The 56,675-nt window shown below is 66.1% G+C and carries 55 protein-coding genes and 1 pseudogene (2 of these 56 running past the window's edge); 39 read left to right on the forward strand and 17 right to left on the reverse strand.

The features are described from left to right. Together tilS and hpt are read left to right on the forward strand one after the other, a co-directional pair. On the forward strand, positions 1 to 917 hold the 3' portion of the coding sequence (gene tilS, locus CH292_RS17335; protein WP_037183068.1) for a tRNA lysidine(34) synthetase TilS. It extends 97 nt beyond the left edge of the window; 917 of the gene's 1,014 nt are visible here — the last part of the coding sequence; the start codon falls outside the window, past its left edge; the stop codon is at positions 915 to 917. 34 nt (positions 918 to 951) lie between these two features. Then, positions 952 to 1,503: a hypoxanthine phosphoribosyltransferase gene (gene hpt, locus CH292_RS17340; RefSeq protein ID WP_019663052.1), complete on the forward strand. Its 552-nt coding sequence runs from the start codon at positions 952 to 954 to the stop codon at positions 1,501 to 1,503. On the opposite strand, the pseudogene CH292_RS17345 reads toward hpt, so the two are convergent. Next, positions 1,494 to 3,694 (reverse strand): annotated as a pseudogene (locus CH292_RS17345) (serine/threonine-protein kinase). The gene hpt and the pseudogene CH292_RS17345 sit on opposite strands and share 10 nt — an antisense overlap. Positions 3,695 to 4,182: 488 nt before the next feature. On the opposite strand from CH292_RS17345, the gene ftsH reads away from it, so the two are divergent. The 15 genes from ftsH to CH292_RS17420 all read left to right on the forward strand — a co-directional run bounded on the left by ftsH (position 4,183) and on the right by CH292_RS17420 (position 20,172). Then, positions 4,183 to 7,050 (forward strand): ATP-dependent zinc metalloprotease FtsH, encoded by a 2,868-nt coding sequence (ftsH, locus tag CH292_RS17350; RefSeq protein ID WP_094655313.1) that lies wholly within the window; start codon positions 4,183 to 4,185, stop codon positions 7,048 to 7,050. A 103-nt stretch (positions 7,051 to 7,153) separates the two neighbouring features. Further along, positions 7,154 to 7,780 (forward strand): GTP cyclohydrolase I FolE, encoded by a 627-nt coding sequence (gene folE, locus CH292_RS17355; protein WP_019663055.1) that lies wholly within the window; start codon positions 7,154 to 7,156, stop codon positions 7,778 to 7,780. Next, positions 7,777 to 8,619 carry a dihydropteroate synthase gene (folP, locus tag CH292_RS17360; protein WP_026347420.1) on the forward strand — a complete coding sequence of 281 codons (843 nt, stop codon included), beginning with the start codon at positions 7,777 to 7,779 and terminating at the stop codon, positions 8,617 to 8,619. Before folE ends, folP begins: the two co-directional genes overlap by 4 nt. A 14-nt stretch (positions 8,620 to 8,633) precedes the next feature. Next, the gene (gene folB / locus CH292_RS17365) at positions 8,634 to 8,996 is read left to right on the forward strand and encodes a dihydroneopterin aldolase (RefSeq protein WP_026347421.1); all 363 of its coding nucleotides are present in this window, start codon (positions 8,634 to 8,636) and stop codon (positions 8,994 to 8,996) included. Beyond that, positions 8,993 to 9,529, forward strand: coding sequence for a 2-amino-4-hydroxy-6-hydroxymethyldihydropteridine diphosphokinase (gene folK, locus CH292_RS17370; RefSeq protein ID WP_094627820.1), 537 nt, complete (start codon positions 8,993 to 8,995; stop codon positions 9,527 to 9,529). The genes folB and folK overlap by 4 nt, the downstream gene beginning before the upstream one ends. A 19-nt stretch (positions 9,530 to 9,548) precedes the next feature. Next, positions 9,549 to 10,013, forward strand: coding sequence for a DUF3180 domain-containing protein (locus CH292_RS17375; RefSeq protein WP_179275297.1), 465 nt, complete (start codon positions 9,549 to 9,551; stop codon positions 10,011 to 10,013). A 104-nt stretch (positions 10,014 to 10,117) separates the two neighbouring features. After that, the gene (locus tag CH292_RS17380; protein WP_094655314.1) at positions 10,118 to 11,371 is read left to right on the forward strand and encodes a DUF6779 domain-containing protein; all 1,254 of its coding nucleotides are present in this window, start codon (positions 10,118 to 10,120) and stop codon (positions 11,369 to 11,371) included. Positions 11,372 to 11,494: 123 nt separating this feature from the next. Next, positions 11,495 to 12,409: a Rossmann-like and DUF2520 domain-containing protein gene (locus CH292_RS17385; protein ID WP_094655315.1), complete on the forward strand. Its 915-nt coding sequence runs from the start codon at positions 11,495 to 11,497 to the stop codon at positions 12,407 to 12,409. Next, positions 12,406 to 13,368 (forward strand): pantoate--beta-alanine ligase, encoded by a 963-nt coding sequence (panC, locus tag CH292_RS17390; protein ID WP_094655316.1) that lies wholly within the window; start codon positions 12,406 to 12,408, stop codon positions 13,366 to 13,368. The genes CH292_RS17385 and panC overlap by 4 nt, the downstream gene beginning before the upstream one ends. Positions 13,369 to 13,372: 4 nt before the next feature. Further along, entirely contained in the window at positions 13,373 to 13,804 is a 432-nt protein-coding gene (gene panD / locus CH292_RS17395; RefSeq protein WP_019663063.1) for an aspartate 1-decarboxylase, read from the forward strand. A 2-nt stretch (positions 13,805 to 13,806) separates the two neighbouring features. Beyond that, positions 13,807 to 14,607, forward strand: a complete 801-nt coding sequence (locus CH292_RS17400) for a type III pantothenate kinase (protein ID WP_019663064.1) — start codon at positions 13,807 to 13,809, stop codon at positions 14,605 to 14,607. A gap of 114 nt (positions 14,608 to 14,721) precedes the next feature. Continuing rightward, positions 14,722 to 15,321 carry a cysteine dioxygenase family protein gene (locus CH292_RS17405; RefSeq protein ID WP_094655317.1) on the forward strand — a complete coding sequence of 200 codons (600 nt, stop codon included), beginning with the start codon at positions 14,722 to 14,724 and terminating at the stop codon, positions 15,319 to 15,321. Beyond that, entirely contained in the window at positions 15,318 to 15,746 is a 429-nt protein-coding gene (locus CH292_RS17410; RefSeq protein WP_019663066.1) for a rhodanese-like domain-containing protein, read from the forward strand. Before CH292_RS17405 ends, CH292_RS17410 begins: the two co-directional genes overlap by 4 nt. A gap of 39 nt (positions 15,747 to 15,785) precedes the next feature. After that, the gene (gene lysS / locus CH292_RS17415; RefSeq protein ID WP_094655318.1) at positions 15,786 to 17,336 is read left to right on the forward strand and encodes a lysine--tRNA ligase; all 1,551 of its coding nucleotides are present in this window, start codon (positions 15,786 to 15,788) and stop codon (positions 17,334 to 17,336) included. 295 nt (positions 17,337 to 17,631) lie between these two features. Next, on the forward strand, positions 17,632 to 20,172 hold the full coding sequence (locus CH292_RS17420; RefSeq protein WP_019663068.1) for an ATP-dependent Clp protease ATP-binding subunit: 2,541 nt from the start codon (positions 17,632 to 17,634) through the stop codon (positions 20,170 to 20,172). 159 nt (positions 20,173 to 20,331) lie between these two features. Here CH292_RS17420 and CH292_RS17425 read toward each other — a convergent pair whose 3' ends face one another. After that, on the reverse strand, positions 20,332 to 21,507 hold the full coding sequence (locus CH292_RS17425) for a lipase family protein (protein WP_256978209.1): 1,176 nt from the start codon (positions 21,505 to 21,507) through the stop codon (positions 20,332 to 20,334). Between the two features lie 135 nt (positions 21,508 to 21,642). Here CH292_RS17425 and CH292_RS17430 point away from each other — a divergent pair, with 135 nt between their 5' ends. The 4 genes from CH292_RS17430 to CH292_RS17445 all read left to right on the forward strand — a co-directional run bounded on the left by CH292_RS17430 (position 21,643) and on the right by CH292_RS17445 (position 27,728). Next, entirely contained in the window at positions 21,643 to 23,214 is a 1,572-nt protein-coding gene (locus CH292_RS17430) for an MFS transporter (RefSeq protein WP_019663070.1), read from the forward strand. Positions 23,215 to 23,280: 66 nt separating this feature from the next. Continuing rightward, a complete protein-coding gene (locus CH292_RS17435) occupies positions 23,281 to 23,718 on the forward strand; it encodes an OsmC family peroxiredoxin (RefSeq protein ID WP_019663071.1) in 438 nt (145 codons plus the stop codon). A 219-nt stretch (positions 23,719 to 23,937) separates the two neighbouring features. Next, the gene (locus CH292_RS17440; RefSeq protein WP_256978210.1) at positions 23,938 to 26,280 is read left to right on the forward strand and encodes a bifunctional diguanylate cyclase/phosphodiesterase; all 2,343 of its coding nucleotides are present in this window, start codon (positions 23,938 to 23,940) and stop codon (positions 26,278 to 26,280) included. A 29-nt stretch (positions 26,281 to 26,309) separates the two neighbouring features. Next, on the forward strand, positions 26,310 to 27,728 hold the full coding sequence (locus tag CH292_RS17445; protein WP_094655321.1) for a sensor domain-containing diguanylate cyclase: 1,419 nt from the start codon (positions 26,310 to 26,312) through the stop codon (positions 27,726 to 27,728). On the opposite strand, the gene mhuD is transcribed toward CH292_RS17445, so the two are convergent. Further along, positions 27,681 to 27,989: a mycobilin-forming heme oxygenase MhuD gene (gene mhuD / locus CH292_RS17450; RefSeq protein WP_019663074.1), complete on the reverse strand. Its 309-nt coding sequence runs from the start codon at positions 27,987 to 27,989 to the stop codon at positions 27,681 to 27,683. The genes CH292_RS17445 and mhuD overlap by 48 nt on opposite strands. Before the next feature lie 36 nt (positions 27,990 to 28,025). Between mhuD and CH292_RS17455 the strand changes: the two genes are divergently transcribed. Both CH292_RS17455 and CH292_RS17460 read left to right on the forward strand, forming a co-directional pair. Beyond that, complete coding sequence (locus CH292_RS17455) at positions 28,026 to 28,763, forward strand: alpha/beta fold hydrolase (RefSeq protein WP_094627812.1); 738 nt, start codon at positions 28,026 to 28,028, stop codon at positions 28,761 to 28,763. A 5-nt stretch (positions 28,764 to 28,768) separates the two neighbouring features. Beyond that, complete coding sequence (locus CH292_RS17460; RefSeq protein ID WP_019663076.1) at positions 28,769 to 29,575, forward strand: alpha/beta fold hydrolase; 807 nt, start codon at positions 28,769 to 28,771, stop codon at positions 29,573 to 29,575. Here CH292_RS17460 and CH292_RS17465 read toward each other — a convergent pair whose 3' ends face one another. Next, the gene (locus CH292_RS17465) at positions 29,576 to 30,451 is read right to left on the reverse strand and encodes an A/G-specific adenine glycosylase (RefSeq protein WP_020110911.1); all 876 of its coding nucleotides are present in this window, start codon (positions 30,449 to 30,451) and stop codon (positions 29,576 to 29,578) included. Between the two features lie 104 nt (positions 30,452 to 30,555). On the opposite strand from CH292_RS17465, the gene CH292_RS17470 reads away from it, so the two are divergent. Both CH292_RS17470 and CH292_RS17475 read left to right on the forward strand, forming a co-directional pair. Beyond that, positions 30,556 to 31,179 carry a carbonic anhydrase gene (locus tag CH292_RS17470; RefSeq protein ID WP_019663078.1) on the forward strand — a complete coding sequence of 208 codons (624 nt, stop codon included), beginning with the start codon at positions 30,556 to 30,558 and terminating at the stop codon, positions 31,177 to 31,179. Positions 31,180 to 31,256: 77 nt separating this feature from the next. Next, positions 31,257 to 31,997 (forward strand): hypothetical protein, encoded by a 741-nt coding sequence (locus CH292_RS17475; RefSeq protein ID WP_020110910.1) that lies wholly within the window; start codon positions 31,257 to 31,259, stop codon positions 31,995 to 31,997. Between the two features lie 3 nt (positions 31,998 to 32,000). Here the strand turns inward: CH292_RS17475 and disA are convergent, their stop codons facing one another. From disA to CH292_RS17490, 3 genes are all read right to left on the reverse strand, one after another. Continuing rightward, the gene (disA, locus tag CH292_RS17480; protein WP_019663080.1) at positions 32,001 to 33,098 is read right to left on the reverse strand and encodes a DNA integrity scanning diadenylate cyclase DisA; all 1,098 of its coding nucleotides are present in this window, start codon (positions 33,096 to 33,098) and stop codon (positions 32,001 to 32,003) included. A gap of 215 nt (positions 33,099 to 33,313) precedes the next feature. Next, positions 33,314 to 34,723, reverse strand: a complete 1,410-nt coding sequence (gene radA, locus CH292_RS17485) for a DNA repair protein RadA (RefSeq protein ID WP_094655322.1) — start codon at positions 34,721 to 34,723, stop codon at positions 33,314 to 33,316. A 44-nt stretch (positions 34,724 to 34,767) separates the two neighbouring features. Beyond that, positions 34,768 to 35,430 carry a hypothetical protein gene (locus tag CH292_RS17490; protein ID WP_371828088.1) on the reverse strand — a complete coding sequence of 221 codons (663 nt, stop codon included), beginning with the start codon at positions 35,428 to 35,430 and terminating at the stop codon, positions 34,768 to 34,770. 447 nt (positions 35,431 to 35,877) lie between these two features. Between CH292_RS17490 and carD the strand changes: the two genes are divergently transcribed. From carD to CH292_RS17520, 6 genes are read left to right on the forward strand one after another with little or no spacing between them, the layout of a single operon-like run. Next, positions 35,878 to 36,366 carry an RNA polymerase-binding transcription factor CarD gene (carD, locus tag CH292_RS17495; protein ID WP_019663083.1) on the forward strand — a complete coding sequence of 163 codons (489 nt, stop codon included), beginning with the start codon at positions 35,878 to 35,880 and terminating at the stop codon, positions 36,364 to 36,366. Positions 36,367 to 36,383: 17 nt separating this feature from the next. Beyond that, positions 36,384 to 37,064 (forward strand): 2-C-methyl-D-erythritol 4-phosphate cytidylyltransferase, encoded by a 681-nt coding sequence (gene ispD, locus CH292_RS17500; RefSeq protein ID WP_019663084.1) that lies wholly within the window; start codon positions 36,384 to 36,386, stop codon positions 37,062 to 37,064. After that, the gene (ispF, locus tag CH292_RS17505) at positions 37,061 to 37,525 is read left to right on the forward strand and encodes a 2-C-methyl-D-erythritol 2,4-cyclodiphosphate synthase (protein ID WP_094655323.1); all 465 of its coding nucleotides are present in this window, start codon (positions 37,061 to 37,063) and stop codon (positions 37,523 to 37,525) included. Before ispD ends, ispF begins: the two co-directional genes overlap by 4 nt. Positions 37,526 to 37,548: 23 nt before the next feature. Continuing rightward, on the forward strand, positions 37,549 to 38,964 hold the full coding sequence (gene cysS, locus CH292_RS17510) for a cysteine--tRNA ligase (protein ID WP_037164659.1): 1,416 nt from the start codon (positions 37,549 to 37,551) through the stop codon (positions 38,962 to 38,964). After that, positions 38,964 to 39,953, forward strand: a complete 990-nt coding sequence (gene rlmB, locus CH292_RS17515; protein ID WP_019663087.1) for a 23S rRNA (guanosine(2251)-2'-O)-methyltransferase RlmB — start codon at positions 38,964 to 38,966, stop codon at positions 39,951 to 39,953. The genes cysS and rlmB overlap by 1 nt, the downstream gene beginning before the upstream one ends. Before the next feature lie 56 nt (positions 39,954 to 40,009). After that, on the forward strand, positions 40,010 to 41,011 hold the full coding sequence (locus tag CH292_RS17520) for an iron-siderophore ABC transporter substrate-binding protein (protein WP_256978214.1): 1,002 nt from the start codon (positions 40,010 to 40,012) through the stop codon (positions 41,009 to 41,011). Positions 41,012 to 41,028: 17 nt separating this feature from the next. Here the strand turns inward: CH292_RS17520 and CH292_RS17525 are convergent, their stop codons facing one another. The 6 genes from CH292_RS17525 to CH292_RS17550 all read right to left on the reverse strand — a co-directional run bounded on the left by CH292_RS17525 (position 41,029) and on the right by CH292_RS17550 (position 46,119). Then, entirely contained in the window at positions 41,029 to 41,874 is an 846-nt protein-coding gene (locus CH292_RS17525) for a biotin-dependent carboxyltransferase family protein (protein ID WP_094655325.1), read from the reverse strand. Next, a complete protein-coding gene (locus tag CH292_RS17530; protein WP_094655326.1) occupies positions 41,871 to 42,473 on the reverse strand; it encodes an allophanate hydrolase subunit 1 in 603 nt (200 codons plus the stop codon). The genes CH292_RS17525 and CH292_RS17530 overlap by 4 nt, the downstream gene beginning before the upstream one ends. Further along, entirely contained in the window at positions 42,473 to 43,231 is a 759-nt protein-coding gene (locus CH292_RS17535) for a LamB/YcsF family protein (RefSeq protein ID WP_094655327.1), read from the reverse strand. Before CH292_RS17535 ends, CH292_RS17530 begins: the two co-directional genes overlap by 1 nt. Before the next feature lie 148 nt (positions 43,232 to 43,379). Then, positions 43,380 to 44,255: a metal ABC transporter permease gene (locus CH292_RS17540; protein ID WP_094655328.1), complete on the reverse strand. Its 876-nt coding sequence runs from the start codon at positions 44,253 to 44,255 to the stop codon at positions 43,380 to 43,382. Then, complete coding sequence (locus CH292_RS17545) at positions 44,252 to 45,073, reverse strand: metal ABC transporter ATP-binding protein (protein WP_037143401.1); 822 nt, start codon at positions 45,071 to 45,073, stop codon at positions 44,252 to 44,254. The genes CH292_RS17540 and CH292_RS17545 overlap by 4 nt, the downstream gene beginning before the upstream one ends. A gap of 38 nt (positions 45,074 to 45,111) precedes the next feature. Next, positions 45,112 to 46,119: a metal ABC transporter solute-binding protein, Zn/Mn family gene (locus CH292_RS17550; protein ID WP_019663094.1), complete on the reverse strand. Its 1,008-nt coding sequence runs from the start codon at positions 46,117 to 46,119 to the stop codon at positions 45,112 to 45,114. Between the two features lie 141 nt (positions 46,120 to 46,260). On the opposite strand from CH292_RS17550, the gene CH292_RS17555 reads away from it, so the two are divergent. Continuing rightward, positions 46,261 to 47,352 carry a LacI family DNA-binding transcriptional regulator gene (locus tag CH292_RS17555; RefSeq protein WP_026347426.1) on the forward strand — a complete coding sequence of 364 codons (1,092 nt, stop codon included), beginning with the start codon at positions 46,261 to 46,263 and terminating at the stop codon, positions 47,350 to 47,352. Positions 47,353 to 47,365: 13 nt separating this feature from the next. Here CH292_RS17555 and otsB read toward each other — a convergent pair whose 3' ends face one another. The 3 genes from otsB to CH292_RS17570 are packed head-to-tail and all read right to left on the reverse strand — an operon-like array spanning position 47,366 to position 51,323. Next, positions 47,366 to 49,912 (reverse strand): trehalose-phosphatase, encoded by a 2,547-nt coding sequence (otsB, locus tag CH292_RS17560; RefSeq protein WP_094655329.1) that lies wholly within the window; start codon positions 49,910 to 49,912, stop codon positions 47,366 to 47,368. Positions 49,913 to 49,963: 51 nt separating this feature from the next. Continuing rightward, a complete protein-coding gene (gene kstR / locus CH292_RS17565) occupies positions 49,964 to 50,611 on the reverse strand; it encodes a cholesterol catabolism transcriptional regulator KstR (protein ID WP_094655347.1) in 648 nt (215 codons plus the stop codon). A gap of 4 nt (positions 50,612 to 50,615) precedes the next feature. Beyond that, the gene (locus CH292_RS17570; protein ID WP_019663098.1) at positions 50,616 to 51,323 is read right to left on the reverse strand and encodes a FadR/GntR family transcriptional regulator; all 708 of its coding nucleotides are present in this window, start codon (positions 51,321 to 51,323) and stop codon (positions 50,616 to 50,618) included. A 67-nt stretch (positions 51,324 to 51,390) separates the two neighbouring features. On the opposite strand from CH292_RS17570, the gene CH292_RS17575 reads away from it, so the two are divergent. The 7 genes from CH292_RS17575 (at position 51,391) to CH292_RS17605 (ending at position 56,552) form a co-directional block, all read left to right on the forward strand. After that, on the forward strand, positions 51,391 to 52,263 hold the full coding sequence (locus CH292_RS17575) for an alpha/beta hydrolase (protein ID WP_094655330.1): 873 nt from the start codon (positions 51,391 to 51,393) through the stop codon (positions 52,261 to 52,263). Positions 52,264 to 52,377: 114 nt separating this feature from the next. Beyond that, entirely contained in the window at positions 52,378 to 53,754 is a 1,377-nt protein-coding gene (locus CH292_RS17580) for a GntP family permease (RefSeq protein ID WP_094655331.1), read from the forward strand. Between the two features lies 1 nt (position 53,755). After that, positions 53,756 to 54,280, forward strand: coding sequence for a gluconokinase (locus CH292_RS17585; protein ID WP_019663101.1), 525 nt, complete (start codon positions 53,756 to 53,758; stop codon positions 54,278 to 54,280). Between the two features lie 238 nt (positions 54,281 to 54,518). Next, a complete protein-coding gene (locus tag CH292_RS17590) occupies positions 54,519 to 54,821 on the forward strand; it encodes a WhiB family transcriptional regulator (protein WP_033190153.1) in 303 nt (100 codons plus the stop codon). 108 nt (positions 54,822 to 54,929) lie between these two features. Then, positions 54,930 to 55,253: a hypothetical protein gene (locus CH292_RS17595; RefSeq protein WP_094655332.1), complete on the forward strand. Its 324-nt coding sequence runs from the start codon at positions 54,930 to 54,932 to the stop codon at positions 55,251 to 55,253. A gap of 44 nt (positions 55,254 to 55,297) precedes the next feature. Then, positions 55,298 to 55,996 carry a DUF2637 domain-containing protein gene (locus CH292_RS17600; RefSeq protein WP_094655333.1) on the forward strand — a complete coding sequence of 233 codons (699 nt, stop codon included), beginning with the start codon at positions 55,298 to 55,300 and terminating at the stop codon, positions 55,994 to 55,996. A gap of 58 nt (positions 55,997 to 56,054) precedes the next feature. After that, positions 56,055 to 56,552 (forward strand): DUF427 domain-containing protein, encoded by a 498-nt coding sequence (locus CH292_RS17605; protein WP_256978224.1) that lies wholly within the window; start codon positions 56,055 to 56,057, stop codon positions 56,550 to 56,552. 1 nt (position 56,553) lies between these two features. Here the strand turns inward: CH292_RS17605 and bluB are convergent, their stop codons facing one another. Then, positions 56,554 to 56,675 carry the 3' portion of a 5,6-dimethylbenzimidazole synthase gene (bluB, locus tag CH292_RS17610; RefSeq protein ID WP_037164138.1) on the reverse strand. The gene runs 532 nt beyond the window's last position, so only the last 122 of its 654 coding nucleotides appear in the window; its start codon lies beyond the right edge, outside the window — the gene reads right to left on this strand; the stop codon is at positions 56,554 to 56,556.

The raw sequence follows: 56,675 nt of genomic DNA on the forward strand, positions 1-56,675 counted from the left end.
GCTCGTGGTCGGCCGATCATGGCGGGGGACCCGTCGCCGTTGCCCTGTCCGGTGGCGCGGATTCGCTGGCCCTGACCGCAGCCGCAGTCGCCGAGGTACCGGATGTTCTCGCCCTCGTCGTCGATCACGGTCTGCAGCAAGGATCCGCCGACGTCGCGGCTGCGGCGGCGGCGCAGGCCGTGGCCTTCGGATGCAGTGATGCGGTGGTCCTGACGGTCGACGTCGGAAATTGCGGTGGGATGGAGGCGGCCGCCCGGCGCGCCCGGTACGACGCGTTGGGCGACGCGCGTGCAGGCAGGCCGGTTCTGGTCGCGCACACGCTCGACGATCAGGCCGAGACCGTGCTGCTCGGCCTGGGTCGGGGATCCGGTCCGCGTTCGATCGCCGGAATGCAGGCGTGGGACGACCCGTGGGGACGTCCGCTGCTGGGCGTGCGTCGATCCGTGACCCGTCAGGCGTGCCGCGAACTCGGCGTCGTCCCGTTCGAGGACCCGCACAACACCGACGCTGCGTTCACCAGGGTCCGGCTCCGGCACGAAGTCCTGCCGCTGCTCGACGACGTCCTCGGCGGCGCTGTCGCGGAGGCCCTCGGCCGGACGGCCGCGCAGATACGGGAGGACGCGCAGGTTCTCGACGACCTGGCCGCCGAGCTGCTCGACCTCGCGCGCGACGGTGACGCGGTTCTGGTGACGATGCTCACCGAGCGCCCTGCTGCGCTTCGTCGACGAGCACTGCGGCTGTGGCTGTTGGAGCGCGGCGCGAAAGGACTGTCGGACAAACAGTTACGGCTCGTCGACGATCTCGTGGGTGCGTGGCGCGGGCAAGGGGGAGTCGCAGTGAGCGGTGCGCCGACGGGTGCGAGGTTGGTGGTGGGGCGCCGACATGGCAGGCTGAACGCAGAGCTCGAATGGAACTGAATCCGACCACGAGAAACACCTGAAGGGACCCGGCGTGTACGAGGGCGACATCGAATCGATTCTCATCTCGGAAGAGCAGATCAGAGACCGCACCGCCGAGCTGGCCGAGACCATCGCGAAGCGGTACCCGGTGGATGCGCCGGAGGGTGATCTGTTGTTGGTCGGTGTGCTCAAGGGCGCCATCATGTTCATGACGGACTTCGCGCGTGCCCTCCCCATTCCGACGCAGCTGGAGTTCATGGCCGTCAGTTCGTACGGATCGTCCACGTCGTCCTCGGGCGTCGTGCGGATCCTGAAGGACCTGGACCGCGACATCAACGGCAGGCACGTGCTCATCGTCGAGGACATCATCGACTCGGGCCTCACGCTGTCCTGGCTCAAGCGCAACCTCGCGACGCGCAACCCGGCGTCCCTGTCGGTGGTGACGTTGCTGCGTAAGCCCGACGCCATCAAGGTCGACGTCGAGGTCTCCGATGTCGGCTTCGACATCCCCAACGAGTTCGTCGTCGGGTACGGCCTGGACTACAACGAGCGGTACCGGGACCTGCCGTACATCGGGACGCTCGCACCGCACGTCTACAGCTGATTCGTCGGCTTACGCGACACCACTCGACGTAGCGCACCGAGGTCGAGCTCCACCGACCGGAAGATCGCGTACGACGCCACGAAGGCGGCGATGCCCCCGATGCACACCACGCGCACGACGTCGAGGACGCCGGGGATGTCCGACGCCGGAACGAACGTGAGACCGGCGACGGCAACCAGTGGGATGGCGGCGGCGACCGTCAGGTAGCCGACGCTTCGACGGCTCAGTGCGTCGAGCAGCGCGTGATCCCTGTCGCCTGCGCTTCCGTACGGAAGAAGTGACGGGTACAGGCATCGGACGGTGAACAGCGACACCAGGAAGAACGGATAGGCCGTCGCCATCGCGCCGCAGACCACCAGTGACGCGATGAAATGGACGTACGCCTGACCCGGTACCGATCCGGCGGCGATCTGCAGGGACACCGGAAACGCAATTCCGGCACATATCCACAGTCCGAGGCACACCGCCACGACCCTGCCCGCCGCACGAAGGGTGTCTGCCCGAGCCTGCGCCAGTCGGTCGTCGGACACGTCGCGCCCGCCGCGCAGGGCGGCCGGAACCGCCAGGACATGTCGGAAGAAGTAGACGATGAGGGCGAGCCCGATCGGCCAGAACAAACCGTTGATCACCACCGTGACGGTCTCGAATCTGTCCTGCGCCACCGGGATCAGATCGCCGATGATGAGCGCCTTGTTGTGCTGGTAGTTGTAGACGGCCGCCGTCACGTTGGGGATCCCGATCGCGGCGGTCATCACCGGCACCGTGAACGGTCGAAGCCGGGCGCGAGCACTCGTCGGCGGCGGGTCGACCAGAGCACGCGCACGACGATCCAGGCACAGATCCAACTGTTGGGCCACGTCGTGACCGCCCGGCAGGCGCTGGTCTACGTCGGCGGACAGGCAGGTCAGCAGTACGCGACGCAACGTGGCCGGACAGTCCGCAGGCAGCGACGCCTGCGCGGCAGCCGTCACGCCGTCCTCACGGGCCGTCAGCAGCGCGTCGATCACCGTGCGGTCTCCGTCGACGTTCGCCGCCGCTGCGTCGTCGAACGGTTTGCTGCCGGTGAGCAACTCCCACAACACGACACCGAGGGAATACAGGTCGCTGCGGGTATCGAGTTGGTCGGCACGTCCCGGTCGCGACGGGTGACACGCCTCCAGCTGTTCCGGGGACATGTAGGACAGGGATCCGCCGAAGTAGGCGACGGGGCTGTCACCGTCGACCTGGTCGGAGAATCCGATGTTGAAATCGGCGAGTTTGGGCACGCCTTCGGCGGTGAGCAGAATGTTTGCCGGTTTGATGTCGCGGTGCAGAATTCCATGCTCGCCGGCGTAGTGCAGCGCGTCCGCGAGCCGCCGCCCAAGCCATGCGACGGTCTCCGGCCACGACAGGGTCGAAATGTGTTCGCGGATGGACGAATCCGTCGGAACAACGCTTCCTCGCGATTCGAGTGCGGCGTCGACGGTGTCCAGCAGCAGCTGACCGCTGCGCGATTCGACCGGGCAGGTACGCACCCGACTAAGAAGATCGAGAAGTGTCCCGCCTGGCAGATACTGCATGTACAGCAGACGCAGCCCTCGACCGGGAAGTATCCGTTGGTCGAAGACTCGGACGATGTAGTCGTGATCGAGCTGGGCGAGCATCTGCGGCTCGCTGCCGTGGTTCGAGGAGATCTTCACCGCGACGATTCGCTGCATCGAACGTTGCCGGGCCAGGAACACGCGGGCGAACGCGCCGCGGCCGAGGCCCATCAGCAGATCGAAATCTCGACGCGATCACCCGCGTCGAGATCCTCCAGCTCGTCCGAAGATCCGGGGTGCGTCGGCGCCGCCCCCGGTCTCGTGTCCTGGGATCTCGTGTCCTGGGATCTCGTGTCCTGCGAGATCGTCTTCTGTGGTCCCGTCGCGTCCAGGTCGGGGGACTGCATCTCGGTGTTCTCGCCGCTGCCGATGTTCAACAACCGAGCCAACGCGTCCTCGTGCGCCGGATACTCGCGGACGTACTGGGCGGGCGTCACCGAATCCCCGCTCTGGCGGCGGATGCAGAACTCCTCGTAGACCAGGTCGACCGGAAGTGATCCCACGTCGAAATCGGTCAGGATCGAGCGGAAATCAGCGCAGTACTCGGCCAGCCGCTTCGGTCGATGCGCCCGCAGCCACCGCTCCTGAAGGTCGACGGCGATCAACTGCATCAGACACCGGCGCCGGATCGACTCCGAATCGGGGAGATAATCCGCCAGGTCCGGCACCACCGACCCGCCCTCGGCCCGAGCGGTACGCCAATCCCGCCGCAACCTGCGTTCTGCGTCTCCCGGTATTAGCCGGGCAGCGGCAACCGTCCGGACGGCGTCCGCACTGGCCGGAACGTCGTTCGCGAAGGCACTGACTCCATCCGAGCCGGGCTGCACGGACCAACGATAGACCCGAAGTTGCCCAAGCACTGCTGGTATTTTTTCGTGACCGGCACGGGGAACCGGAAAGGCGTGATGCGCGTTGGATGGGGGAGAATCGTGATACATCCATCGGGCGAACGGCGTGGGGGATGTATCGCCGGGTTACCGCACCACGAGTACGCCGCGGCCGCTCGCGGTAACCTGGGGCATCCGGTGCTCGAGCTGAACCAGCAGAGTGGCCCGGTAACTGGAACTGGAAAGGACGAGGCCGTCTCGGCTGAAGCTGTATGAATCGGAAGACAGTTATACGGAACCTGGCCATCGTGTTTGCGATACTGCTGGCGATTTTCGCTTTCAGCTACTTCGGAAACGACACGAGGGACTGGAAGTCCGTCGACACGTCGGTGGCCATCGCCCAGCTCGACGACAACAACGTCGAGAAGGCCCAGATCGACGACCGCGAGCAGCAGGTCCGCCTCACCCTGAAGAACGGCAACGACGCCACCGAGAACGAAACGCAGATCATCGCGAAGTACCCGGACTCGGCGTCGCAGACCATCTTCGACAAGGTCAGCGCGGACGGCCTCGAAAGCTACAACACCGTCGTCAGCCAGGACAGCTGGGTGTCGTCGCTGCTGCTGTTCGTTCTTCCGATGCTGATTCTGCTCGGTGTCTTCATCTTCATCATGAGTCGCATGCAGGGCGGTGGCCGCGGCGGCGTCATGGGCTTCGGCAAGTCGAAGGCCAAGCAACTCAGCAAGGACATGCCCAAGACGACGTTCCAGGACGTCGCAGGTGCCGACGAGGCAGTCGAAGAGCTGTACGAGATCAAGGATTTCCTGCAGAACCCGGCTCGCTACCAGTCGCTCGGCGCGAAGATTCCGCGCGGCGTGCTGCTGTACGGCCCTCCCGGAACCGGCAAGACACTGCTGGCACGCGCCGTCGCCGGTGAAGCAGGCGTTCCGTTCTTCACCATCTCCGGCTCGGACTTCGTCGAGATGTTCGTCGGTGTCGGCGCTTCCCGTGTCCGCGATCTGTTCGAGCAGGCCAAGCAGAACAGCCCGTGCATCATCTTCGTCGACGAGATCGACGCCGTCGGTCGTCAGCGTGGCGCAGGCATGGGTGGTGGCCACGACGAGCGTGAGCAGACCCTCAACCAGCTTCTCGTCGAGATGGACGGCTTCGGCGAGCGCACCGGCGTCATTCTGATCGCCGCCACCAACCGGCCCGACATCCTCGACCCGGCGCTGCTGCGACCAGGCCGTTTCGACCGCCAGATTCCGGTCGGTGCTCCGGACCTGGCCGGTCGACGTGCGATCCTCGCGGTGCATTCCGCCGGCAAGCCCGTCGCTCAGGACGCCGATCTGGAAGGTCTCGCCAAGCGGACCGTCGGAATGTCCGGCGCGGACCTTGCCAACGTCATCAACGAGGCCGCTCTGCTGACGGCCCGTGAGAACGGCACCGTCATCACCGAGGCCGCGCTGGAGGAATCCGTCGACCGCGTGGTCGGAGGGCCGCGCCGCAAGAGCCGGATCATCAGCGAGCACGAGAAGAAGATCACCGCGTACCACGAGGGTGGCCACACCCTCGCGGCGTGGGCGATGCCGGACATCGAGCCCGTCTACAAGGTCACCATCCTCGCCCGCGGTCGGACGGGTGGTCACGCGATGACCGTCCCCGAGGACGACAAGGGCCTGATGACCAGGTCGGAAATGATCGCGCGGCTCGTGATGGCGATGGGTGGCCGCGCGGCCGAGGAGCTCGTGTTCCACGAGCCGACGACGGGCGCATCCTCGGACATCGACCAGGCGACCAAGATCGCTCGCGCGATGGTGACCGAGTACGGCATGAGCAGCAAGCTCGGAGCAGTTCGCTACGGGCAGGAACAGGGCGATCCGTTCCTCGGCCGCTCGATGGGTGTGCAGTCGGACTTCTCGCACGAGGTCGCCCGCGAGATCGACGAGGAGGTGCGCAAGCTCATCGAAGCCGCGCACACCGAGGCGTGGGCCATTCTCAACGAGTACCGCGACGTGCTGGACACGCTCGCGACCGAATTGTTGGAGCGCGAGACGCTGACCCGCAAGGATCTCGAGAAGATCTTCACGGGCGTCACCAAGCGGCCGCGGATCACACTGTTCAACGACTTCGGTGAGCGCATCCCGTCGGACAAGCCCCCGGTGAAGACGCCGGGTGAGCTCGCGATCGAACGCGGCGAGCCGTGGCCTCCGCCGCCCATCGCGCCCAAGGTCGTTCCGCCGCAACAGTTCCCGCAGCCCAGCTACGCAGGCTCCCCGCAGCTGACCAAGTCCGGTCAGGACGGCTACAACGGTCAGGACGGGTACAACGGCGGCAGGCCGGGAGCGCACACCAACGGTGCCCCGGCCAACGGTTCCCAGCACAACGGTGGCCCGGTCAACGGTGGCCCGGTGCACGGTGGTCCTGCGAACGGTGGTCCTGCGAACGGTGGTCCCGCGAACGGCGGCACACCGTACGGCAGTGCCCCGTACAACGGTGGATCGCGCGGAGGCCAGCACTCCGGTGGTGCCGACGCCACGGGCAGCCACCCGGGCAACGGCAACTATCCGGGCGGGAACTACACCGGTGGCGGTGCTTACAACGGTGGCGGCAGCTACCGCAACCCCGAGACTCCGCGATCGCGTCCGGATTACGGCGCACCTGCCGGCTGGTCGGCACCGGGCTGGCCCCCGCGTGACGCTTCCGGTCCCGGCGGCGGTCGCCCGGGTGAATCGGGTCCGCAGTTCCAGGCGCCGCCGACGTACCAGTCTCCTCAGTACCGTCCGCCTCAGTACCAGCCCCCGGAGTACCGCGAGCCAGGTAACGATGGCAGGTCCGGCACTCCGGATTCCGATGACGCGTCCGGCAGTCAGGGTTCGGCGGGCCAGGGTGGAGGCTCGGCCGCGTCGGGTCAGTACGGCGACCAGCGCCCGTCTCCTCAGTACCGCGACCCCGCCGGTTCGCAGTGGGATCCCCTGGGCGGATTGCCGCTCGGCGGTCCCGTGCCCCAGCGTCCGAACGAACAGCGTCCTGATGCACCGGGTCCGGAGAACCAGCGTTCCGATGCGCCGGAGTCCGAGCACGGCGGCGACGAAGGTCCTCGCACGCAGCGGTGGGAAGGTCCCGGCGGGCACAGTTAGGTCAGTCGGGATCGGGCGATAGGCTTACGCGGCGCAATGAGTGGGCCTGCGGTTGTGAGCCGCGGGTGGACCGAAGGAAAGAGCACACGTGTCAGTCACGCGGATGGACGATGAGGGCGCCCCGGTTGCGCCGGACAACCTCGTCGCAGTTGCAACAGGGCGCACGTTCGACCAGCCGCGTGCCGAGGCCGCGGTCCGTGAGTTGCTGATCGCCGTCGGAGAAGATCCTGACCGTGCCGGCCTGCTCGACACCCCGGCGCGCGTGGCCCGTGCGTACAAGGAGATGTTCGGCGGGCTGTACACGGACCCGGATTCGGTGCTGAACACGACGTTCGACGAGGGCCATCAGGAACTCGTTCTGGTGCGGGGTATCCCGATGTTCTCTACGTGCGAGCATCACCTGGTCTCGTTCCACGGCGTCGCCCACGTCGGGTACATTCCCGGCAAGAGCGGCAAGGTGACCGGCCTGTCCAAGTTGGCCCGCGTCGTGGATCTCTACGCCAAGCGTCCACAGGTGCAGGAGCGTCTGACCAGCCAGATCGCCGACGCCGTGATGCGCAAGCTCGACCCGCGCGGCGCCATCGTCGTGATCGAGGCGGAGCATCTGTGCATGGCCATGCGCGGCATTCGCAAGCCGGGAGCCAGTACGACGACGTCGGCCGTCCGCGGACTGTTCCAGTCGAGTGCAGCGTCTCGATCCGAGGCGTTGGATCTGATTCTGCGGAAATGACGTCTTTTCGGCCGTTTCGGCCCGGCGCCCATGTGGTGATGGGCGTTCTCAACGTCACGGCGGATTCGTTCTCCGACGGTGGTCGGTATCTCGACGTCGACGCTGCCGTCGCACACGGTGTTCAGCTGCACGCCATGGGTGTGGACATCGTCGACGTCGGTGGCGAATCGACACGTCCGGGAGCGGAACGCATCGATCCGGAGGTCGAAGCCCGACGAGTGGTGCCGGTGATTGCCGCCCTCGGTGAGCAGGGCATCCCGACGAGCGTCGACACGATGCGCGCATCGGTTGCCGCCGCCGCGATCGAAGCAGGCGTCACCATCGTCAACGACGTGTCCGGTGGCCGGGCCGACCCGGACATGGCGTCTGTCGTCGCGGACGCAGGCGTGCCGTGGATCCTGATGCACTGGCGGAGCTCGGAGAACTATGCGCACTCCGGTGCGGCCGATCACTACGACGACGTCGTGGCGGACGTTCGACGCGAGCTGCTTCACCAGGTGGATCGCGCTGTCGCTGCCGGAGTCGACCGATCCAACATCGTGTTGGATCCCGGCCTCGGTTTCGCCAAGAACGCCCACCACAACTGGCAACTGCTCCACGCGATTCCCACGTTCGTGGAATTGGGAATGCCCGTCCTGATCGGGGCGTCGCGCAAACGCTTCCTCGGGTCGCTGTTGGCGCAGGACGGCGTCGACCGCCCGCCGGCCGGCCGTGAGGTCGCGACTGCCGTCGTATCGGCGCTCGCGGTGGCAGCAGGGGCATGGGGCGTACGCGTGCACGACGCCCGCTCCACGCTGGACGCGGTGGCCGTCGTCGACGCATGGGAGGCAAGCGCATGAAGGGCGAGCATCGGGTGAGCGACCGAATCGAGTTGCGCGGGTTGAAGGTTCGCGGACACCACGGAGTCTTCGACTTCGAGAAGCGCGACGGCCAGGACTTCGTCGTGGACATCACCGTCTGGATGGATCTGAAGCCGGCTGCCGCGTCCGACGACCTGACGGCAACGTTGCATTACGGCGAACTGGCCGAGGCCGCCGCCGCCATCGTGGCGGGCCCGCCCCGGGACCTGATCGAAACGGTTGCCGCCGAGATCGCAGATTCGGTCATGACCGATACCCGGGTCGACGCCGTCGAAGTGGTATTGCACAAGCCGTCGGCTCCGATTCCTCTGGAATTCGTCGATGTCGCCGTCGTCGCCCACCGAGTGCGCTCATGACGCAGGTCGTACTGTCGATCGGCAGCAACGTCGGTGATTCGCTCGCACACCTGCGGTCCGTCACCGACGATCTCGGACCGCGAGTGCGAGCGGTGTCGAAGGTCTACATGTCAGCGCCGTGGGGTGGCATCGAACAGCAGGATTTTCTGAACGCGATCGTCGTCGCCGACGACCCGGAGCGCGGACCGTACGAGTGGCTGGAGTTCGCCAGGGAACGCGAAGCGAACGCCGAGCGGGTTCGTGAGGTGCGGTGGGGCCCTCGCAGCCTCGACGTGGACATCGTGGTGTGCCGATCGGATGCCGGCCAGGACGTCGTCGGAACCGATCCGCAGTTGTTGCTGCCGCATCCCCGTGCCCACGAGCGCGCGTTCGTCCTGCTCCCGTGGCTCGACGTGGAGCCCGACGCCACCCTCGCGGTCGGCACGGACGCCAGGCGCGTCGACGACTGGCTCGCGACGTTGAGCGCCGAGGAACGCAGTGGCGTCCGGGCGACCGACATGACACCCGTCTCCGCAGAAGAGCGTCGAGAGTAGACGCGCGCGGATGACCGAGATGAAACCGACACGGGTACGAGACCTCGTCTCCATCGCGCTGTTCGCAGCCGTCGCGATGTGGCTGCTGGTCAGGTCGTTCTACGGGATGCTTCCGCCGATGTCGGTGCTCGTCGGCGCATCGCTGTACCCGATCGCCATCGGTGAGCTGATCTTCGCGTTCGTGCTGCGGTCGCGAGTGGGGACCAGCCGGATCGGCGACGGACCACGCCACGTCCACCCCATCACGGCCGCTCGGGCCCTGGCCCTGGCGAAAGCGTCGGCGCTGGTGGGGTCGGCCGTGACGGGTATCTGGGCCGGTTTTCTCGTTCACATCCTGCCCCAGGCGTCGACCGTGCGAGCCGCGGCCGCCGACAGGCCGGGAGCCATCGTCGGGCTGCTTGCCGGTCTCGCTCTCGTCGGTGCCGCGCTGTGGCTCGAACAGTGCTGTCGCACACCGGAGGATCGCGGAGACGATCCGCGCTGACTCGCGTGGGTCCCGTCACGTGGCCGAACCACCCAGCAGGCGCTGTGGCGATCCACAACCGAGGTTGACCGGTTCGTGGCGATTTGCCAGCTACCCTGGTTGCCATGACCGAACCGACTCGCGCAAAGGCCGCACGCCGTTCGCGGCGCAGTGCGAGCCAGTTGTTCATAGCCGCGTTGGTCGTCTTCGGAGTCGCGGCGAGTGTGCTGCTGTTGTTCAGCGAGAACGTCCAATGGTTGCGGGTGGGCCTCGTCTCCGCGTTGTGGGCGGCGATCGTGGGCGCGTTCGCGATGACGAAGTATCGACGCGAGGCCGCGGCGGATCAGACGAAGGCCAAGGACCTGCAAACGGTGTACGAGCTGCAACTCGCGCGGGAGATCTCCGCCCGGCGTGAGTACGAGTTGGGCGTCGAGGCGCGTGTGCGCAGTGAAGTGCAGCTCGAGACCAGTGAGGTCGCGGCCCTGCGGGCGGAACTCGCGCACCTGCGGGAGAACCTGCAGATGTTGTTCGACGGCAATCTCCCCACCGAGCGGGTAGCCCTCCGCGCCGAGGCGACGCGGGTGGCCGAGCTCGGCGGAGGCCGCAACTACGACGGGTACCAACCAGCGCCGTCGGGGTTGTACATCCCCGGGCGTACCGGTGCCAACGAGCCCGACTCGGCGCTCAGGGATCCGCGAGGCCAGCGGCCGAGCGCCCCGGTCTCGCCGGTTCAAGGAATCGCCAACCCGTACGACGAACCAGTGACCGCGGAGACGTCGGTGCTCTACCCCGACGTGCCGATCGGCAGCGAGGTCCCCCTCGGCTACACGCACGCTCCCACCTCCCAGGCTCCCGCGCCCCAGGCGTCCGGCGATGGAACTGCCGGTGGTGGAACTGCCGGTGGTGGAACTGCCGGTGGTGGAAGCCCGGTACAGCCCCGGCGAGGTGACGCGCGGGCTCCCGGCGGTGGCCGACGGGTCCCGACGCCTCCCCGCGCCTCCGCTGCGCCGTCGGCGTACCCGGAGCCATCCCCCGAAGTACCAGTCGAAGCCGAGTACGCAGACGTGGTGCACGACTCGCCGGCCGAGGTCGTTCCCGAGCCACAGTCGCAGCCCGAGCCCGAGCCCGAGGTTCGGCAGCATTCCGAGCCCGAGCCGCAGCCCGAGGTTCGGCAGGATCCCGAGCCCGAGAGCCCGTCCCAACATTGGGATCTTCCGGATCCCGAGCCGCGGTCACGGCGTCGGCGCCGGGCGGAACCCGAGGACGGGGACACCGCCGGAGCGCACTCCAACGGTCGTTCCGTCGCGGAGATCATGGCAGGACTGCAGTCGGGTTCCGGTGAGCCCACCGAACGCAGGCACCGTCGTCGCGCCGACTGACGCGATCGTGAACTAGATCACGTTGATGCGCCGTGGCCGGTGCATGCCTTGTGAGGCTATTCTCTTGGACAGGACGTCTGGTACCCGCCGAGCGGGACTGGAACGAACGAGAGGAAGTAATCGGTGACCTCATCCGAGTTCACTGCTGATCCCGCACCTGCGCGTTTGGCGGTCGGCATCGTGTCGGCAGGTCGCGTAGGCACAGCTCTCGGCGAAGCTCTCGAGCGCGTCGGACACGTCGTCGTCGCCTGCTCTGCCGTGTCCGAGGATTCGGTGCATCGTGCGCGCACACGCCTTCCGGACACGCAGATACTGCCGGTCGACGAGGTCGCCACTCGCGCCGAGTTGCTGATCCTCGCGGTCCCCGATTCCGAACTCGCCTCGCTTGCAACGGGTCTGGCGGCAACGGGCGTCGTGGCGCCGGGCAAGCTCGTCGTGCACACTTCCGGCGCCAACGGTGTGGGCATTCTGTCGCCGTTGTCCGCTCAGGGTGCCGTGCCGCTGGCGATCCATCCGGCGATGACCTTTTCCGGACTCGCCGAGGACACGGATCGACTGGCCTCGGCGTGTTTCGGCATCACTGCGGCCGACGAGATCGGTTACGCCGTCGCGCAGGCGCTGGTGCTCGAACTGGGCGGAGAACCGGTGCACGTCGCGGAGACGGAGCGAGCGCTGTATCACGCCGCTCTGGCGCACGGATCCAATCATCTCGTCACCCTCGTCGCCGACGCCGTCGAGGCTCTGCACGTTGCTCTCGACGGCCCGGGATTTCCCGGCATGGACACCGAACCCGGTGTGCCGCAGCGTGTTCTTGCGCCGTTGCTGAATGCTGCGCTCGAGAATGCGCTTCGACGTGGACAGTCTGCGTTGACGGGGCCGGTCGCCCGCGGGGATCTGAGCGCAGTGCAGAAACATCTGAGTGTGCTGCGGGAGGTGGACCCGCGGATTGCCGAAGGGTACCGAGCCCTGTCGCTGCGGTCCGCGCAGAGAATCGGCGCACCCGCGCCACTGGTCGAGTTTCTGGAAGGCGAACGATGACACTGGCAGGTAGCTACAAGGCCGGGGAACTCACGGTCCACCACGATCCCGCCGTGATCACCTCGGTGTCCAAAGCTCTTCGCGCAGTGGGCAAAACTGTGTCGCTCGTGCCGACGATGGGTGCGTTGCACGCAGGTCACATCCACCTCGTCCGGCAGGCCAAGCTCACCGGAGCTGTCGTCATCGTGTCGATCTTCGTCAATCCTCTGCAGTTCGGGGCAGGGGAGGACCTGGACGCCTACCCGCGCACGCTCGACGCCGACGCCGAACTGCTTCGTGGGGAAGGGGTCGAGCTGGTGTTCGCGCCCTCCGCGTCGGACATGTATCCGGCCGGTCCGCGCACCACCGTGCATCCAGGCCCGCTCGGGGCGGAGCTGGAAGGCGCTTCCCGGCCCACACATTTCGCGGGCATGCTCACCGTGGTCGCGAAGTTGCTGCAGATCGCGTCGCCGCACGCGGCGTACTTCGGCGAGAAGGACTATCAGCAGCTCACTCTGATCCGTCAGATGGTTCGCGATCTGAACTTCGACGTCAAGATCTACGGCGTGCCGACGGTCCGCGAGCAGGACGGGCTCGCACTGTCCTCCCGCAATCGGTACCTCGACTCCGCGCAGCGAGACGCCGCGATGGTTCTCTCGGCCGCTCTGGTAGCCGGAGCGCACGCAGCGGCAGGTGGTGTGTCGGCGATCCTGTCGACCGCGCGGGGTGTGCTGGACTCGGTCCCCGGGGTCGACGTGGACTACCTCGAGGTCCGCGGCGTGGACCTCGGGCCGGCCCCGGAACGAGGAGACGGGCGACTCCTCGTCGCCGCCAGAATCGGAACCACCCGCCTCATCGACAACGTCGGGGTGGCCGTGGGCACCGGCTTCCTCGAAGCAGGAGTGGAGCCTGCGGAACGACTCGATAAAGCAGGAGTGGAGCCTGCGCAGGCGAACGAATTTACCAAAGCTGAAGGGTGACAACATGTTTCGCACAATGATGAAGTCCAAGATCCACCGCGCCACCGTCACGCATGCCGACCTGCACTACGTTGGCTCGGTCACGGTGGATCTGGATCTGATGGAGGCTGCCGATCTGCTGGAAGGGGAGCAGGTCACCATCGTCGACATCGACAACGGTGCGCGCCTCGAGACGTATGTGATCACCGGTGAGCGGGGCAGTGGCGTCATCGGAATCAACGGTGCGGCAGCTCATCTCGTCAACCCCGGTGATTTGGTCATTCTGATCGCCTATGGAGTGATGAACGAGCAGGAGTGCAAGGACTACGCGCCGCGAGTGGTGTTCGTCGACGACAAGAACGCTCCGGTGGAGTTGGGCTCCGATCCTGCCCACGCGCCCGAGGGGTCCGGTCTGATCACTCCACGCACGCTGCGCGCCGACTCCGTGCTGGTCTAGCTGTGCTGCTCGCAGTCGACGTTCGCAATACCTCGACGACGCTCGGATTGTTCAGCGGAAGTGGTGATCACGCGACGCTGCACCGAGACTGGCGGGTGCGGACCGACCCCAACGTCACCGCCGACGAGCTGGCGTTGATGCTTCGTGGGCTGATCGGGCCCGATGCCGAGCAGATCACGGGAGTGTCGGCGTTGTCGACCGTGCCCTCGGTGCTGCGTGAGACGCGCACGATGCTGGCCCGATACTGGAAGCATGTGCCGCACGTGGTGGTGGAACCCGGTGTGCGCACGGGAGTTCCGTTGCTGGTCGACAATCCCAAGGAGGTGGGTGCGGACCGCATCGTGAACACGCTTGCCGCGCATGATTTGTACGGGAGTGCCTGCATCGTGGTGGATTTCGGCACCACGACGTGCGTCGACGTGGTCTCGGCCAAGGGTGAGTTCCTCGGCGGCGCCATCGCACCGGGCCTGGAGATCTCGACGGCGGCGATGTCGTCACGTTCCGCGGCGTTGCGTGAGGTGGAATTGCTGCGACCGCGTTCCGTCGTCGGCAAGAACACCGTCGAGTGCATGCAGGCCGGGGCGGTCTTCGGGTTCGCGGGCCTGGTCGACGGCCTGGTGAATCGGGTCCGGCGCGAACTGCCGGAGTTCGGGGGCAAGGACGTCGCCGTCATCGGGACGGGTGAGAGTGCGCCGCTCATCATGGCGGAAAGTGCGTCCGTCGAGCACCACGAGCCGGATCTGACGCTCGAGGGCCTGCGTCTGGTGTTCGAGCGAAACCTGGCGAAAAGACGGACCCGCTAGCGCAACTGGAACGGTTGTGTAAGAATCGACGTCGTGATGATGTGCATGGGACCCCAGGAGTGTTGTCGAGGCTGACCGCTGCCTCGTTCAATTACCTATCCTGGAGAAGTTTCCATGCTTTCCACACCTGTCTTTTCTGGATCTCTGTCGTCCAGTTCTGCGCCCAATCTGACGCTTCCGACTCGGTTGCGGCCTCACGACTTGCTGCGGATCACCGATCAGGGTGCGTCCGACGTCCTCGAAGGACGCTTCGACCACCTGCTGCCCGCCGGTGGCAACTGGCCCACCGGTGAGCGCTGGTCGACGCGGTTGCACGCCGACGACGACCTGGATGTCTGGTTGATCAGCTGGGTACCGGACCGCTCCACCGAGCTGCACGATCACGCCGGATCGCTCGGTGCACTCACCGTGTTGAGCGGATCGCTCGTCGAATACCGTTGGGCGGGAGACGGACTGAAGCGTCGTCGACTCGACGCCGGGGATCAGGCGTCCTTCCCGCTCGGATGGGTACACGACGTCATGCGCGCACCCGCATCGATCACCGGGCAGGAGCGGAGCCTGCGGAGTGACCCGACGACTCCTCACCCGACACTGAGTGTCCACGCCTATTCACCGCCGCTGACCGCGATGTCCTACTACGAAGTGACCGACAAGTCGGCACTCCGACGAACCCGCACCGAGCTGACCGATGAGCCCGAAGGACCTTCGAAATGAGCAAGACCGTCGTCCAGATGCTCGACGAAGCACGGACTCGAATCGACCGGATGACCGTCTTCGAACTGCGTGACGCCGTCGAACGCGGCGCGATCGTCGTCGACATCCGTCCGCAGGCCCAACGGGCCGTCGAAGGGACGCTGCCCGGCGCGCTGGCCATCGAACGCAACGTGCTCGAGTGGCGTCTGGATCCCACCAGCGACGCTCGGTTGGTCGCGGCGGTGGATCACGACGTCGAGTGGATCGTGATCTGCTCCGAGGGGTACACATCCTCCCTGGCTGCAGCGTCGCTGCAGGAGTTGGGGTTGCACAAGGCGACCGACCTCGTCGGTGGCTACCAAGCGCTCAAGTCCGCTGGACTGCTCGGTGTTCTGACGAAGGCGCGGCACTGCGTCCGTGAAGCAGAAGCCGTCACGGCGCACTGATTCTGTCTTTGTCGCACGCGCCGGATAAAGTGTGCTTCCGTGACTGACGCAGCTTCCCCCACCGCCGCCGTTCCAGAATCGTCGGACGCCCAAGAGCTGTCGGACACTCCGGAACAGCTTCGGATTCGTCGTGCCAAGCGGGACCGTCTGCTCGAGCAGGGGCAAGAGGCGTATCCCGTGTCCGTGGACCGCACGCATTCGCTGCTGGAGATCAGGGAGCAGTTCCCGAGCCTCGATGCCGATACCGCTACGGGTGAGCTCGTCGGCGTCGCCGGACGCGTCATCTTCGTCCGCAATACAGGAAAGCTCTGTTTCGCGACGCTGCAGGAGGGCGACGGCACCCAGCTCCAGGCGATGATCAGCCTCGCCGGAGTCGGGGAGGACGCGCTGGCGGCGTGGAAGTCGGACGTCGACCTCGGTGACTTCGTGTTCGTGCACGGCGAGGTCATCTCGAGTCGCCGCGGCGAGCTCAGCGTCATGGCCGACAAGTGGCAGATCGCGTCGAAGGCATTGCGTCCGTTGCCGGTTGCACACAAGGAATTGAACGAGGAAACGCGCATCCGTCAGCGTTACCTGGATTTGATCACTCGCCCCGAGGCTCGTGAGGTCGCGCGCAAGCGCATCGCCGTCGTGCGTGAGCTTCGCACTGCACTCGAGCGCCGCGGCTTTCTCGAGGTCGAGACGCCCATGCTGCAGACGCTGCATGGCGGCGCGGCTGCACGCCCGTTCGTCACGCACTCCAATGCGCTGGACACGGACCTGTACCTGAGGATCGCGCCGGAGCTGTTCCTGAAGCGCTGCGTCGTCGGCGGTATCGAAAAGGTCTTCGAGATCAACCGCAACTTCCGTAACGAAGGCGCGGATTCGTCGCACTCACCGGAGTTCGCGATGCTCGAGACGTACGAGGCGTACGGGACGTACGACGATTCCGCACGGATGACGCGTGAGTTGATCCAGGAAGTCGCGCAGGCCGCCCTCGGCACACAGATCGTGCTGCTCCCCGACGGCACCACGTACGACTTGAGTGGCGAGTGGACGACGCTCGAGATGTACCCGTCGCTCTCGGAGTCCATCGGCGTCACCGTCACCCCGGACACGACTGTCGACGAGCTGCTCGCGCTCGCCGAGAAGGTCGGGCTCGAGGTCCCCCGCAAGGACGGCAAGCCCATCTACGGCCACGGGAAGCTCGTCGAGGAACTGTGGGAGCACCAGGTCGGCGACGGCCTGTCCGCGCCCACGTTCGTTCGTGATTTTCCGGTGGAGACGTCGCCGTTGACTCGCCAGCACCGGAGCAAGCCGGGTGTCACCGAGAAGTGGGACCTCTATGTCCGCGGGTTCGAACTGGCTACCGGATACTCCGAGCTCGTCGACCCGGTCATTCAGCGTGAGCGTTTCGAGGACCAGGCCCGCCAGGCCGCAGCCGGCGACGACGAAGCGATGGTGCTCGACGAGGACTTCCTTGCGGCGATGGAGCAGGGTATGCCGCCCACTACGGGCACGGGCATGGGAATCGACCGGCTCCTGATGGCGCTCACCGGCCTCGGCATTCGGGAGACCATCCTCTTCCCCATCGTGAAACCGCAGGCCTGAGTCCCTCGGCTGTTCGCCAGCAGCGGACAGAGAATCGGAAACGAATACGCATCGGCCCGCGTTAAGAACTGTAAGCAGGCACTTCAGTCACCCACAGCAACGCCGAGCGTTGATCCAAGGGGACCGAGGGTCGGCGAGTGAACGACCGGCCAACTACAGTGAGGCTGGAGGCGTGGACGTTCCAGTTGTCGGCGTCGAGCGCCTCCGATGCCGAGCGACCCCGTGTTACTAGATACTGTGGTGCTAGAAGACCTGGTGGGAAGTGCTACCTCCCACCGAGAAGTGAGGGAGAGCGATGTTCGAGAGGTTCACCGATCGCGCGCGGCGTGTTGTCGTCCTGGCTCAAGAAGAAGCCCGGATGCTCAACCACAACTACATCGGCACGGAGCACATCCTGCTCGGGCTCATCCACGAGGGTGAGGGCGTAGCGGCGAAGTCTCTGGAGTCGTTGGGTATCTCCCTTGAAGGAGTCCGCAGCCAGGTCGAGGAAATCATCGGTCAGGGCCAGCAGGCTCCGTCCGGTCATATTCCGTTCACCCCGCGCGCCAAGAAAGTCCTCGAGCTCAGCCTGCGTGAGGCTCTGCAGCTCGGTCACAACTACATCGGTACCGAGCACATTCTGCTCGGACTGATCCGCGAGGGTGAAGGCGTCGCCGCCCAGGTTCTGGTCAAGCTCGGTGCCGACCTCAACCGTGTGCGTCAGCAGGTCATCCAGCTACTGTCCGGTTACCAGGGCAAGGAGCCGTCGGAGTCCGGAAGCAGCCGTGGCGAGGCCGGTACGCCGTCCACGTCGCTGGTGCTCGACCAGTTCGGTCGTAACCTGACCCAGGCCGCACTCGAAGGCAAGCTCGACCCGGTCATCGGTCGCGCGAAGGAAATCGAGCGCGTCATGCAGGTCCTGAGCCGCCGTACCAAGAACAACCCTGTTCTGATCGGTGAGCCCGGTGTCGGTAAGACCGCTGTCGTCGAGGGGCTCGCGCAAGCAATCGTCAACGGCGAGGTCCCCGAGACCTTGAAGGACAAGCAGCTCTACACCCTCGACCTCGGGTCGCTGGTTGCAGGCAGTCGTTACCGCGGTGACTTCGAGGAGCGCCTGAAGAAGGTTCTCAAGGAGATCAACACTCGCGGCGACATCATCCTGTTCATCGACGAGCTGCACACGCTCGTCGGCGCAGGTGCCGCCGAGGGCGCTATCGACGCGGCCTCCATCCTCAAGCCCAAGCTTGCGCGTGGCGAGCTGCAGACCATCGGCGCAACCACCCTCGACGAGTACCGCAAGTACATCGAGAAGGACGCTGCTCTCGAGCGGCGGTTCCAGCCCGTCCAGGTCGGCGAGCCCACCGTCGAGCACACCATCGAGATTCTCAAGGGTCTGCGCGATCGTTACGAGGCACACCACCGTGTCTCGATCACCGACGGTGCACTCGTCGCGGCAGCAACTCTGGCGGACCGGTACATCAACGACCGATTCCTGCCGGACAAGGCAATCGACCTCATCGACGAAGCGGGCGCGCGGATGCGCATCCGCCGGATGACCGCGCCGCCGGACCTGCGCGAGTTCGACGACAAGATCGCCGACGCGCGTCGCGAAAAGGAATCCGCGATCGACGCGCAGGACTTCGAGAAGGCCGCGAACCTGCGCGACAAGGAAAAGCAGCTGGTTCAGCAGCGTGCCGAGCGCGAGAAGCAGTGGCGTTCCGGTGACCTCGATGTCATCGCCGAGGTCGACGACGAGCAGATCGCCGAGGTCCTCGGAAACTGGACCGGTATCCCCGTCTTCAAGCTCACCGAGGAGGAGACCACCCGTCTGCTCCGTATGGAGGACGAGCTGCACAAGCGGATCATCGGGCAGGTCGAGGCCGTCAAGGCCGTCTCCAAGGCCATCCGCCGGACGCGTGCGGGTCTGAAGGACCCCAAGCGTCCGTCCGGCTCGTTCATCTTCGCCGGCCCGTCCGGTGTCGGTAAGACCGAGCTGTCCAAGGCACTGGCGAACTTCCTGTTCGGCGAGGACGACGCGCTCATCCAGATCGACATGGGCGAGTTCCACGACCGCTTCACCGCGTCGCGTCTGTTCGGTGCTCCTCCCGGATACGTCGGATACGAAGAGGGCGGCCAGCTCACCGAGAAGGTCCGCCGCAAGCCGTTCTCCGTCGTGCTGTTCGACGAGATCGAGAAGGCACACCAGGAGATCTACAACACCCTCCTGCAGGTGCTCGAAGACGGCCGTCTCACCGACGGCCAGGGACGCACGGTCGACTTCAAGAACACCGTGCTCATCTTCACCTCGAACCTCGGTACCTCGGACATCTCGAAGGCAGTCGGTCTCGGCTTCTCCTCGGGTGAAGGCACCGGCTCGAACTACGAGCGCATGAAGCTGAAGGTCAACGACGAGCTGAAGAAGCACTTCCGCCCGGAGTTCCTGAACCGTATCGACGACATCGTCGTGTTCCACCAGCTCACCCAGGACGAGATCATCCAGATGGTCGATCTCATGCTCAACCGCGTCGAGGGTGCGCTGAAGAACAAGGACATGGCCATCGAGGTCACCGAGAAGGCGAAGTCCCTCCTCGCCAAGCGTGGATTCGATCCGGTTCTGGGTGCGCGGCCGCTGCGTCGCACCATCCAGCGCGAGATCGAGGATCAGCTGTCGGAGAAGATCCTCTTCGGCGAGATCGAGCCCGGACAGATCGTCCTGGTCGACGTCGAGAACTGGGACGGCGAAGGCGCAGGCGAGGACGCGAAGTTCACGTTCCGCGGCGAGAAGAAGGCCATCACCGTTCCCGACGAGGTTCCGGTCGACCTGGCCAAGGCCGCTGGCGACAGCGACAGCGAGTAGTCGGGTAGTTCCACCACAGCGGGCCGCATCCCTCACGGGGTGCGGCCCGCTCTGCTGCGTAGGGGTGTTCAGCTGCCTGCCTCGCCGGGGGTGTGATCACGTCGGGCAGCCGGCATCGATGCCGGGGGTGGGCCGGGCTGGGCCGGGGGTGGGCCGGGATCAGCGCGCGAGGAGGCCCGCAATCCAGGGCATGACGTCGCCATAGGCGATCAATCCACCGGGGGCGTGGTTGACGCCGGGAACCGGGACGCGGGGGATCGGGTACTCGATGTAGGTGAGGTCGGTGAATCCGGCTGCTGTCCAGCGATCTCGGAGTGTCCGGCTCTGCTGGATCGGCACGGTGTCGTCGGCGACGGATTGCGACAGAAGAACCGGGGCGCTCGGCATTCCGTGTCCGACGGTGTTCGCGCGCATCAGCGATGCCGCGGGCTCCTCGGCGAGCCGTGCTGCGAGGGATCGGCCGTCGGAGGTGAGGTCGGTCGATCGCAGGAGCCGGTTGGCGGCTATATCGGTCGAGCACCAGTTCTGTGACTCGTCGAGCAGGGCCTGACCGTTCGAATTGAACTGTGAGCGAAGTCGTTCGGCGTCTTCAGGGTGCGCGTTGATCAGCCCGCCGACAGCGTAGAGCAGTGCAGGAGCAAGCGGCGTGTTGTCGAGGTTGTCGATGTTGAGCGTCGGATCGGCCGGTGGCGCGCCGATGTACGAGCCGCGGACGTCGAGTTCCGGTGCGTACGACGCCGCCAGTTCTGCCGCGGCCCCCGCGGCGTAGCCGCCTTCGGAGTAGCCGAACAGGACGACAGGTGCGTCCGAGTCCCCGGCGCCGACGCGTGCGACGTCGAGCAGGGCGTGAGCTGCGTCGACTCGTTCGAGGTAGGTGTGCCCGCCCGGGGTTCCGAGGCCCACGTAGTCGGTGGCGGCGACGGAGTATCCGGCGAGGAGGAGTGGTAGGACAGCGGGGGAAGACCCGACGGTTCCCAGCACTGCCGAACCGGCGCATCGGTCGGCCATCCCGGATGTTCCCGGGGCGTAGGCGATGACGGGCCTCGGGCCTGGCCCCGGCCAGGGTGCGGTCGGTGTCATCGTGTAGCCGGAGACTACCGTCGGGTCGCCCTGAGTGTTCGTGGTGCGGTAGAGAATTCGGTCGATATCCAGCCCGAGTCCGTCGCCGAGAGGTGGTCCGACGCGGATCGATCGCACGACATCGCCGTCTGCTCGCGCGGCGATGTCGGGTACGGGTGCGGAGTAGAAGTCGGTGAGCGGATCGGCCTGAGCAGGTGCCGCTCCCAACGAGGCCACGACGAGGGCGATGAGCACCGTGCACCGGATTCGAGTCACAGCCGTCACCGTAGTGCGGACAGACCGGGGTCGCAGGCCAACGACGCGCCCACTCTTGCGAGCGAGAGGGGGCGGCAGAACTTCGCACCCAACAGGTGAGGCGCAGTGTGCGGGCGATGCGCTTGACTGACGGTCGTGCCCCTCGACTCGAAGCCGGCCCGCGCCGGACTGGTGTTGTTCGTTCTGATCCTGGTCGCTGCGGTGGCGAATCTGAACCTTGCCGTAGCGAACGTGGCGCTGCCGGAGATCGGCCGGGACTTCGACGCGAGCCAGACGCAGCTCAACCTGATCGCCGTTGCCTATTCGCTCGGGTTGGCGGCGTCGGTGCTGTATCTGGGCGCGCTCGGTGACCGGTACGGCCGCAAGATGCTTCTGGTGCTGGGCATGGCGTTGTCGGTGCCTGCATGTGTGATCGCCGGATTCGCGCCGAACTTCGAGGTGCTGTTCGGCGCACGACTACTGGGAGGTGTGTCGGCGGGCCTGGCGTATCCGACGACGCTGGCGTTGATCACGGCGCTGTGGTCGGGGCCGGCGCGGACCAAGGCCATTGCACTGTGGTCTGCGCTGGGCGGTGCCCTGTCCGCACTGGGACCGCTGCTGTCGGGGGCGCTGCTCGAGAAGTTTCACTGGGGTGCAGTGTTTCTCGTGACGCTTCCGCTGGCCGGACTGGCGTTGCTGCTGGCTGCCGTGCTCGTACCGTCCCACGTCAACGAGACCACCGACCCGGTGGACAACCTCGGCGGCATGGTGTCCGTGGTGTTCATCGCGGCGCTCGTGCTGAGCATCAACTTCGCACCGGTCGACGGCAAAGGGACACTCGCGATCGGACTCGGGGCGATTGCCCTGGCGGCGGGTGCGGTGTTCGTGCTGCGGCAGGCACGTGCCGAGTTCCCGCTGTACGACCTGTCCATCGCTCGCCGCAAGACCTTCTGGGCGGCGGCGCTCGCGGGCATCATCGTCTTCGGTTCGCTGATGGGCGTCATCTTCGTCGGTCAGCAATTCCTGCAGAACGTGCTCGAGTACTCCACTCTGCAAGCCGGGGCGTCGACGCTTCCCGCGGCTGCCGCCATGGTTCTCGTCGCACCGCAGTCGGCGAAGTTGGTCGAGTCGAAGGGGTCGAGGTTCACGCTGCTGCTCGGCTACTTGTTCATCGTTCTCGGTCTCGTCGTCGCGTGGGCTACCTGGAAGGAGAACGTCTCCTACCTGTTCGTCGCCCTGAGCTACGTGCTGCTCGGAATCGGCGTCGGGTTCGCCGGTACCCCGGCGTCGCGCTCGTTGACGGGGTCGGTGCCCGTCGATCGGGCAGGAATGGCGTCGGGAACGGCGGATCTGCAGCGCGATCTGGGCGGCGCGATCATGCAGTCGACGCTCGGGGCCCTGCTGACGGCGGGATATGCAGCGTCGTTGACGTCCGCGATCGCGAATTCGCCGCAGGCGAGCCAGGTCGGTACCGAGACTCAGTCGATCCTGACGAAGTCCTTTTCGTCCGCGGCCGACATGGCCGAGCGGTATCCGCAGTACGGCGATCAGATCATCGACGCCGCGAGGCAGGCGTTTCTCGACGGTGATCAACGGTCGTATGCGGCCGCGATCGCGGTGGTGGTCGTCGGAGCAGTCCTCGTGTTCTTCGCATTCCCTCGTCATGACGAGGAGAAAAGGCTTCTGGCGCACTATCATTCCCAGGACAGCAGGAGTCTGCCGGATTGAATCGCTAGCCTTCGAGTATGCGGCCCTGTCGTCCGGCCGGGCGCATGTCGAGAGGAGTCAGACGCTATGCCCACACGTACATCGCGCACTGCATGGAACGGAACTCTGGAAGCCGGTTCGGGTCAGGTGGAACTCACCAGTTCCGGCGCAGCAACGTTCGACGTCTCGTTTCCCAAGCGTGCTGCCGAGAACGCCGACGGCACCACCAGTCCGGAAGAGCTGATCGCTGCGGCGCACTCGTCGTGCTACGCGATGCAGCTGTCCGCCCTCATCGCGGAGGCAGGTGGCACGCCGCAGAGTCTCGAGGTCAAGGCCGAGGTCTCTCTCGGACCGGACGACCCAGGGTTCAAGCTGACGGGGATCGCGCTGACCGTTCGCGGTGAGGTCGACGGCCTCGACGCCGAGGGCTTCGCGAAGGCAGCGCAGGCCGCGAAGGAGACATGCCCGGTCAGCAAGGCTCTCACCGGTGTGGAGATCACCCTCGACGCAGCGCTCGAGTCCTGACGGCCGACCACCGAAGAAAACGGGCTGATCGCCCGAAATTGTGACCTGTCACTGAAGAAGTGAGGGAGGCTAGATAACCTTCCAACCGTCGTGTCTGAGATCCTGGACAAGTCGAGCAATCCGAACGGCAAACGGCATCGAATGCAGTTCGTACGCCTGACGCGATTCGAACAAACGGACACGACGGTGGTTGGGACCCGGAAAGGACTCACTCGGGGCATGAGGTGGTCGAGCTTCCTGTCGGTAGGGCTGGTGGGTACCGGCGTCTACTTGTGGCTGCCGAGCGGATTGCCCAGGATCTCGGTGTACGCGCTGATCACCGCCGCCTGCGTCGTGACGTTCGCCTGCGTCAGCAAGCACCGGAGCCTCGCCAACCGACCCACGTGGTTCTTCCTGCTGATGGGCCTCGTGGCGTGGGGCCTCGGCGATCTGATCACCGCGGTGTATCTACTGGGCGACACAACCGTGCCGATGGTCTCGCCGGCCGACGCCGCCTACCTTCTCGGGCACGCTGCGTTCATCGTCGGTGTGCTTCTGATCCACGACGACAACGGCCATCGCGTTCTCCGGTTGGAGGACGCACTGGAGGGCTCGATCGTTGCCACCGGCGTCGGGCTGGCTGCGTGGATCTTCGTCGTCGGCAGCCGCCCGGACATCTCCCTCGGGTTCGATGCGTTCTCCGAGTACTGGCCTGTGGTGGTCTACACCACCGCAGACGGCTTCGTCGTCTCGTTGCTCGTCATCCTCCTGTTGTCCAAGCGTGCACGAACATTGCCGTTCACGATGACGGCGGCGGGTTTCGTGACGTTCGCGGTGTCGGCGTGGATCAATTTCCTCGCCGTCGAGCGGTTCGAATTCCGCGACACGAGCGTGGTCAGCGCGGGATGGCTCATCGGCTACATCCTTCTGACGGCGGCGACCCTGTATCCGCCACAAAAACTCTGGACCGTGCCCGACGAGAAGCCGAGACGGGTCGTCGAACGCACTCGGCTCGCTGGGCTCAGTGCAGGCATTCTGCTGTCTCCCGTCGTGATGGGCATCGAACTCGTACGCGGCGTGCCGGTCTCCGAATGGGGCTGGGTCGTGTTCGGGTCGTCGGTTCTTGCCGTCGTACTGGTCGCGGCGCGGATGGCATGTTTCCTGGCGGCGCTGCGCCGACAGGCCGAAGCGTTGTCCATCGCCGCGGTGTCGGACCCGGTGACGGGGCTGGCCAACCGACGCCACCTCGAAGAACTTCTCGACCGCTCCCTCGCCGACGCCGGTGCCTGTGGTGTCGTCGTGTTCGTCGTCGACGTCGACCGCTTCGCGCAGATCAACGAGACCTTCGGCTATCCGGTCGGGGATCGCGTGCTCCGTGAGATCGGGCAGAGGTTGTCGGCGGCAGCGGCGAGCGATTCCGTCGTCGGGCGTCTCGGCGGTGACCAGTTCGTGGTGTCCCTGGCCGCGGACCGGTTGGTCGTCTCCACGTCGGTAGCTGCGGATCATTTTCGCAGCGCAGTCAGCGAGACCATGTTCGTCCGCGACATCAATGTGGCTCTGGACGCGACGGTCGGCGTCGTGGAGTCCTCGAAGCTTGCCGTCGTCGACGCCGAGGCACTCCTGCAGCACGCCCACGTCGCGCTCACCTTCGCCAAGCACGGCCACGAACGCTCGTCGCTGTACAGCCCGGCGATGGACTCCGACCGCCACGATCAGATGCGACTGCTCGGGGAACTCGAAACCGCCATCCGCGAACGGCAACTGCGTGTGTTCTTCCAGCCGTGCATGGATCTGAAGACGGGCCGGATCTCGGGAGTCGAAGCACTGCTGCGGTGGCAGCATCCACGCGAGGGCCTCATTTCGCCCTGGTCGTTCCTCCCCGACGCGGAACGCTCGGGTCTGCTCCCCTCGATCACCGCCTACGTCCTCGACGATGCACTGGAATGCTGCAGCACCCTCCGCCGAAATCGGTCGGACTTCCGCGTGTCCGTCAACCTCTCGGTCCGCAACCTGCTGGACGCCACCTTGGTGGAGAACGTGGCCACCGCCCTGCAATCCCACCGTGTCCCTGCATCGGCGGTGCAGTTCGAGGTCACCGAGACCACGGCCATGACCGACCCCCGTCGTTCCGTCGATTCGCTCGTCGCGCTCCGGGATCTGGGCGTCTCGCTCGCCATCGACGATTACGGCACCGGCTACAGCTCGTTGGCCTACCTGAGATCCTTGCCGGTCCAGACCCTGAAGATCGACAAGTCGTTCGTCACGGCCATGAACAGTCAACCGACCAATGCGTCGATCGTGCGGTCGACCATCGATCTCGGCCGGAGCCTGGGCATGACCGTCGTCGCGGAGGGCGTCGAGGACGCCAAGACTCTCGACCGCCTGCGCGCACTCGGGTGTGACGGTGCACAAGGGTTCCACATCGGTCATCCGGTTCCCGAGGAAGAACTGGAGGCCTCGATCGAGCGAATCGAGTGCCTCGTCGGGGCCGGCCGGCCGAGCCCCGAATCACACCCGTCACGGCCCTCGTCATCGGCTTCTCATGGTGCGAAAGCCGTCGGATCGGCAGCGAATCGAAACTGAACATCGATGAGCCACAGGTCCCGGACTGGGTGGCAGAATTCGCCGCGATTGCCGAACGTTCGCCCGACGCGATGTACCTGCGGGGCGCGGACGGTCATGTGGCGTACGCCAATTCGGCCGCCCAGGGGCTCGTCGGGGCCGGGGCGGCCGGCATCGAGTTCAGGGAATCGCTGCGCGTCGCAGGAGATGTCGACCCGGTCCTGCGGGCACTCGGTGCAGGTGGCGTCTGGACCGGAGACAGTGTCCTGCGGCACGTGCGTTCGGGCGCCGACATCCCTGTCTGGGTATCGGCGTTCGTCGTCACGGGACGACATGCTCGCACGCCTGTCGTGGCCGTCGTCGCACGCGACCTTCGCGGACGGTTCGACGTCGAGTGCCGCCTGCGGGAAGCCGTCGCGGACGCCGCTGCCCACGCGCGTGAGCAGCGGACGGTCGCCGACCTGAGTCGAACTGCGTTGACTGCCGGTCGGTCTCGTATTCTCGCCGAGGCGACCGAGGCTGCTGCGGCGCTCGCCGGGATGGACTGTGCCGTCGTCTTCGAGCCGAGCGCTCCGGATCGCTCCGAACTGTTGGCCGTGTCCTACTCCGGTCCCAGTGCCCCGCCGTCCGCAATTCCGTTGTCGCGCTTGTCGCATGCTGGACTTGCGTTGCGCTCCGACGCTCCGGTCACGTGCGCGGACCGGGACACCGAAACGAGATTCCCGACGGATTTCATGGTGGCACGAGGCGTGCGCAGCGGCGCCGCCGTGGTCATCGAAGGATCGGATGAGCCGTGGGGAGTGCTCGCGGTGTACAGCGCGGAGTCAGGGGAATTCAGCGACGGAGAGCTGGCCTACCTGCAGACGGTCGCAGGTGTGGTGTCCGCGGCGATGCGCAGGCAGGACCTGGAGACGGAACTGCGTCGTCGGATAGCGCACGATCCGTTGACCGGTCTGGCCAACAGGGTGCTGGTGCGTCAGCGCATCGCAGACGTGAGGGTCCACGGGAACCCTTGTCCGATAGCGGTTCTGGTGGTCGATCTGGACAACTTCAAGATGATCAACGACACCCTCGGTCACGCGGTGGGTGACCGGGCGCTCCAGTTCGTGGCGACTCTCCTGGCAGATGCCGTCGACCAGGGCGACATCGTGTCGCGGTTCGGCGGCGACGAGTTCGTCGTCCTGCACCTTGGACCCGATCCTGTGGGTGTGGCGATGCGCATTCTCGAGGGACTCGCAGTGTCGTTCGGAATCGACGGCTTCGACATCACCGTCGCGGCCAGCATCGGCATCGCGGTGGACGAGAACTACACCGCCGATGCCGACGACCTGTTCCGGCGCGCCGACTCGGCGATGTACACCGCGAAGAAATCACGAACGACGGGGTACGCGGTGCACGGACACTCGGACCCGCGGCACGGCTCAGCGCCCCGGAGTCACATCCAGCACGACCTCGAATTCGAGCAGTGACGCCCCCGAGGCGACCGGCTTCGCGCGTTCACCGGAATGAGCGGCCCTGGCAGGTCCCGACGCCCACTGCTGGAAGGCCTCTTCGGTCTCCCACTGCGTGACGACGAAGTAGCGGTCCTCGCCTTTGGTGGGGCGGAGAAGTTGGAAACCGAGGAAGCCGGGTGAACCCTCGACGGCACCTGCTCGTGCAGCGAAGCGCTTCTCCAGCTCGGGGCCAGCGCCCTCGGGAACCTCGATTGCGTTGATCTTGACGACAGCCATGACGCCAGATTACCTGCGCGGCTACCATCGTCCTCGATGCTGCACGACGAGGGTGGAGACGGCCCGCCGATCCTGCTGCTGCACGGGCTCATGGGCAGCTCCGGGACGTGGCGGCGCGCCCTTCCCTGGCTGCGCACCCTCGGCCACGTCCATACGTACGACGCTCCGGGCCACCGGCGTCCGCCGCCCTCGACATTGACCACCGAAGCCTTCGTCGAGGATCTGGCGGCGCATGCCGAGACGCTGGGCGGGGCGGCGGTGATCGGCCACTCGATGGGCTCCCTGCACGGATGGTGCCTGGCCGCTGCCCGTCCGGAACTGGTGACGGCCCTCGTCGTCGAGGACATCGCGCCGGACTTCCGTGGCAGGACGGCCGACGCCTGGGCCGCGATGATCAGGAACTGGCCGCAGCCGTTTCCGACGGAGGCCGCCGTCCTCGACTACTTCGGGGAGGTGGCGGGCCGATACTTCCTGGATTCGTTCACCCGACGGGAGGACGGGTGGTACCTGCACGGTGAGGTTTCGACGTTCGAGGCCATCTCGTCGGAATGGGGAAGGCGGGACTTCTGGGCGGAATGGGAAGCCGTCGACGTGCCGTCGTTGCTTCTCGAAGGTGAGTTCGGGATCACACCCGACGGGCAGATGGCGGAGATGCACGCGCGGAACCCGAAGTCCGAGTACGTATTCATGCCCGGCGCGGCCCATCTGATCCACGACGAGTCCCCGCAGATCTACCAGGAGGCGGTGACGAGCTTCCTGACCGCACTACGATGACGCGAATGTCGTCGGCGAAGCTCAACGGAATCGAAATCGACTACGAGGTCACGGGCTCCGGCCCCCTCGTGGTCCTGGTGATGGGAACCGGCAGCCCGGGACGAGTGTGGAAGGCGCATCAGGTGCCCGCGCTGGTGACGGCCGGTTTTCGGGTCGTCACGTTCGACAACCGGGGTGTTTCGCCGTCGTTCGAGGCCGGCCGGTCCATGATGCTCGACGACCTCGTCGCCGACACGGCCGCGCTGATCGAGCATCTCGGTGGCATGCGAGCACGCGTCGTCGGTACGTCGATGGGGGCGCGCGTCACGCAGGAACTCGCGCTCGCCCGACCCGACCTCGTCTCCCACGCCGTGATGATGGCGACGTACGGGCGGTCGTCGACGATGCAGAAGGCGTGGTCGCAGGCCGAACGCGATCTGTACGACGCCGGGATCACGCTCCCCGCGTCCTACCGTGCGGCGATGACGGCGATGAACAACTTCTCGCCCGCAACGCTGCGGAACGAGCAAGCGATCGCGGATTGGCTTGCCGTGCTGGAATTCTCGGGTGGGCAGCCGACTGCGGGCCGACGCGCACAGATCGGTCTGGAGATGCGCGCGGGCACCGAGCGGCTGACGGCGTATCGCAAGATCACCGCGAAGTCGCTGGTCATCGGATTCGCCGACGACCGATTGATCCCGGCGCACCTCAGCCGTGAAGTCGCACAGGCAATTCCGGGAGCGCGCTACGAGGAGATCCCGGACACCGGGCATTTCGGCTACCTCGAACGGCCCGACGTCGTCAACAAGGTCCTGGCGGACTTCCTGCGCTGATCAGCCCTCGCCCGCCAGACAGAACAGACCGGACTCGGTCTGCTCGACCAGACCGTCGAGCAGCAGCGAATCCAGCGCCCTGTCGCGCTGACCGGGATCGGTGAGCCACACGATGTCCAACTGCGCCCGTTCCACCGGGCCGGGACTCTCCCGCAGCACGGACATCAGCTTTCCGCGCACCTGTCGATCGGTGCCGGCGAACTTCTGCACCTTCTTGACCGGACCTGTGTACGCCGGTCTCCCCGCGTCGATCCACGAGCACTTCGGCAGCGGACACAACAGGCAGGCCGGGTTCTTCGCCGTGCAGATCAACGCGCCGAGTTCCATCAACGCCGCCGAGTACCGCGCCGCGCGAGCCTTCGGGCGGGGGAGCAGGGCGTCCACGTCCGCGAGATCACGCGTCGTCGACGGATTCCCCGGCTCCGCCTCGCCGTGCACAGCACGGGCGACGACACGACGAACATTGGTGTCGACGACCGGAACTCGCCGACCGTAGGCGAAGCAGGCCACCGCACGCGCGGTGTACGCGCCGATGCCGGGCAACCCCAGGAGAGTGTCGACGTCGTCGGGCACCACGTCACCGTGCTCGGATGCCAGGACCGACGCGCATTCGTGCAACCGCAGAGCCCGACGCGGATAGCCGAGCTTGCCCCAGGCCCGCAGAACCTCGGCCTGCGACGACGCCGCCATCTTCGACGGAACGGGCCACTTCCGAACCCACTCCTCCCAGATCGGAGCCACGCGAGAGACCGGTGTCTGCTGAAGCATGATCTCGCTCATCAGTATCTGCCAGGCAGTCACTCCGGGCCGACGCCACGGCAGATCCCGCTCCTCGGCATCGAACCAGCTCAGCAACGCTGCCGTATCGATGGGCACGTGTCCTCAACAGCCTTTCGTCCGCGCGACGGTCCGGTGGCCGTCCGGGACCGGCGAGGGAACCTGACTCGCCGGTAATCGTCGACCCATGCACAATGACTTACATGCCTGCCTCCAACCCAGCATCAGCATGGAAGTCTCTCAAAGAGGGTAACCAGCGTTTCGTCGCCGGCGCCCCCCTGCATCCCAGTCAGGGTATCGAGGACCGCACCAGACTCGCCGACGGCCAGAGCCCCCGCGCAATTCTGTTCGGTTGCGCGGACTCTCGCGTCGCCGCCGAGATCATCTTCGATCAGGGCCTCGGGGACATGTTCGTCGTGCGCACCGCCGGCCACACCGTCGACTCGTCCGTGCTCGGCTCGATCGAATACGGCGTAGCCGTGCTCGGTGCGCACCTCATCGTCGTCCTCGGACACGACAAGTGCGGCGCCGTCAGGGCCACCACGGACGCACTCGATTCCGGCGACATCCCCGGCGGCTACATCCGCGACGTCGTCGAACGCGTCACCCCGTCGGTCCTGTCGGCCAGGCGCGACGGCTACACCGACGTCGACGATTTCATGGCCCGCCACGTCGAGGAAACGGGCAACCTGCTCATGCAGCGCTCCCGAATCATCGCGGAGAAAGTCGAATCGGGTGATGCCGCCATCGTCGGATTGACCTACAAGTTGTCCGAGGGAAGTGCGCGATTGCGAGAGGTCATCGGCGACATCGGCGAGAAGCCCTGACGTAAATACCCAGGTCCGACGCGACACGCCGTATGTGCTTGCGGGATGGCTGAGCTACCGCCAATTACGGTAGTTCTGTGTTGCAACCAACCGGGCCGCTGCCTCCCGAAATCTATTGGCGTCGTCGCGCACTCGCCATCGGTGCTGCCGTCGTCGTGCTCGGTTTGATCGTGTGGTTCATCAGCTCGCTCGGTGGCGGTGAGGACGATCAGCAGACCCAACCGGCGGGTGTCGTGTCGAGCGCAAGCCCCTCGACCACGGCCCCGTCGTCGACGAGTTCTCAGCAGCAGGCGTCCGCATCGGACGGAGGCTCGGGTGGGTCCGGCGGTTCGGGAGGATCCGGTGGCTCCGGCGGCGGCGCTCCCGCGTCGTCGGGAGCCTCGGGAACCTCCGCTGCTCCCGCTGCGGATCTCCCGGTGGCCTCCAACCAGTGCGCGGATCAGAGTCTCGCGATCAAGGCGACGCCGGACAAGGCGACGTACCGAGTCGGCGAAGAGCCAGGATTCACCGTCGTCATCACCAACATCAGCTCGACGGAATGCCAACGTGACGTCGGTGCCGGTCTGCAGCAGGCTCTGGTGTTCACCCTCGACGATCAGCGAATCTGGTCCAACACCGACTGCTTCCCGGACGCCCAGTCGGACCTGCGGTCCTTCAAGCCGGGTGAGCAGGCAGGGTTCACGGTCAAGTGGTCGGGAACCAACTCGGTTCCCGGTTGCGGTGAAGAACGCGTCCCCGTCGGCGCCGGTTCCTACAAGGTGATCGCCCAGCTCGGTGAACTGCGCAGCTCGCCGGAACCGTTCAACATCACCACCTAGACGTCAGTCGAACGGCCCCGCGATGGACGATTCGGCCAGGCGCGACAGGCCTTCTCGGATGTGCCGGGCCCAGAGGCCGCCGATGCCCTCGACCGATTGCAGGTCGGCGGCGGTGGCCGCGAGAAGCCCCTGCAGAGTGCCGAAGGATGCGACCAGACGGTGGATCTGGCTGAACTGCAGACGCGGTACCCGCGTCAGTACCCGGTAGCCGCGCGGGCTCATCGGAGTGTCGAGGGCCTCGATCGTCGCGGGATAGCCGAACGCACGCGCCAACGTCGTCAGGTCGAGAAGGTCGACGTCGGTCAGCTTGTCCAGAGCGCCGAGCGCACGCTCGACCGCTGCCGTGCCCGCAGGTTCCGTGCCTGCCAGGTAGTCCCGGACGACGAGTTGACGGTCGATGTCGTTGTCGCCGAGCAGCTCCTCCAGCTGCAGCGCCAATTGCCTTCCGTCCGTGCCGAGTTCGAGAACGTTCTGTTCGATCTCCACCGACACGCGTCGCACCATCTCGAGCCGCTGCGCGACGGTCAACGCGTCCCGCAGGGTCACGAAATCCTCGATCTCGACGACCGACAGTTGCCGGGTGTTGTCGTCGAGACGCGCTTTGTAGCGTTCGAGAGTCGCGACGGCCTGGTTGGCGCGCGATTGAATCGTCGCGGAACCTTCGACGACATGCCGGATACCGGCGACGTAGACGCTGACGATGCTCATCGACTGGCTGACGGAGACGACCGGGTAGCCGGTCTGCATCGCGGTCCGTTCCGCTGCGCGGTGCCGCGTACCGGATTCCACGGTGGGGATCTTGTGGTCGGGCACCAGCTGAACGTTGGACCGCACGATCCGCTTGCCGTCGGTCGACAACACGACGGCGCCGTCCATCTTCGACAGTTCTCGCAGTCTCGTCGGCGCGAACTCGACGTCCAGCTCGAATCCGCCGTCGCAGATGGCTTCCACTTCGTCGTCGTAGCCGAGCACGATCAACCCGCCGGTACGGCCTCGCAGGATGCGCTCGAGCCCGTCACGGAGAGCAGTGCCGGGGGCAAGGCGGGCAATGGTCTCGCGGAGAACAGGGGACGTCGGCTCGCCGCGTGTCGAGTCGGTCATGCTCATCCCCTCGTCGATGTCGGCGTTCACGGATGCAGGGGTGGTGCGTGTCCTGCAGGAAAGAGGTTACGTGAGCGGGAGTGGAGCCTGCGGAATGACCCGATTATGCGGGAGTGGAGCCTGCGGAATGACCCGATTATGCGGGAGTGGAGCCTGCGGAATGACCCGATTATGCGGGAGTGGAGCCTGCGGAATGACCCGAATATGCGTGCTTGCTAGCGAGAGCGGGGACGGACGGAGGTCAGGGCGTCGGCGAGGTTGGTGACTGTTCTGACTTTCATTCCGGCGGGCATCGGGTCGTCGTGTGGAGGGGTGATGGCGTGGGTGAAGCCGAGGCGTGCCGCTTCGGCGAGTCTTCTGCCGAGGCCGGACACGCGGCGGATCTCGCCTGCGAGGCCGACTTCGCCCAGGATGACGAGGCCGGGATCGAGTGGCACGTTGTTGACGCCGGATGCGACGGCGGCGGCGAGGGCAAGGTCCACGGCGGGTTCGGTGGTTTTCATACCTCCGACCGTGGCGGCGTAGACCTCGCACTTGGCGATCTTGAGGCCGCAGTGTTTCTCGAGGACCGCGAGGATCATTGCGACGCGGGCGGAGTCGAGGCCGCTGACGGCCCGTCTCGGTGACGGCATGTGTGTCTCGACGACGAGTGCCTGCAGTTCGGCGAGCAGGGGGCGCTTGCCGTCCATGGTGACGGTGACCGCCGTGCCTGCGACGGATTCCGTCCGGTGGTGCAGGAACAGCCCGGATGGGTCGGAGATGCCGACGATGCCCGTCTCGCGCAGTTCGAAACAGCCGACCTCGTCGGATGCGCCGAATCTGTTCTTGACGCCTCGGATCATCCGCAGGGTGGAGTGTTGGTCGCCTTCGAAGTGGAGGACGACGTCGACGAGGTGTTCGAGGGACCTCGGTCCGGCCACCGCGCCGTCCTTCGTGACGTGACCGATGAGCAGTACCGCGACTCCGGTCGTCTTGGCGAGCGAGGTCAGTGCACTGGTGATGGCGCGTACCTGGGTGACGCCGCCGATGACTCCGTCGACGTCGGCGGCGAGCATCGTCTGCACCGAGTCGACGATGAGCAGGCTGGGCTTGACCTGCTCCACGTGCCCGAACACCGTGGCAAGGTCCGATTCGGCGGCGAGGAACACACGCTCGTGGACAGCCCCGGTACGGTCGGCACGCAGACGTACCTGCCCGGCGGACTCCTCACCCGTGACGTACAGAGCGCGTCTGTCCTCACCCGTCCGTGCCCACCGATGGACGACCTCGAGGAGCAGCGTCGATTTTCCGACGCCCGGCTCGCCCGCGAGAAGTACGACGGATCCGGGGACCAGGCCGCCACCGAGAACCCGGTCGAACTCGCTGATGCCGGTGGAATTGGCCTGGGACGTCGTGCTGCTGATCTGGGTGATCGCGGCAGCGGGCGACGTCGGGATCATCGGCGCGAGCGTCGACCGTGTGTTCCCGGCCCCGAGGCCGGACGCGCCTGTTCGGGTGGCGACGGGTGCGAGGACCGTGGCCTCGTCCATCGAACCCCAGCTACCGCACTCCGGGCAGCGCCCCACCCATTTGGCGACGGTGTGATGGCAGGCCGAACAGCGGTAGTTGGACTTCAGTTTGGCCACGGGAGAAGACTAGAGGTGACCACCGACATCGAATGCGTCGAAGATCAGTTGTTCCCGTCCGCGCCTTCTTCGACCTCGGTCTCGACGACGCTCTGCTCGGCTTCCGCAGCTTCGCCGTGCAGCTCCGCCTCGACGGGGGACTTCTCGGAGATGTTGCGCTCGAGGACCTGACCGGCGTCGACGGGAACGAGAAGCTCCACGTCGCCCGCGTCTTCGAAGGTGAAGGTGATCGGAACGGTCAAGCCCGGACGAACTTCCTCGCCGATGCCGTTGAGCTCGACGACGATGAACTGGAGCGGAATGTCGGGGTTGGTGGCCTCGTTGTCCACGGGCGTACCGGCGCCGAGTGCAGTGAGCGGTGCGATCTCGGTTCCACCCGGCTCTTCGCCGACGGTGATCGACGACGCCGCTGTCGTGGAGATGCGCGTCAGAGTGTCTGCGTTTGCAGGGCTGTTGTTGACGGCGATGAATCCGAGCTCCACCTTGCCGCCTGCCTCGATCGAGTACTCCTCGGTCTGTGGGTAGACGACGTGAACGTTGCGCAGCGAGATGTCACCGATGTCGGCGGAGTTTCCGTTGACGGCGGACACTTGCGTCGCCGTCTGCGAGATCTGGCCTGCGCCGCACGCGGACAGTGCGAGTACACCGCCGGCTGCGAGAGCGACAACGGCTGCCAGTCGCTTTCCGGGGCGTACCGCAGGCTCCAGGCTGGTACTGGTCTTCGGGTTCGCGGTCGCAGCAATGAACGCAGTCACTTCGTCGTCCTCCAGGTGTGGCCGGTGTCGATGGCGCGGGCGAGGCGGCTGCGTCGTTCAGCCGATTCGTCGGTCCACTAGGCAGAGTAGTAGTCAGCCCGCGGCGATGGATCGCTGGGGCGCGAACACGCTGTCCGATTGCCGACTTCTCGGCGTGTCGGCGGGGTGTCGATTGCATGCTCGGAGGGGTGAGAAAGCGCTGCTCCGTGTCGTCTGCGCCACACGGAGGAGGGATGCGAATCGGGGGTCGAGACCGGAGCCCGCGGGGCGACTCAAGAGGTCGGCACTGCACGTCCAGGCGCCCATGTCAACCCCTGCCGCGTCGGCTCCGTGCCCCTGACCTGCGCCGTTGATCCGGGCGCGTGGTAAACTGGGAAAATCGAAAGGGGCACGGGACACATGATTTTCAAGGTCGGAGACACCGTCGTTTACCCCCATCACGGAGCGGCGCTGATCGAAGCGATAGAAACCCGCACCATCAAGGGTGAACCGAAAGAGTACCTAGTTCTCAAAGTAGCTCAGGGCGATCTCACCGTTCGAGTTCCTGCAGACAACGCCGAATATGTCGGCGTTCGCGACGTAGTAGGACAAGAAGGACTGGACAAGGTGTTCCAGGTTCTTCGTGCGCCGCACACCGAAGAGCCCACCAACTGGTCCCGTCGATACAAGGCGAACCTCGAGAAGCTTGCTTCGGGCGACGTCAACAAGGTTGCCGAGGTAGTTCGCGACCTCTGGCGGCGTGAGCAGGACCGTGGATTGTCCGCAGGCGAGAAGCGCATGCTGGCCAAGGCCCGTCAGATCCTCGTCGGAGAATTGGCTCTGGCCGAGGGAACCGACCAGGCCAAGGCGGACACCATGCTGGACGAAGTACTCGCCGCAGCATCCTGATCACCAGCGACACCACGGTGACAGGATCCACCTCGGGTTCCGTCGTCGCACTCGTTCCGGCGGCGGGGCAGGGCCTGCGTCTTCAGCAGGGTTTGCCCAAAGCCTTCGTGACAGTCGGTGGCACCACACTTCTTCGACGCTCGGTCGACGGCCTGATCGCATCAGGATCCGTCGACCGAATCGTCGTGATGGTGCCGGAGGAACTCGTCGAGCACACACGTGACCTGTTCGCCGACGTCACCGTCGTTGCCGGTGCAGCAGAACGCACCGACACCGTCGCCGTCGGACTGAAAGCAGCCGAGGGCGCGGACATCGTTCTCGTCCACGACGCGGCCCGCGCACTGACCCCTGCGTCGCTGATCGCGCGCGTCGTGGCGGAAGTTCGAGCCGGCCGGGGCGCCGTCGTACCCGCACTGCCGGTAGCCGACACCATCAAGACCGTCGACCTCATGGGCGCGGTTCTGGGCACCCCCGAACGCAGCGGGTTGCGCGCGATACAGACGCCGCAGGGATTCCGCGCCGACCTTCTGCACCGCGCCTACGCGGAAGTTTCGAGCATCGCCACCGACGACGCAGGCCTGGTGGAACGTCTGGGCGAAACCGTCCACACCATCGTCGGCGACGCACTTGCCTTCAAGATCACCACTCCGCACGACCTTCTTCTTGCGGAAGCCATCGTCGGGCGGGAGAACTCATGAGAGTCGGGATCGGTACCGACGTCCACCCCATCGCGAAAGGCCGACCGTGCTGGCTGGCGGGCCTCGAATTCGCCGATGTCGACGGTCTGGACGGGCACTCCGACGGTGACGTCGCATCGCACGCGCTGTGCGATGCACTGCTGTCCGCGGCTGGACTCGGTGACCTGGGTTCGGTGTTCGGCACCGGCCGCCCGGAATGGGACGGCGTCAGCGGGGCTGCGATGCTGACCGAGGTCCGACGATTGTTGACGGAGAACGGGTTCTCCATCGGTAACGCTGCCGTACAGATCATCGGCAACAGGCCCAAGATCGGCCCGCGGCGCGCGGAGGCACAGGAAGTGTTGTCCGCGGTGCTGGGGGCGCCCGTGTCGGTATCGGCGACCACCACCGACGGTTTGGGATTGACCGGCCGCGGCGAGGGAATCGCCGCCGTCGCGACCGCACTTGTCATGAGCGAGTAAATGCACCGGTAGGATTGCTGGTCGTGACCCTTCACCTATACGACACCGAGACGAGGGCCCTGCGGGAATTCTCCCCCTTGGTCCCTGGCCATGCTTCGGTGTACCTGTGTGGGGCAACGGTTCAGGGTGAACCGCACATCGGCCACGTTCGTAGCGGCGTCGCGTTCGACGTCCTGCGTCGCTGGCTGTCGGCGCACGACTACGACGTCGCTTTCATTCGCAACGTCACCGACATCGACGACAAGATTCTGAACAAGGCACGCGACGCGGGGCGCCCGTGGTGGGAGTGGGCCGCGACGTTCGAGCGGTCCTTCACGTGGGCGTACGACAAACTGGGTGTGCTTCCGCCGTCGGCGGAACCGCGCGCGACCGGGCACATCACGCAGATGGTGGAACTGATCGAGCGACTGATCGCATCCGGTCACGCTTACGCTGCCGACGGTGACGTCTACTTCGACGTTGTCAGCTTCCCCGACTACGGCGCGCTGTCCGGCCACAAGCTCGACGACGTCCACCAGGGCGAAAGCGTCGGCGCAGGCAAGCGGGATCCTCGCGATTTCACGCTGTGGAAGGCCGCCAAACCCGGTGAGCCGTCGTGGCCGACGCCGTGGGGCCGCGGTCGCCCCGGTTGGCACCTCGAATGCTCCGCGATGTGCGAGGCGTACCTCGGATCCGATTTCGACATCCATTGCGGCGGTCTGGATCTGGTGTTCCCACACCACGAGAACGAGCGTGCCCAGAGCAAAGCCGCCGGTGACGGCTTCAGTCGGTACTGGCTGCACAACGGGTGGGTGACGATGGGCGGCGAGAAGATGTCCAAATCGCTCGGCAACGTGCTGTCGGTACCCAACGTGCTCAAAAGTGTTCGGCCGCAAGAGCTTCGGTACTACCTCGGCAGCGCGCACTACCGCTCGATGCTCGAGTACTCGGACAACGCATTGCAGACAGCGGCGGTCACGTACCGAGGCATCGAAGGATTCGTCAAACGGACCGTCGAACGCGCGGGCGATGTTCCACTCGGGACGTGGACCGAGGACTTCGCCGCGGCATTGAACGACGACCTCGGCGTACCCAAGGCTTTGGCTGCCGTCCATGCGACGGTCAAGGCAGGCAACAGCGCCCTCGAAAGCGGCGACCTCCTGGGCGCCGTCGAGCAGGCCTCGAAAGTGCGGGCCATGTTGTCGATTCTCGGTGTGGACCCACTCGACCCACACTGGTCGTCGGGGGCAAGCGACAACGACGCCGTCGTCGGTGCGCTCGGTGTGCTCGTCGACGCAGAGTTGCAGCGTCGCGCGCAGGCGAAGATCGACAAGGACTGGCCGACGGCGGACGCGATACGCGACCGCCTCGCCAAGGCCGGCATAGATGTGACAGATACCCCGAGCGGGCCGGAATGGACCGTCGGGGACACGAGCAGTAACGACGAAGCAGGGCAGTGATGGCAGGCAATTCCAGTAGGCGCGGCGCAGTACGCAAGTCAGGCACCAAGAAGGGGCAGGTCGCCGGATCCGGCGGCAACCGTCGCCGGGGCCTCGAAGGGCGTGGCGCGACCCCTCCGGCCGAGGCCAGGACCAAACATCCGGCGTCGCGCAGGGCGAAGCTGGCGGACAAAGCCGCCCAGAACAGCGGCGGCAGGAACGGCGGCACTCGCCAGGGTGGTGGACGCGTCGCCAGTCGCAAGAACGACGACGGTCCCGAGGTCGTTCTCGGTCGCAACCCCGTCGTCGAATGCCTCCGCGCCGGCGTCCCCGCCACAGCACTGTGGGTGGCCGTCGGAACGGACAGCGACGAACGACTGAAGGAAAGCGTTCAGCGTGCAGCCGACGCCGGCATCTCCATCCTCGAGGTGCCGCGGTCGGACCTGGACAAGCTGAGCGCCAACGGTCTGCATCAGGGTCTGGCCCTGCAGGTGCCGCCGTACCGCTACGCACACCCCGACGACCTCATCGGCAACGCTCGCGCTCAGCAGGAGCCCGCACTGCTGGTTGCCCTCGACAACATCACCGACCCGCGAAACCTCGGTGCCGTCGTCCGGTCCGTCGCCGCGTTCGGAGGCCACGGCGTCGTCATTCCGCAGCGCCGAAGTGCAAGCGTGTCCGCCGTCGCGTGGCGCACCAGCGCCGGTGCCGCCGCTCGCCTGCCCGTCGCCCGCGCAACCAACCTGACGCGAACGCTCAAGGACTGGCAGACCAAGGGCGTCACCATTGTCGGCCTCGACGCCGAGGGTGACACCACGCTCGACAACTTCGACGCCAGTGGCCCCGTCGCCATCGTCGTCGGCTCCGAGGGCAAGGGCCTGTCCCGTCTCGTTCGCGAGACGTGCGATTCCATCCTGTCCATTCCGATGGCCGGACCGGTGGAGTCCTTGAACGCCTCCGTCGCGGCCGGAGTCGTGCTGGCCGACATCGCACGGCAGCGCAGGCTCTGACCACACGGCTCCGAATCAGCTGGTAGGTTAGGCACACCTTAGAGAGGGTGTGTCGAATGATGTCGAAGAAGTCACGGCTGTACGCCGGTGTCGCGACGGCCGGACTGTTGCTCGGATCGGTCGCATGTTCGTCGGAGTCCGCTCCCGATACGGCGAGCGACACCAGATCCGTCGTCCACAAGCTGGGTACCACCGAGGTACCCGTGGACCCGGAGCGCATCGTCACGGTCGGGTACTCCGATCAGGACACCCTGCTCGCGTTCGGTGAGGTCCCGGTCGGCGTCACCGACTGGTACGGCGACTATCCGGACGCGACGTGGCCGTGGGCGCAGGATGCCCTCGGCGACGCCCACCCCGAGGTGTTGAACCGGGGCCAGTTCACCGGTGCGGCCAACATCGATTTCGAGGGCATAGCGAAGCTCGAACCGGACCTGATCATGGCGCAGTACATCGACGTGAGCACCGACGCGTACGCCAGGCTTTCGGAGATCGCACCTACGGTGACGGGTTCGCCCGACTATCCGGATTTCGGTATGCCGTGGCAGGAAAGCGTGCGTCTCGTCGGCGACACGCTGGGCGAGGCCGACAGAGCTGCAGAGCTCGTCCAGCGCGTCGACGCCGAACTCGGCGAGCAGCGCGAGGCCCACCCCGAATTCGAAGGAAAGACAGTAGCGGTGGTCGAATCGGGTGAGCCCGGTTCGTTCTGGGTGCGGTCACCCAACGATCAGCGGTCCCGCCTGCTCACTTCGCTCGGATTCGTCATCCCGCAGCAGATCACGGACCTTGCAGGGGATCTCGATGCATTCGAGATCAGCACGGAACAACTCGGGATGCTCGACCTCGACGTTCTGGTGTGGAACACCGGGGGCACCGAAGGCACGAGCGACCGAATCAGAGCGACACCCACGTATCAGGTGCTGAACGTGGCCAAGGACGGACGGGACGTTTTCGTCGACGACCCCATCGTCTCCGGCGCCCTCACATGGGGCAGCGTCCTGAGTCTGCCGTTCGCGATCGACGCGCTCGTCCCCGAGTTGGCGGCTGCTGCGTCGAAGTGACGCGCAGGCCGAGGCATCTATCGAGGACCGAAGCGCACCGAGTCGCCCGGCCGTAGCTGCCCCAGCCGCGATAGGTCGGCGTCGCGCACCACGCCGATCACCGGGTAACCGCCGGTGACGGGGTGGTCGGCCAGGAAGACGACGGGTTTGCCGTCCGGAGGCACCTGTAGAGCTCCGATCACCATTCCCTCGCTGGGCAGTTCAGAGGAGTCGGTGCGCACCAGTGCGGTGGCGCCTTCGAGACGTACGCCGACACGATCGGCGTCGGCGGTGACGGTCCATTCCTGCTCGAACAGTGCCGACGGATTGTCGAACCAGTCCGCACGTGGACCCGGCACGATCCCGATCGGCCCGGATGATGTGACTTGCGGCGCCAGTTCTGTTGCGGGCCAATCGGATACGTCGTCGCCGATCGCGAGGATGGTGCCTGCCTCGAGCGGCGGGGGTCCCAGGCCGGACATCGTGTCCGTCGACCGGCTGCCCAGAACCTTCGGGACGTCGACGCCGCCGCGCACGGCCAGATAGGTTCGAAGGCCCGACGTCGGTGTGCCCAGGCTCAATTCGTCGCCGTCGTTCAGAATCAGCGTGCACTCCATGCCGTCGGCGATGCCGCCGACCGTCACCGGGCACTCCGCACCGACGACGGCGACGACCACCTGTCCACGCGCCCGAACGCGGAGGCCACCGAAGGTCGCTTCGAGGGTTGCGGCGTCGACGGTGTTTCCGACGAGTCGATTCGCGGCGTCGTGTGCAGCCCGGTCCGCGGCGCCCGACCAACCGACGCCGATCCCGGAATGCCCGGGACGACCGCGGTCCTGGACGGTGCACAGGGGGCCCGGGGTGAGAACCTCGAGGGATTTCATCGTTGTTCGAACCGAACTGTGACGCCCGGCCGGAGCAGTGCAGGTGGATCACGTTCCACGTCCCACAGCACGGCACCGGTCCGGCCGATGAGCTGCCAACCACCCGGTGAACTGCGTGGATACACTCCGGAGAATTGACCGGCGAGCCCGACGGACCCGGCGGGCACCGTCGTACGCGGTGTTGTTCTCCGTGGCACGGTCAAGCGGTCGTCCTGACCGACGAGATAACCGAATCCCGGTGCGAAGCCGCCGAATGCGACCGTCCATGTCTGCTCGGTGTGCGCCCGGACGACCTCGGCGACCGTCAGGCCGGTGGCCTCGGCGACGTCGCTCAGGTCCTCACCGTCGTAGGTGACAGCTACGACGACGGTGTCGGTGTCGTCCTCGACTTCCTGCGCGGACGGTTCGGTGCTGCGAACCCAGGCGAGTACGGCGTCTCGATTTCCGTTGTGCCGAACCAGAACTGTCCGTGTGGCCGGGACGAGGTCGACCACCGAGTCGATCCGCGATGCGGCCAACGACCGGTAGTTCGCCATGGCGTCGGCGAGATCTGCGTATTCGACGAGCACTGCCCGGTCTCCGGCGTCGCGGACGAACATCAGACGAACGCGGTGATGTCGATGTCGTTGTCGGACAGTATGTTCTGTACGGCCACGGCCATCTCGACGGCGCCGGGAGAGTCCCCGTGGACGCACACCGATTCCGCGTCGATCCGTACGGTCGACCCGTCGATCGCTTCGATCGTGCCCTCCTGCACCAGGCGCAGAACTCGCCTCGCCACCTCGGTGGGATCGGACAGGACCGCATCGGCTTCCCGCCGGGACACCAGTTCTCCCGCCGGTGTGTAGGCGCGGTCCGCGAACGCTTCGCTCACCGTACGAAGGCCGGCCTGGCTCGCTTCCTCGAGGAACACCGAGCCGGGAAGCCCCAGAACCGGAAGCGCGGGATCGTAGGTGCGGACGGCATCGACGACGGCGCGCGCTTGCTCGCGATGGCCGACGATCGCGTTGTACAGCGCACCGTGCGGCTTGACGTACGAGACAGCGGAACCCGCGGCACGAGCGAGACCGTTCAGGGCGCCGATCTGATACAGCACGTCCGCAGTCAGGTCGGCCGGTTCCATGTCGACGAAACGCCTGCCGAAGCCCGCGAGATCGCGATACCCGACCTGAGCGCCGATACGAACTGCATTGTCGACAGCAGCCCGGCACGTCGCCAGAATCGTCGTCGGATCACCCGCGTGAAACCCGCACGCGACATTCGCGCTCGTGACGAGGGTCAGCATGGCGTCGTCGTCGCCGAGCTTCCACGTGCCGAAGCTTTCGCCGAGGTCGGAATTCAAATCGATGGAAGGCATCGTCGACGATTCTATGCGGCCCGAGGTGACCGAACGGCACATTCGCTCCGAGGTGCGCGGGCGACCCCAGTGCACACAAGTCGGGTCCGGAGGGCCGGATGTGACCCCAGGAGGCGATTCGTGTGCACTCAGGACCGGTGAAACCGGATCAGACGAGCACACGCCCCGAGTTGGACTTCCTCCGCGAGCCGACGGCCCGGCAGACGAGGTAGATGACGAACGAGATGGTGGTGACGAACGTCGAGACGGGAACGCCGGGAGCGAGCGACAGCAGGATTCCGCCCACTGCTGCGGTCTCGGCGAACACGATCGACAGGATCGTCGCCTTCAGCGGGCTCGCGGTGACGCGGGCAGCGGCGGCGGCGGGCGTGATCAGCAGCGACAGCACCAGGAGTGCTCCGACGATCTGGACGCCCAGAGCACAGGCAACACCGACGAGCACCGCGAACACGACCGACAGTGCGCGCACCGGGACGCCACGGGCCAGGGCGACCTCCGGGTCGGTGCTGGCGAACAGCAACGGGCGGTAGACGACGGCCAACACGATCAGCACGACGACGGCGCAGATCAGCAGCAACTGCAGGCCGCTCTGCCCGACGCCGACGATCTGGCCGATGAGGAGCGAGAAGCTCGTTCCGGTTCGTCCTGGGTAGAGCCAGATGAAGAGGACCGACAATCCGAGACCGAAGGACATGATGACGCCGATGACGGAGTCGCGGTCGCGTGCCTTGGATCCCAGCAGCGCGAACATCACGGCGGCGACGACGGATCCCACGATGGCACCGAGCCCGACGGTGATGCCCACCAGCAGTGCCGCCGATGCGCCCGTCAAGGACAGTTCGCTCGAGCCGTGGACGGCGAATGCCCATTGCCTGCTGACGATGAGTGGTCCCAGTGCTCCGGCGAGGAGTCCGAGGATGGCGGCGGCGATGAGCGCTTGCTGGACGAAGTCGTATTCGAGCAGGTTGGCGGTGGAACTGAAATCGAGCATCTTGGAGAAGGCGTCGACGACTTTCTCGTTCATGAGACGTCCTCGGTCGGGGGGTGGTGCGCACCTGCGGTGCCGAGTGCGTCGATGGAGTCGCCGGTTCCGACGACGACGAGGCGTCCGCGGACTCGGAGGACCTCGACCTCGGTCCCGTAGAGCTCGGAGAGAACTTCGGTGGTCATGACCGTCGACGGCGATCCGATGCGGAACTTGCCGTCGACGATGTAGACGATTCGATCGACGAGGGGGAGGATCGGGTTGATCTCATGGGTGACGAACAGGACGGCGGTGTCGTGCTCGCGGCGTCGGCGATCTATCAGTTCGGACACGAGGCGTTGGTTGGCGAGGTCGAGGCTGAGCAGTGGCTCGTCGCACAGCAGCACCGACGGATCGCCGACGAGTGCCTGCGCGATGCGGAGCCGTTGCTGCTCGCCACCGGACATCGTTCCGACGGGTGCTCCGGCGAACGCGTTCGCGTCGACCTGGTCGATGGCGGCCTGGACGATGCGCTTGCGCTCACGCATTCCGCGGAAACCGAGGCCCCACTTGTGCCCGTCCCAGCCGAGCCCGACGAGGTCTCGCCCACGAAGGGGGAGACCGTCGTCGATGCTGCGCTGCTGCGGAACGTAGCCGACTCCGGACTGGCCCCGCCGGACGGGTGAGCCGCCGATGGTCGCCGTGCCCGACGTCAGCTGGTTCTGGCCTAGCAACACCTTGAGCAGGGAGGTTTTCCCCGACCCGTTGGGGCCGAGGATCGCCACGAATTCTCCTGGCTCGACCTCGAGGTCGAGGTTCTGCCACAACGTGCGGTCACCGAACGACAGCCCGGCGTCGCGCAGTTCTACAGCAGACATGGGTTACAGCTTTCCAGCACCTGGGTGGTCAGGCCCACTCAGGATGCACTGAGTGCGGCTTGCAGATCCTCGGCGGCTTTGGTCTGCCACTGGATGTACGTCTGGCCTTCCGGCAGGGTCTCGGTGACCTCGACGACAGGAATGTTCGCGGCCTCGGCCGTGGAACGGATGTCCTGGGTGACTGCGTCCTGGGTCTGGATGTTGTAGATCAGAACGTCGACGCTGTTCGAGGTGAAGAGGTCACGTGTCGCGGCGATGGACGCGGGGGACGGGTCGTTGCCCTCCTCGATGGCGTCCTTGAAGTCCTCCGGTGTGCGATCGTCGAGGCTCGACTCCTCGATCAGGTAGTGCGCGATCGGTTCGGTCTGTGCGACAGGTGCATTGGGGTGATCGGCCGCGATCTTCGCGGTCACGTCGGTGATGGCGTGGACCTGCTCGTGGAACGACTCGGCGTTCGCGGTGTACTGCGCCGCGTTGTCCGGATCCAGCTGTCCGAGCTTCTCGGCGATGGATTCTGCTGTGGCAGCGGCGACTTCGGCGTTGTACCAGACGTGCTCGTTGACCTCGCCGTGGCTGTGGCCGTGCTCGTCCTCGGTGGCAGCCTCTCCGGCGGCGGGCTCGTCCTCGTGGGTGCCCTCGCCTTCGTGACCGTGTTCTTCTCCGAGGAGGTCGAAGGCGTTGACGCTCGGGACGTTCTTGCCCTCGGAGGACAGGATGTCGTCGATGAATTCGTCGTATCCGCCGCCGTTGTAGACGACCAGGGAGGCCTCGGCGACCTTGGCTGCGTCACCGGGGGACGCCTCGTAGGAGTGGGGATCGGCCGACGGGTCCGCGATGATGGAGTCGACGGTGGCGAGGTCGCCTGCGACGGCTTCGGCGACGCTGCCCCACACGTTGGTCGACGCCACGATGGTGACGGGGCCGTCGACGGCGGTCGCGGGGGCGGAGTCGGTGGAAGCGGTGGACTGCGTGTCGGAGCTGCAGGCGCTGAGCGCGAGGGCCGCTGCACAGGACAGGCCGACGAGGGTGGTGGCGGTGCGACGCATGGGGGCACTCCTTCGGAGTGAAGAATCAGATGCAATTGGAAACGGTTACCGTTGTATTCTAGCTTCGCGCACGTCAGCGATCGAATCGGGCAAACACGGCCCGATTTTCGCTGCGACCCGGTATGCGACTAACGTCCGAGTATGTCCAGGTCGAGGGAGCCGCGTCGCCCGGCCACATTGGCGTCCATCGCCGCCGAACTGAAGGTGTCACGCACCACGGTGTCGAACGCCTACAACCGCCCCGATCAACTGTCACCTGAGCTGCGGGAACGCGTGCTGATGGCAGCCAAACGTCGCGGATACGCCGGGCCCGATCCCGTGGCACGGTCGTTGCGTACCCGGAAAGCCGGGGCTGTCGGTCTGGTTCTGACCGAGGCGCTGAGCTACTCGTTCCGCGACCCGGCCGCCATGGCGTTCCTCGCCGGCCTCGCGGAATCGTGCGAAGCCGCCGGTCAAGGCCTGCTGCTGATTCCCGCAGGTCCGGACCGAGACGACACCGCCGCCGCGGCTGTCGTCCAACAGGCAGGGGTCGACGCCTTCGTCGTCTACTCCGTCGCCGACGACGACCCCTATCTCCTGGCCGTCCGCGAACGGCACCTGCCCATCGTCATCTGCGACCAACCACGAGGCGTCCCCGAAGCCGCACTGGTCGCCATCGACGACCGCGCCGCGATGAAACTCATCGCCGACCAGGTCATCGCCCTCGGGCACAAGCACATCGCGGTGCTGTGCATGCGCCTCGGACGGGACCGACGCGACGGCGTCGTACCCCCGGTCCGGCTGGCCAACAGTCACTTCCACGTCCAGCGTGAGCGTATCGCCGGAGTCCAGGACGCGATGCGGGAAGCCGGACTCGACCCGGACGCTCTGACCGTCGTCGAACGTTTCGAGCACACACGACGGTCCGGCCACTCGGCGGCAGCCCAAGCGCTGCAAGCGAATCGAGACACCACCGCGCTGCTGTGCACCACCGACGTCCTTGCACTGGGAGCGCTGAACTTCGCGAAGGTCACCGGCATCGACGTCCCCGGCGAACTCACCGTCACCGGATTCGACGGCGTCGAGGACGCCATCCGAGAGAACGTGACGACGGTTCGTCAGGACGCCGAGGAGAAGGGTCGACGCGCAGGCACATTGCTGACGTCGACCGCGCGCTCCGGCGTCGTGACCGCCGAATTCCTGCCGACCGAATTGGTCAAGGGACGTACTGCGGGTGCTCCCCCCACCGCGTGAGCGGCGGGGGTGTTCAGCTGAGCAACGCCGCGCACCTGAGCAGTCCGAGGTGGCTGTAGGCCTGCGGGTGGTTACCCAGTGACCGCTCCGCGACCGGATCGTATTCCTCGCTGAGCAGTCCGGTGGGTCCTGCCGCGCTGACCAGCTGCGCGAACAGGGCTTCCGCTTCGGCGCGCTGCCCGACGAGCAGGTAAGCCTCGACGAGCCAGGCTGCACAGAGGTGGAACCCGCCTTCGCCGCCGGGCAAACCGTCGTCGTGGTGGTACCGGTAGACGGTCGATCCACTGCGCAGTTCGGCTTCGGTAGCGGTGACGGTTGCGGCGAACCGCGGGTCCGAGGGATCGATCAGGCCGGACAGGCCGATGTGCAGCGTGGCGGCGTCGAGGTCCGTGCCGTCGTACGCCGCGGTGTAGGACTGGACCTCGTCGTTCCACCCCTGCTCGAGAACCTCGGCGCGAATCGTCGAACGCAGTGTCTCCCACGTTGGTTCGGCAGTGCGGCCGAAGCTCGCGGCGAGGGTCAGCGCCCGGTCCACCGTCAACCAGCCCATGACTTTCGAGTAGACGTGGTGGCGAGGATTGCCGCGGATCTCCCAGATACCGTGATCGGGTTCGGTCCACCGCCGCATCACGGCCTCCACCATGGACCGGACCAGCGACCAATCGTCCTCGGACAGGGCCTCTTTTCCTTCCAGCCCTCTCGCCTGACGCGCGTGCGCGAGCGACGAGATGAGGTCGACGATCGGCCCGAAGACGTCGAGCTGAACCTGCTGGTTCGCGGCGTTTCCGACGCGCACCGGCCGCGAGCCGGCGTACCCGGGTAGTTCGTCGATGACGGCTTCCGGTGGGAGTCCCAGACCCCAGATGGTGTACAGCGGATGCAGACGTTCCGGTCCCGGAACCGATTGCAGCACACCGTGAATCCAAGACAGGTAGCTTTCCGCCTCGGCGGTGGAACCGACGTTGACCAGCGCCGAGGCGGTGAGGGCGGCGTCGCGTAGCCAGCAGTAGCGGTAGTCCCAGTTCCTGACGCCGCCGATTTCCTCGGGCAGTGACGTGGTGGCGGCCGCCATGATGGAACCCGACTCCGCGTGAACGAGGCCGCGCAGTGTCAGGGCGGATCGCTTCATCAGATCTCGTTTGAGCGGCGGAAGAGCCAGTCCGTCGACCCACTCCTTCCAGTACGCCTCGGCCTGCCGACGTCGCTCGACCTCGGGTACTTCCGACGGTCCGAGATCCTCTGTTCCCAAACGCAATTCGAGAACGACCGGGCCGCTTGACGGATCCACCTCGGCATGAGCGGTTTGCTGGGTGCCGTCGGACACGACGTTCCACCGCACTCCGGGGCTTCGCAAGACCATCGGGTCGGCCGTGCCGTGAATGCGGAGGCCGTCGGCTTCGGGTTCGAGTTGCACTCGGACCTTGCCGAACTCGGGGCGAGGCGCAAACGTCACGACCGCCGCGGCTTTTCCGGTGATCACGCGTGTCACACACGTCTGACCGGTGGGCACGTCGTGCGGAAGGTAGTCGGTGACCTGGAGGCTCGACCACTTGGTCTGCACGGTCATCGTGCCGTCGACGTACTGCTGGCTCAGCGGTAGAGCCGTACGCGTCGGGCCGACGCTGAAATGGCCCGCTTCGTCGCCGCCGAGAAGGTGCGCGAAGACGGCAGCGGCATCGGGCTCCGGATGGCACAGCCAGGTGAGGTCCGCGTCGGGAGTCACCAGGGCGACGGCGTTGGGGCTGGCCAGCATCGTCAGCCGTTCGATACGAGGCGCGTCGGCTCCCGAGAGCCACTGGCGTCGTTCCTCGAGCAAGAACGCCAAGGCCAGCGCAACCTGCTGCGTGGAGTCGATCCGGAACTCGGCCGAACTGTCGCCTGCACCGACCTTGACGCCGATGTCCGGACCGTGGAGGCGAGCGAAGGCCTTCTCGTCGGTGACGTCGTCGCCGAAGAAGACCGCTGCGGTCGCGCCTTCCTGGTGCCGGAGGATGTCCAGGGCGACGCCCTTGTCGGTGACGATGACAGCGAGTTCGATCACCGACTTGCCTTCGGTGACCTGCACTCCGTCACGGCGGGCGACGCCCTCGCGCACGGCGTTCAACGCCCGTTCCGCGTCGACGGGCTCGGCGTTGCGTACGTGCAGCGCAGCGCTCGCCGGCTTGACCTCCACTCCGACGCCGGGGAATCGGCCGGCGATCGACTCCATCTCGGCGGAGATGTCACCGAGCAGCTTCTTGGCCTTGTCGTCGATCGCGTGGATGAAACCGATGTCGAACTCACTGCCGTGGCTTCCGACGAGCTGAACTTCGGCGGGCAACCGGGACAGTGTCGCCAGGTCACGTAGTGCGCGGCCGGAGATGACCGCCGCGGTGGTACCGGCGAGCGTCGCGAGCCCGCGCATGGCGCTGACGGCCTCCGCGTGGGGAAACGCCTTCAGCGGATCGGACACGATGGGAGCCATCGTGCCGTCGTAGTCCGAGGTGACGAGGAGGCGAGGGGTCCGGGCGACGCCGATGAGAGCGCGTCGGAGTTCCAGTGGCAGTTCCAGAGCAGTCACTCGAATGAATCTATGCGATAGCCGCGGAACCGGCTCACCGGTCCCCTCACGTCACATCGACGCTTCGGCGTTTCCGAGGAGCAGGTCGACGGTCAATTCCAGCCTCATCGCAACATCGTTCGCCGACGATCGTCGCGTCAACCACGCCACCAGATTGGACAACCAGACGTCGCTGACGACACGAGCGATGTTGAGCTGCAACTGTGTCGGATCACCGTCGCTCATCGCCTCGGCGAACATTCGGTCCATCAATCGACCCACATGATCGACCTCGGCGGCCGCGGAGGCGTCGGCCGACATGAATGCTCGGGTCATCGCTTCGGTGAGCAACGGATCACGCTGCATCGCACGTGTGATCTGACTCAGGACCAGATGCATGCGTTCCCGCGGCGTCCGGCCGGACGGGAACGTGCGTTTCGCGGCGATCTTCTCGAACTCGCGGGCAAGCGCGGACACGAGCAGGTGCACTTTCGACGGGAAATAGCGGTACAACGTTCCGACAGCCACGTCGGCACGTTCGGCGACCGCACGCATCTGCACCGCGTCGTACCCGCCCCTCGATGCCAGCGCGAGAGTCGAGTCCAGGATTCGTCGGCGACGTTCACGCTGCGCCTCGGAACCGAGGGCCTCGTCCACCAGGGCGCCCACGGATCGCGGTGACTCGTCACGGCCCTGGCCGGTGCGTCGAGCAGTGGGCATCGTGTCACTCACCCCGTGCAGTCGCGGACATCGCGGCGGCGGACTCGGTGACGATCTCGAGCATGGCCTGCTCCGCGGCGGCCGCGTCCCCGGCCTGGATCGACGACGCGACGACGCCGTGGAGACGAATCGCTTCCGGATCGGCCTGGTGCGGCATCAACGCGTGCCGTGTCCGACCGGCGAGTACCTCGACGACGATCTCCGACATCGAGCGCAACATCGGATTGCCCGACGCCGCGAGCAACGTGCGGTGAAAATCGGAGTCGTGAGCGAGATAGGCGTCGGAATTCGCGGCGCGAGAGGTGGCCGACATGCCGATCACCGCCGCGGTCAACTGGCCGCACTGCTGCGGGGTCGCACGATCAGCGGCCAGGCGAGCAGCCAAAGGCTCTATGCCGGAACGAAGTTCACTGAGAACGATCAGCTGCTTCGCGCGATCGGGGCCTGCCAGTTGCCACCGGATCACCAGCGGATCGAGCGCGTTCCACGCCGTCGACTCCTGCACGGTGATGCCTACCTTGCGTCTGACGGTCAGGAGCCCGAGCGACTCGAGCACGCGGACAACCTCGCGCACCACGGTCCGCGAGACCTCGAAGCGGGCAGCCACGTCGTCGGCGGAAATCCGGGTACCCGGGACGATCGTTCCGTCGACGATGTCGCGTCCCAGTTTCTCCAGGACGGTGACGTGCAACTGCAAGGATTCGGCTACCACTTCTCGATCGTGCCACGTGTGCGCCGGGTTCTCTTCCCGCTACTGTGACGGGCGGGAGGGATGTCCAATGACTGCAGACAGAGTCGACGTGCGTTTTCCGTCCGGGGGTATCGAGTGCGCCGCCTGGTTCTACCAGGGGGCTGCCGGTGCACCGGTGGTGGTCATGGGGCACGGCCTCGGCGGCGTCAAGGAGATGAGACTCGACGCCTTCGCGGAGAAGTTCGCGGCCCAGGGATATTCGTGCCTGGTGTTCGACTACCGGCACTTCGGCGGCAGCGACGGCGAGCCGCGTCAGCTCCTCGACATCGACGAACAGTTGGAAGACTGGGCAGCCGCCATCGCGTTCGCCCGCACCCGGGCCGAGAAGATCGTGCTCTGGGGCACGTCGTTCGGCGGCGGGCACGTGATCGTCGCGGCGGCGCGGGACGGTCACGTCGATGCGGTGATCTCCCAGTGCCCCTTCACCGACGGCATTGCATCGGCGCTTGCGACGAATCCACTGGTCGCGGTGCGTGTTACTGCTCGCGCTCTGCGCGACAAGCTCGGTTCTGCGCTCGGCCGAGCACCCCGAACGATCCCGCTCGCCGACAAGCCGGGCGCGACGGCGCTGATGTCGTCCGAGGATGCGCTCGACGGTTACCTGGCGCTCCTTCCCAGCGGGGCGTCGTTCCGCAACGAGGTTCTCGCCAGGGTCGGGCTGGACATCCCACTGCGACGACCGGGGCGTCATGCGTCGAACGTCACGTGTCCGATCCTGTTCACGGTGTGCGAGACGGACACCGTCGCCCCGGCGAAAGCAACTCTCCGGCACGCTGCACGCGCGCCGCGCGGCGAGGTAATGAGCTATCCCGACGGGCACTTCGCCATCTACGTCGGCGACGCCTTCGAGCGCGTCGTCGCGGATCAGATCGTGTTCCTGCAGCGAGTGGTGCCCGTCTAGCTATTTGTAGTACAAATCGGCTGAGGTCTTGTCATTCGTCGTACTTTTGGGCATAGTGAGCCGAGTCACCTCCCGGGGGAGGTGCCGACCACCTCACCGAAAAGGTAAATGCCCATGCTCACGACACTTGCTCAGGCCGCCGACGGCGCCACCGCGTCGGACGCTCGACTCATCCTGTCCGCGATCGTCGGCGTCGCGGTCATCATCGGTCTCATCACCTGGCTCAAACTCCACCCGTTCGTCTCCCTGACCATCGGAGCCGTCGGAGTCGGAATCGCCGCCGAACTCGGTGCAGCCGAATCGGTCGCAGCGTTCGTCGAGGGCTTCGGATCGACGATGGGCAGCGTCGGCATCCTCATCGGCTTCGGCGCGATGTTCGGAAAACTGCTCGCCGATTCCGGCGGAGCGGACCGCGTGGTCGACACACTCGTCGGGAAATCCTCGCCCGCGCTCCTTCCGTGGACGATGGCGCTCGTCGGCGCCGTGATCGGGCTTCCTATGTTCTTCGAGATCGGCCTCGTCCTGCTGATGCCGGTGATCATCCTGGTGGCCCGGCGGTCCGGTCAGCCTCTGATTCGAATCGCCATCCCGACGCTGGCTGGACTGTCCGCGATGCACGGTCTCGTGCCGCCGCACCCGGGCCCGCTCGTCGCCGTCTCCGCTCTGGACGCCAACCTCGGACTCACGCTCGGTCTCGGAGTGATCGTCGCGATCCCGACGGTAGTCGTCGCCGGACCGCTGTTCGGCAAGCTCGCGTCCAAGTGGGTCGACGTGCCGGTTCCCGCCCTGTTCGAAACATCCGAGAACGAGGAATCGCGCCGACGCCCGACATTCGCGGCGACCCTTGCTGCGATCCTGCTGCCCGTGGTCCTCATGCTCGGCAAGGCTGCGGCCGATGTCATTGCCGCAGAATCGAGTTCACCACTGAAGGGTCTGCTCGACTTCCTCGGCACACCCGTGGTCGCGCTGGGAATCGCCGTCCTCGCCGGAATCTTCCTCCTCGGCCGCGGAGGTGGAATGGACCGGCCCGCGATCGCGAAATCCCTCGAGAGCTCACTGCCCCCGATCGCCGGAATCCTCCTGATCGTCGGCGCCGGAGGCGGTTTCAAGCAAGTACTCATCGACACCGGAATCGCCGACGTCATCGCCGACGCCATCAAATCCAGCAGCCTCCCCGTTCTCTTCCTCGCCTGGTTGGTCGCGGTACTGATTCGCGTCGCGACCGGTTCGGCAACCGTGGCCACGGTGACCGCGTCGGGAATCCTGGCTCCTGTTGCAGCAGAACTGTCCTCGACCCACGTCTCCCTGATGGTCCTGGCCATCGGCGCAGGCTCACTCTTCCTGTCGCACGTCAACGACGCCGGATTCTGGTTGGTCAAGGAATACCTGGGTACCTCCGTCGTGCAGAATCTGAAGACATGGAGTGTGATGGAGTGCGTGATCTCGGTGACAGGCCTGGCCGGTGTCCTGGCGTTGAGTGTGGTGATCTGACATGACAACGCACCCGGTACTGGTGATCATGGGCGTATCCGGATCCGGAAAGTCCACCGTCGCAGGCATTCTCGCCGGAGCACTCAAATGGGACCTGCAGGAGGGCGACGACCTGCACCCCGACGCCAACGTCGCGAAAATGGCCTCGGGCCACCCACTCACCGACGAAGACCGATGGCCGTGGCTCGAGACCATCGCGGACTGGATCCGAGCGCACGCAGAAGCAGGTGAGCCAGGAATCGTCACGTGCTCGGCACTCAAACGCAGCTACCGCGACATCCTCCGCCGAGGCTCGGAGGGCAACGTCGTCTTCGTCCACCTCGCAGGCTCCCGCGAACGCATCAGCGGCAGACTCAACGCCCGCATGAACCACTTCATGCCCAGCGGCCTCCTCGACACCCAGATGTCCACCCTCGAACCCATCGACCCAGACGAACCCGCCATCGTCATCGACGTCGGCCCACCACCCGCCGACATCGCCGCCTCGATCATCGCCGAACTCGAGACCTATCTTCGGACCGAATGAACCGTTCGGTCACTCCAAGTGACCGAACGGCACATTCGCTCACTTCAAGTGACCGAACGTCACGTTCGGTCCGGCGGGGGGGGGTATGAAGCAGCGGTGCTGGTTTTTAAGCATACGAATGAACGACTTTCTTGCCAAAAATATGGTGAATGCGAGAAAGTGAACTAGTTCACGACTACATCATCCGCGCGGACAGGTCACGAGCCTTGTCGCACGAGCGTCCGAAGAGGAGACACCGATGGTGAGAGGTGCGCCGTCCAGGCCGGTGGAGTTGCCGGTACCGACCGCAGATGTGTGGGAGTGGCAGTTGCACGGTCGGTGTCGTGGGTACGACTCGTCGGTGTTCTACCACCCGGAGGGGGAGCGTGGACGCGCTCGCGCGCAACGCGAGCGCAAGGCGAAGGACATCTGCTCGACGTGTCCGGTGCTCCTCCGATGCCGCACGCACGCGCTGTCGGTGAACGAACCGTACGGAGTGTGGGGCGGAATGTCCGCGCACGATCGCGCCGACTACTACCGCGCCGAAGCTCGCTTCGCCTAGCGGGTCGTTCCTGCAGGCTCCACTCCTGGTCTGACGGGTCGTTCCTGCAGGCTCCACTCCTGGTGGCCTAGTCTCACCGACGTGGATCGAACTCCGTTGCCGCCTCGGGTGAAGGGATGGGACGTCGCCGTCTCGGTGACTGCTCTCGTGTTCACGGTGATGCTCGGCGGGGTGGCATTGCTGGTCGGGGTGTTTTCGCTGGCGTTTCTCGATCACTGCCCTCCGGAGACGTGCAGTGCCGACGGGGCGGTCACCGCCGTCGGAGCAACACTGGGGGCGGCGGGGCTCGTCGGCGTCGCGGGCCTGGTGACGACTCTCGTTCGCCTGGCTCGCGGACGCTCTGCGTGGCCGTTCGCCGTCGGCACCCTCGTCGTGTGCATGCTCACCTGTATGGCGGGCGTCGTCGGATACGCAGCGGCCGTCGGAGCTTGAGGGGCGAGGCTTTCTGTCGGTGGGCAGGTGCAGGATGTCGAGTCATGAACAAGGTCCTGCGGGCGACGCTGGCTAGTGCGGTCGTCATCACCACCGTCATCGGTATTGCGTCGTTCGTTCTCAGTTTCGCTGCGCTGTGGGACCTGGCGACCATGGCGGGTGTTCCACGGAGCCTGTCCTGGCTGTGGCCCGTCATCGTGGACGGCACGATTCTGCAGGCCACCATTTCGGTGATCGCTCTCGCCCAGTTCGAGGATCAACGCAGTGGTCGACGCTTCTTCTGGGCGGTGTTGGTCACGGCCGCTCTCGTCAGCATCGGGGCAAACGCCATGCACGCCTTCATTTCCGGTGCAGGCACATTGCATCCGGCGCTGTCGGCGACCATCGCCACCGTTGCGCCGGTCAGCTTGCTCGCCGCCACCCACGGCCTGGGCATTCTGGTCAGGGTGCCGTCGGGCACCGTGGTGACGGTCGACCAGATTCCCGACGCCCCCACACCCGACGCCCCCACGCCCGACGCCCCCGCGCCCGAGGCCGTCGAAACCGGTGCCGGCATCGAAGACCCTCGCGAGATCACCCGGCCGACCGGACCTATCGTCGAGACCGTTCCGGACATGCCGTCCGTTCGGCCCACGCAACGAGTACAGCCGGAGACCACAGACGTCGATCCGCTCGTCGACGTGGACCGATGGGTTCTCGACGACGACCGCGTCGAGGATCTCTACCCGGTCGATGCGCCCTGAGCAGGCACGAGGCAGTGAGCTCCGATGGACCGGCGCAGTCCGTGGCACCATCGAGAGGATGACCGACGTGAGGCCGCTACAGCCAGGCCCCGGGCAGGAGTCGGTGTGGGACTACCCTCGCCCTCCGCGTCTGGAGCATTCGAACCGATTGATCACCGTCAGGTTCGGGGGAATCCTCGTCGCCGAGACCAGGGAGGCGTGGCGAGTCCTCGAAACGAGCCATCCCCCGACGTGGTACATCCCGCGCGACGACGTCGCCGCAGATGCCCTGAGGCCGTCGGCGGCACGGTCCACCCACTGCGAATGGAAGGGCGCGGCGACGTACTGGGATGTCGTCTGTGGTGACGCGGTCAGCGAAGGCGCGGCGTGGAGCTACGAGACTCCGACCGAGCAATTTCTGCCCATCACAGGGCATCTCGCGTTCTCGCCCAGTCGCTTGGAGTGCGAGGTCGACGGTGAACGCGCCACCCCGCAGGAAGGTGGGTTCTACGAAGGCTGGATCACCAGCGATGTCGTCGGCCCGTTCAAGGGGATTCCGGGCAGCTGGGGCTGGTGAACTACTGCCGCCGGAACCGCTCGTGGTGAACGGCGTCGGACAGGGGACGGCGATGGCGCCAGCCGAAGCGCTCGAGGTCGGGGACCTCCTGGAATTCGGTGACCGGTCCCACGCACAGCCACG

Origin of the sequence: Rhodococcus sp. 14-2470-1a (assembly GCF_002259425.1) — a bacterium.
Classification (GTDB): domain Bacteria; phylum Actinomycetota; class Actinomycetes; order Mycobacteriales; family Mycobacteriaceae; genus Rhodococcoides; species Rhodococcoides fascians_E.

What these genes read in the sequence shown, in the direction of transcription:
- ftsH (WP_094655313.1), top strand. Translation starts at nt 4,183, where the DNA reads ATGAATCGGAAGACAGTTATACGGAACCTGGCCATCGTGTTTGCGATA.
- folE (WP_019663055.1), top strand. Translation starts at nt 7,154, where the DNA reads ATGGACGATGAGGGCGCCCCGGTTGCGCCGGACAACCTCGTCGCAGTT.
- folP (WP_026347420.1), top strand. Translation starts at nt 7,777, where the DNA reads ATGACGTCTTTTCGGCCGTTTCGGCCCGGCGCCCATGTGGTGATGGGC.
- folK (WP_094627820.1), top strand. Translation starts at nt 8,993, where the DNA reads ATGACGCAGGTCGTACTGTCGATCGGCAGCAACGTCGGTGATTCGCTC.
- CH292_RS17375 (WP_179275297.1), top strand. Translation starts at nt 9,549, where the DNA reads ATGAAACCGACACGGGTACGAGACCTCGTCTCCATCGCGCTGTTCGCA.
- CH292_RS17380 (WP_094655314.1), top strand. Translation starts at nt 10,118, where the DNA reads ATGACCGAACCGACTCGCGCAAAGGCCGCACGCCGTTCGCGGCGCAGT.
- panC (WP_094655316.1), top strand. Translation starts at nt 12,406, where the DNA reads ATGACACTGGCAGGTAGCTACAAGGCCGGGGAACTCACGGTCCACCAC.
- panD (WP_019663063.1), top strand. Translation starts at nt 13,373, where the DNA reads ATGTTTCGCACAATGATGAAGTCCAAGATCCACCGCGCCACCGTCACG.
- CH292_RS17405 (WP_094655317.1), top strand. Translation starts at nt 14,722, where the DNA reads ATGCTTTCCACACCTGTCTTTTCTGGATCTCTGTCGTCCAGTTCTGCG.
- CH292_RS17410 (WP_019663066.1), top strand. Translation starts at nt 15,318, where the DNA reads ATGAGCAAGACCGTCGTCCAGATGCTCGACGAAGCACGGACTCGAATC.
- CH292_RS17420 (WP_019663068.1), top strand. Translation starts at nt 17,632, where the DNA reads ATGTTCGAGAGGTTCACCGATCGCGCGCGGCGTGTTGTCGTCCTGGCT.
- CH292_RS17435 (WP_019663071.1), top strand. Translation starts at nt 23,281, where the DNA reads ATGCCCACACGTACATCGCGCACTGCATGGAACGGAACTCTGGAAGCC.
- CH292_RS17440 (WP_256978210.1), top strand. Translation starts at nt 23,938, where the DNA reads ATGAGGTGGTCGAGCTTCCTGTCGGTAGGGCTGGTGGGTACCGGCGTC.
- mhuD (WP_019663074.1), bottom strand. Translation starts at nt 27,989, where the DNA reads ATGGCTGTCGTCAAGATCAACGCAATCGAGGTTCCCGAGGGCGCTGGC.
- CH292_RS17455 (WP_094627812.1), top strand. Translation starts at nt 28,026, where the DNA reads ATGCTGCACGACGAGGGTGGAGACGGCCCGCCGATCCTGCTGCTGCAC.
- CH292_RS17460 (WP_019663076.1), top strand. Translation starts at nt 28,769, where the DNA reads ATGTCGTCGGCGAAGCTCAACGGAATCGAAATCGACTACGAGGTCACG.
- CH292_RS17470 (WP_019663078.1), top strand. Translation starts at nt 30,556, where the DNA reads ATGCCTGCCTCCAACCCAGCATCAGCATGGAAGTCTCTCAAAGAGGGT.
- disA (WP_019663080.1), bottom strand. Translation starts at nt 33,098, where the DNA reads ATGACCGACTCGACACGCGGCGAGCCGACGTCCCCTGTTCTCCGCGAG.
- carD (WP_019663083.1), top strand. Translation starts at nt 35,878, where the DNA reads ATGATTTTCAAGGTCGGAGACACCGTCGTTTACCCCCATCACGGAGCG.
- ispF (WP_094655323.1), top strand. Translation starts at nt 37,061, where the DNA reads ATGAGAGTCGGGATCGGTACCGACGTCCACCCCATCGCGAAAGGCCGA.
- rlmB (WP_019663087.1), top strand. Translation starts at nt 38,964, where the DNA reads ATGGCAGGCAATTCCAGTAGGCGCGGCGCAGTACGCAAGTCAGGCACC.
- CH292_RS17520 (WP_256978214.1), top strand. Translation starts at nt 40,010, where the DNA reads ATGATGTCGAAGAAGTCACGGCTGTACGCCGGTGTCGCGACGGCCGGA.
- CH292_RS17525 (WP_094655325.1), bottom strand. Translation starts at nt 41,874, where the DNA reads ATGAAATCCCTCGAGGTTCTCACCCCGGGCCCCCTGTGCACCGTCCAG.
- CH292_RS17530 (WP_094655326.1), bottom strand. Translation starts at nt 42,473, where the DNA reads ATGTTCGTCCGCGACGCCGGAGACCGGGCAGTGCTCGTCGAATACGCA.
- CH292_RS17535 (WP_094655327.1), bottom strand. Translation starts at nt 43,231, where the DNA reads ATGCCTTCCATCGATTTGAATTCCGACCTCGGCGAAAGCTTCGGCACG.
- CH292_RS17540 (WP_094655328.1), bottom strand. Translation starts at nt 44,255, where the DNA reads ATGAACGAGAAAGTCGTCGACGCCTTCTCCAAGATGCTCGATTTCAGT.
- CH292_RS17545 (WP_037143401.1), bottom strand. Translation starts at nt 45,073, where the DNA reads ATGTCTGCTGTAGAACTGCGCGACGCCGGGCTGTCGTTCGGTGACCGC.
- CH292_RS17550 (WP_019663094.1), bottom strand. Translation starts at nt 46,119, where the DNA reads ATGCGTCGCACCGCCACCACCCTCGTCGGCCTGTCCTGTGCAGCGGCC.
- CH292_RS17555 (WP_026347426.1), top strand. Translation starts at nt 46,261, where the DNA reads ATGTCCAGGTCGAGGGAGCCGCGTCGCCCGGCCACATTGGCGTCCATC.
- kstR (WP_094655347.1), bottom strand. Translation starts at nt 50,611, where the DNA reads ATGCCCACTGCTCGACGCACCGGCCAGGGCCGTGACGAGTCACCGCGA.
- CH292_RS17575 (WP_094655330.1), top strand. Translation starts at nt 51,391, where the DNA reads ATGACTGCAGACAGAGTCGACGTGCGTTTTCCGTCCGGGGGTATCGAG.
- CH292_RS17580 (WP_094655331.1), top strand. Translation starts at nt 52,378, where the DNA reads ATGCTCACGACACTTGCTCAGGCCGCCGACGGCGCCACCGCGTCGGAC.
- CH292_RS17585 (WP_019663101.1), top strand. Translation starts at nt 53,756, where the DNA reads ATGACAACGCACCCGGTACTGGTGATCATGGGCGTATCCGGATCCGGA.
- CH292_RS17590 (WP_033190153.1), top strand. Translation starts at nt 54,519, where the DNA reads ATGGTGAGAGGTGCGCCGTCCAGGCCGGTGGAGTTGCCGGTACCGACC.
- CH292_RS17600 (WP_094655333.1), top strand. Translation starts at nt 55,298, where the DNA reads ATGAACAAGGTCCTGCGGGCGACGCTGGCTAGTGCGGTCGTCATCACC.
- CH292_RS17605 (WP_256978224.1), top strand. Translation starts at nt 56,055, where the DNA reads ATGACCGACGTGAGGCCGCTACAGCCAGGCCCCGGGCAGGAGTCGGTG.